Annotated in this window: 50 protein-coding genes, 1 tRNA gene and 1 pseudogene (1 of these 52 only partly in view); 28 read left to right on the top strand and 24 right to left on the bottom strand. The window is 64.9% G+C overall.

Annotation, left to right across the window (positions count from 1 at the left end; translation table 11 throughout):
• The 6 genes in view from OJI97_RS00290 to OJI97_RS00265 are tightly spaced (at most 12 nt apart) and all read left to right on the top strand, a layout consistent with a single transcriptional unit that may run on beyond the window.
• On the top strand, positions 1-219 hold the 3' portion of the coding sequence (locus tag OJI97_RS00290) for a carboxyl transferase domain-containing protein (protein WP_297659639.1). 1,380 nt of this gene lie to the left of the window's left edge; the window shows 219 of its 1,599 coding nt (coding positions 1,381-1,599); its start codon lies beyond the left edge, outside the window; the stop codon is at positions 217-219.
• A gap of 12 nt (positions 220-231) precedes the next feature.
• Positions 232-495 carry a hypothetical protein gene (locus OJI97_RS00285; protein WP_297659636.1) on the top strand — a complete coding sequence of 88 codons (264 nt, stop codon included), beginning with the start codon at positions 232-234 and terminating at the stop codon, positions 493-495.
• Positions 492-2,411, top strand: coding sequence for an acetyl/propionyl/methylcrotonyl-CoA carboxylase subunit alpha (locus OJI97_RS00280; protein WP_297659633.1), 1,920 nt, complete (start codon positions 492-494; stop codon positions 2,409-2,411). The genes OJI97_RS00285 and OJI97_RS00280 overlap by 4 nt, the downstream gene beginning before the upstream one ends.
• On the top strand, positions 2,408-2,866 hold the full coding sequence (locus tag OJI97_RS00275) for a GNAT family N-acetyltransferase (protein WP_297659630.1): 459 nt from the start codon (positions 2,408-2,410) through the stop codon (positions 2,864-2,866). Before OJI97_RS00280 ends, OJI97_RS00275 begins: the two co-directional genes overlap by 4 nt.
• Positions 2,867-2,868: 2 nt before the next feature.
• Positions 2,869-3,321 (top strand): MaoC family dehydratase, encoded by a 453-nt coding sequence (locus OJI97_RS00270; protein WP_297659627.1) that lies wholly within the window; start codon positions 2,869-2,871, stop codon positions 3,319-3,321.
• Positions 3,321-4,172 (top strand): CoA ester lyase, encoded by an 852-nt coding sequence (locus tag OJI97_RS00265; RefSeq protein WP_297659624.1) that lies wholly within the window; start codon positions 3,321-3,323, stop codon positions 4,170-4,172. The genes OJI97_RS00270 and OJI97_RS00265 overlap by 1 nt, the downstream gene beginning before the upstream one ends.
• Before the next feature lie 92 nt (positions 4,173-4,264).
• Here OJI97_RS00265 and OJI97_RS00260 read toward each other — a convergent pair whose 3' ends face one another.
• The 5 genes from OJI97_RS00260 to hisI all read right to left on the bottom strand — a co-directional run bounded on the left by OJI97_RS00260 (position 4,265) and on the right by hisI (position 9,238).
• Positions 4,265-5,749 carry a phospholipase D-like domain-containing protein gene (locus tag OJI97_RS00260; RefSeq protein ID WP_297659621.1) on the bottom strand — a complete coding sequence of 495 codons (1,485 nt, stop codon included), beginning with the start codon at positions 5,747-5,749 and terminating at the stop codon, positions 4,265-4,267.
• Between the two features lie 218 nt (positions 5,750-5,967).
• Positions 5,968-7,770 (bottom strand): acyl-CoA dehydrogenase C-terminal domain-containing protein, encoded by a 1,803-nt coding sequence (locus OJI97_RS00255; protein WP_297659619.1) that lies wholly within the window; start codon positions 7,768-7,770, stop codon positions 5,968-5,970.
• 64 nt (positions 7,771-7,834) lie between these two features.
• Positions 7,835-8,266: a MerR family DNA-binding transcriptional regulator gene (locus OJI97_RS00250; RefSeq protein WP_257549977.1), complete on the bottom strand. Its 432-nt coding sequence runs from the start codon at positions 8,264-8,266 to the stop codon at positions 7,835-7,837.
• 65 nt (positions 8,267-8,331) lie between these two features.
• On the bottom strand, positions 8,332-8,871 hold the full coding sequence (locus tag OJI97_RS00245) for a hypothetical protein (RefSeq protein ID WP_297659612.1): 540 nt from the start codon (positions 8,869-8,871) through the stop codon (positions 8,332-8,334).
• Entirely contained in the window at positions 8,864-9,238 is a 375-nt protein-coding gene (gene hisI / locus OJI97_RS00240) for a phosphoribosyl-AMP cyclohydrolase (RefSeq protein WP_297659609.1), read from the bottom strand. The genes OJI97_RS00245 and hisI overlap by 8 nt, the downstream gene beginning before the upstream one ends.
• Positions 9,239-9,540: 302 nt before the next feature.
• On the opposite strand from hisI, the gene purF reads away from it, so the two are divergent.
• From purF to OJI97_RS00225, 3 genes are all read left to right on the top strand, one after another.
• On the top strand, positions 9,541-10,998 hold the full coding sequence (gene purF, locus OJI97_RS00235) for an amidophosphoribosyltransferase (RefSeq protein ID WP_297659606.1): 1,458 nt from the start codon (positions 9,541-9,543) through the stop codon (positions 10,996-10,998).
• Between the two features lie 10 nt (positions 10,999-11,008).
• Positions 11,009-11,737, top strand: a complete 729-nt coding sequence (locus tag OJI97_RS00230; RefSeq protein ID WP_297659720.1) for an SDR family NAD(P)-dependent oxidoreductase — start codon at positions 11,009-11,011, stop codon at positions 11,735-11,737.
• Between the two features lie 63 nt (positions 11,738-11,800).
• Positions 11,801-12,184, top strand: coding sequence for a hypothetical protein (locus tag OJI97_RS00225; protein ID WP_297659603.1), 384 nt, complete (start codon positions 11,801-11,803; stop codon positions 12,182-12,184).
• An 81-nt stretch (positions 12,185-12,265) separates the two neighbouring features.
• On the opposite strand, the gene OJI97_RS00220 is transcribed toward OJI97_RS00225, so the two are convergent.
• The 7 genes from OJI97_RS00220 to OJI97_RS00190 all read right to left on the bottom strand — a co-directional run bounded on the left by OJI97_RS00220 (position 12,266) and on the right by OJI97_RS00190 (position 19,766).
• On the bottom strand, positions 12,266-13,450 hold the full coding sequence (locus tag OJI97_RS00220; protein ID WP_297659600.1) for a serine hydrolase: 1,185 nt from the start codon (positions 13,448-13,450) through the stop codon (positions 12,266-12,268).
• A gap of 17 nt (positions 13,451-13,467) precedes the next feature.
• On the bottom strand, positions 13,468-14,748 hold the full coding sequence (locus tag OJI97_RS00215; RefSeq protein WP_297659597.1) for a cyclopropane-fatty-acyl-phospholipid synthase family protein: 1,281 nt from the start codon (positions 14,746-14,748) through the stop codon (positions 13,468-13,470).
• Between the two features lie 143 nt (positions 14,749-14,891).
• Entirely contained in the window at positions 14,892-15,845 is a 954-nt protein-coding gene (locus OJI97_RS00210; protein ID WP_297659593.1) for a metal-dependent hydrolase, read from the bottom strand.
• Positions 15,846-15,896: 51 nt separating this feature from the next.
• Complete coding sequence (locus OJI97_RS00205; RefSeq protein ID WP_297659717.1) at positions 15,897-16,124, bottom strand: GxxExxY protein; 228 nt, start codon at positions 16,122-16,124, stop codon at positions 15,897-15,899.
• Positions 16,125-16,324: 200 nt separating this feature from the next.
• Entirely contained in the window at positions 16,325-17,362 is a 1,038-nt protein-coding gene (locus OJI97_RS00200) for a 2-oxoacid:ferredoxin oxidoreductase subunit beta (RefSeq protein ID WP_297659589.1), read from the bottom strand.
• Complete coding sequence (locus OJI97_RS00195) at positions 17,359-17,907, bottom strand: cysteine hydrolase family protein (RefSeq protein WP_297659586.1); 549 nt, start codon at positions 17,905-17,907, stop codon at positions 17,359-17,361. The genes OJI97_RS00200 and OJI97_RS00195 overlap by 4 nt, the downstream gene beginning before the upstream one ends.
• Positions 17,904-19,766: a 2-oxoacid:acceptor oxidoreductase subunit alpha gene (locus OJI97_RS00190; protein ID WP_297659584.1), complete on the bottom strand. Its 1,863-nt coding sequence runs from the start codon at positions 19,764-19,766 to the stop codon at positions 17,904-17,906. Before OJI97_RS00190 ends, OJI97_RS00195 begins: the two co-directional genes overlap by 4 nt.
• 185 nt (positions 19,767-19,951) lie before the next feature.
• Here OJI97_RS00190 and OJI97_RS00185 point away from each other — a divergent pair, with 185 nt between their 5' ends.
• Complete coding sequence (locus OJI97_RS00185; protein ID WP_297659581.1) at positions 19,952-20,893, top strand: alpha/beta hydrolase; 942 nt, start codon at positions 19,952-19,954, stop codon at positions 20,891-20,893.
• Positions 20,890-21,363, top strand: coding sequence for an RNA pyrophosphohydrolase (locus OJI97_RS00180; protein ID WP_297659578.1), 474 nt, complete (start codon positions 20,890-20,892; stop codon positions 21,361-21,363). Before OJI97_RS00185 ends, OJI97_RS00180 begins: the two co-directional genes overlap by 4 nt.
• Here the strand turns inward: OJI97_RS00180 and OJI97_RS00175 are convergent.
• A complete protein-coding gene (locus tag OJI97_RS00175; protein ID WP_297659575.1) occupies positions 21,324-22,013 on the bottom strand; it encodes a uracil-DNA glycosylase in 690 nt (229 codons plus the stop codon). The two genes, OJI97_RS00180 and OJI97_RS00175, sit on opposite strands and share 40 nt — an antisense overlap.
• A gap of 23 nt (positions 22,014-22,036) precedes the next feature.
• On the opposite strand from OJI97_RS00175, the gene folK reads away from it, so the two are divergent.
• On the top strand, positions 22,037-22,585 hold the full coding sequence (folK, locus tag OJI97_RS00170; protein ID WP_297659572.1) for a 2-amino-4-hydroxy-6-hydroxymethyldihydropteridine diphosphokinase: 549 nt from the start codon (positions 22,037-22,039) through the stop codon (positions 22,583-22,585).
• A gap of 42 nt (positions 22,586-22,627) precedes the next feature.
• A tRNA-Lys gene (locus tag OJI97_RS00165) sits at positions 22,628-22,703 on the top strand.
• 361 nt (positions 22,704-23,064) lie between these two features.
• Here the strand turns inward: OJI97_RS00165 and OJI97_RS00160 are convergent.
• From OJI97_RS00160 to OJI97_RS00145, 4 genes are all read right to left on the bottom strand, one after another.
• Complete coding sequence (locus OJI97_RS00160; protein ID WP_297659569.1) at positions 23,065-23,964, bottom strand: ROK family protein; 900 nt, start codon at positions 23,962-23,964, stop codon at positions 23,065-23,067.
• A gap of 52 nt (positions 23,965-24,016) precedes the next feature.
• A complete protein-coding gene (locus OJI97_RS00155) occupies positions 24,017-25,576 on the bottom strand; it encodes an alkaline phosphatase D family protein (protein ID WP_297659566.1) in 1,560 nt (519 codons plus the stop codon).
• A gap of 86 nt (positions 25,577-25,662) precedes the next feature.
• Positions 25,663-27,096: a mannitol dehydrogenase family protein gene (locus tag OJI97_RS00150; RefSeq protein ID WP_297659563.1), complete on the bottom strand. Its 1,434-nt coding sequence runs from the start codon at positions 27,094-27,096 to the stop codon at positions 25,663-25,665.
• 30 nt (positions 27,097-27,126) lie between these two features.
• Complete coding sequence (locus OJI97_RS00145; protein ID WP_297659560.1) at positions 27,127-28,521, bottom strand: FAD-dependent oxidoreductase; 1,395 nt, start codon at positions 28,519-28,521, stop codon at positions 27,127-27,129.
• Between the two features lie 293 nt (positions 28,522-28,814).
• On the opposite strand from OJI97_RS00145, the gene OJI97_RS00140 reads away from it, so the two are divergent.
• Positions 28,815-29,873, top strand: a complete 1,059-nt coding sequence (locus tag OJI97_RS00140) for a LacI family DNA-binding transcriptional regulator (protein WP_297659558.1) — start codon at positions 28,815-28,817, stop codon at positions 29,871-29,873.
• Here OJI97_RS00140 and OJI97_RS00135 read toward each other — a convergent pair whose 3' ends face one another.
• A complete protein-coding gene (locus OJI97_RS00135) occupies positions 29,874-31,082 on the bottom strand; it encodes an MFS transporter (RefSeq protein ID WP_297659556.1) in 1,209 nt (402 codons plus the stop codon).
• Positions 31,083-31,834: 752 nt separating this feature from the next.
• On the opposite strand from OJI97_RS00135, the gene OJI97_RS00130 reads away from it, so the two are divergent.
• From OJI97_RS00130 to acpA, 4 genes are all read left to right on the top strand, one after another.
• Positions 31,835-34,726 (top strand): TonB-dependent siderophore receptor, encoded by a 2,892-nt coding sequence (locus OJI97_RS00130; protein ID WP_297659553.1) that lies wholly within the window; start codon positions 31,835-31,837, stop codon positions 34,724-34,726.
• Positions 34,727-34,792: 66 nt separating this feature from the next.
• On the top strand, positions 34,793-36,379 hold the full coding sequence (locus OJI97_RS00125) for an amidohydrolase (RefSeq protein ID WP_297659550.1): 1,587 nt from the start codon (positions 34,793-34,795) through the stop codon (positions 36,377-36,379).
• Between the two features lie 125 nt (positions 36,380-36,504).
• Complete coding sequence (locus OJI97_RS00120; RefSeq protein ID WP_297659547.1) at positions 36,505-37,950, top strand: alkaline phosphatase family protein; 1,446 nt, start codon at positions 36,505-36,507, stop codon at positions 37,948-37,950.
• A gap of 134 nt (positions 37,951-38,084) precedes the next feature.
• Positions 38,085-39,650, top strand: a complete 1,566-nt coding sequence (gene acpA, locus OJI97_RS00115; RefSeq protein ID WP_297659544.1) for an acid phosphatase — start codon at positions 38,085-38,087, stop codon at positions 39,648-39,650.
• Positions 39,651-39,709: 59 nt separating this feature from the next.
• Here the strand turns inward: acpA and OJI97_RS00110 are convergent, their stop codons facing one another.
• Positions 39,710-40,906 carry a TetR family transcriptional regulator gene (locus OJI97_RS00110; protein WP_297659542.1) on the bottom strand — a complete coding sequence of 399 codons (1,197 nt, stop codon included), beginning with the start codon at positions 40,904-40,906 and terminating at the stop codon, positions 39,710-39,712.
• Positions 40,907-41,047: 141 nt separating this feature from the next.
• Here OJI97_RS00110 and OJI97_RS00105 point away from each other — a divergent pair, with 141 nt between their 5' ends.
• Together OJI97_RS00105 and OJI97_RS00100 are read left to right on the top strand one after the other, a co-directional pair.
• Positions 41,048-43,330 (top strand): TonB-dependent receptor, encoded by a 2,283-nt coding sequence (locus OJI97_RS00105; protein WP_297659539.1) that lies wholly within the window; start codon positions 41,048-41,050, stop codon positions 43,328-43,330.
• A gap of 11 nt (positions 43,331-43,341) precedes the next feature.
• Complete coding sequence (locus tag OJI97_RS00100) at positions 43,342-44,457, top strand: serine hydrolase domain-containing protein (RefSeq protein WP_297659535.1); 1,116 nt, start codon at positions 43,342-43,344, stop codon at positions 44,455-44,457.
• On the opposite strand, the pseudogene OJI97_RS00095 reads toward OJI97_RS00100, so the two are convergent.
• The 5 genes and pseudogenes from OJI97_RS00095 to OJI97_RS00075 all read right to left on the bottom strand — a co-directional run.
• Positions 44,442-44,669 (bottom strand): annotated as a pseudogene (locus OJI97_RS00095) (oxidoreductase C-terminal domain-containing protein); the annotation flags it as partial. The gene OJI97_RS00100 and the pseudogene OJI97_RS00095 overlap by 16 nt on opposite strands.
• Before the next feature lie 296 nt (positions 44,670-44,965).
• Entirely contained in the window at positions 44,966-45,730 is a 765-nt protein-coding gene (locus OJI97_RS00090) for a class I SAM-dependent methyltransferase (protein ID WP_297659533.1), read from the bottom strand.
• A 470-nt stretch (positions 45,731-46,200) separates the two neighbouring features.
• On the bottom strand, positions 46,201-46,437 hold the full coding sequence (locus tag OJI97_RS00085; RefSeq protein ID WP_297659529.1) for a hypothetical protein: 237 nt from the start codon (positions 46,435-46,437) through the stop codon (positions 46,201-46,203).
• Between the two features lie 126 nt (positions 46,438-46,563).
• Positions 46,564-47,661, bottom strand: coding sequence for a flavin reductase (locus OJI97_RS00080; protein ID WP_297659525.1), 1,098 nt, complete (start codon positions 47,659-47,661; stop codon positions 46,564-46,566).
• A gap of 77 nt (positions 47,662-47,738) precedes the next feature.
• A complete protein-coding gene (locus OJI97_RS00075) occupies positions 47,739-48,719 on the bottom strand; it encodes a nitronate monooxygenase family protein (protein ID WP_297659523.1) in 981 nt (326 codons plus the stop codon).
• Positions 48,720-48,843: 124 nt separating this feature from the next.
• On the opposite strand from OJI97_RS00075, the gene OJI97_RS00070 reads away from it, so the two are divergent.
• From OJI97_RS00070 to OJI97_RS00035, 8 genes are all read left to right on the top strand, one after another.
• Positions 48,844-50,025 (top strand): acyl-CoA dehydrogenase, encoded by a 1,182-nt coding sequence (locus tag OJI97_RS00070; RefSeq protein WP_297659519.1) that lies wholly within the window; start codon positions 48,844-48,846, stop codon positions 50,023-50,025.
• A 104-nt stretch (positions 50,026-50,129) separates the two neighbouring features.
• Positions 50,130-51,215, top strand: coding sequence for an acyl-CoA dehydrogenase family protein (locus OJI97_RS00065; protein WP_297659516.1), 1,086 nt, complete (start codon positions 50,130-50,132; stop codon positions 51,213-51,215).
• Positions 51,212-52,417: an acyl-CoA dehydrogenase family protein gene (locus tag OJI97_RS00060; protein ID WP_297659513.1), complete on the top strand. Its 1,206-nt coding sequence runs from the start codon at positions 51,212-51,214 to the stop codon at positions 52,415-52,417. Before OJI97_RS00065 ends, OJI97_RS00060 begins: the two co-directional genes overlap by 4 nt.
• 11 nt (positions 52,418-52,428) lie before the next feature.
• Positions 52,429-53,211, top strand: coding sequence for an SDR family NAD(P)-dependent oxidoreductase (locus OJI97_RS00055; RefSeq protein ID WP_297659510.1), 783 nt, complete (start codon positions 52,429-52,431; stop codon positions 53,209-53,211).
• A 24-nt stretch (positions 53,212-53,235) separates the two neighbouring features.
• Entirely contained in the window at positions 53,236-54,486 is a 1,251-nt protein-coding gene (locus OJI97_RS00050) for an acetyl-CoA C-acetyltransferase (protein ID WP_297659508.1), read from the top strand.
• Between the two features lie 119 nt (positions 54,487-54,605).
• Positions 54,606-55,736, top strand: coding sequence for a CaiB/BaiF CoA-transferase family protein (locus OJI97_RS00045; protein ID WP_297659505.1), 1,131 nt, complete (start codon positions 54,606-54,608; stop codon positions 55,734-55,736).
• A 102-nt stretch (positions 55,737-55,838) separates the two neighbouring features.
• Positions 55,839-56,642 carry a crotonase/enoyl-CoA hydratase family protein gene (locus tag OJI97_RS00040; RefSeq protein WP_297659502.1) on the top strand — a complete coding sequence of 268 codons (804 nt, stop codon included), beginning with the start codon at positions 55,839-55,841 and terminating at the stop codon, positions 56,640-56,642.
• On the top strand, positions 56,639-57,430 hold the full coding sequence (locus OJI97_RS00035; RefSeq protein ID WP_297659499.1) for a tyrosine-protein phosphatase: 792 nt from the start codon (positions 56,639-56,641) through the stop codon (positions 57,428-57,430). Before OJI97_RS00040 ends, OJI97_RS00035 begins: the two co-directional genes overlap by 4 nt.
• The last annotated feature ends 95 nt before the right edge of the window (positions 57,431-57,525 follow it).

The following is a 57,525-nucleotide window of genomic DNA, read 5'->3' as shown; positions in this document are numbered from 1 at the left end:
CGCGACGCCGACAAATGGACGGCAGAGGAAGCCGAAGCCTTCAAGGTGCCGATCCGCCAGAAATATGAGGATGAAGGCAACCCCTATCACGCAACCGCGCGCCTCTGGGACGATGGTATCATCGATCCCGCGCAGACGCGGGATGTGCTGGGGCTGGCCTTCGCCGCAACGCTGAACGCTCCGGTCGAGGACCGCGGGTTCGGCGTGTTCAGGATGTGACAGGAGACTATGATGGCAAACGGACGTCCCGGTGACCACCCTTTCACTGACATCTTGCACCATGGCAGTTCGGAATTTGGAGAGCCAGTCGACTCCCTAGTGAAGAGAATGTTCGAGCACCCACTCTTTTTCAAAGTCAGCGACGATGTTGCCGATCTCCTTTGGGAAAAATCACCCTTCGGACGGCAAAACGAAAAAGCAACTCTCCTCGCTGAAACCGAAAAGGGCCTGACTGCCATTTCAGCTCGATTGGCAAAATTGGTAGAAGAAGAATGATCCAATCCCTCCTCATCGCCAATCGTGGCGAGATCGCCTGCCGTATCATCCGCACCGCGCGCGAGATGGGCATTCGCACTGTTGCGGTCTATTCGGACGCCGACGCCAAGGCGCTGCATGTGCGGGAGGCCGACGAAGCGGTGCATATCGGGCCGTCGCCGGCACGTGAATCCTATCTGGTGGGCGAAAAGATCATCGCCGCCGCGAAGGCCACTGGCGCCGAGGCGATCCATCCGGGTTATGGCTTCCTGTCCGAAAATGCCGGGTTCGCACAGGCGGTCATCGATGCCGGGCTCGTGTGGGTCGGCCCGAAGCCTTCGTCGATCACCGCGATGGGTCTCAAGGATGCAGCCAAGAAGCTGATGACCGAGGCCGGGGTGCCGGTGACGCCGGGCTATATGGGTGCGAATCAGGACCCGGCTTTCCTCGCCGAACAGGCCGCGAAGATCGGCTATCCCGTCCTCATAAAGGCGGTCGCGGGCGGTGGCGGCAAGGGGATGCGCAAGGTCGATGCCGCGGCCGATTTCGCCGACGCGCTCGCCTCGTGCCAGCGCGAGGCGGCGGCGTCGTTCGGCAACGACCATGTGCTGATCGAGAAATATATCCTGACCCCGCGCCATATCGAGGTGCAGGTGTTCGGCGACACGCACGGCAATGTCGTCCACCTGTTCGAACGCGACTGCTCGCTCCAGCGCCGCCACCAGAAGGTAATCGAGGAAGCCCCTGCCCCCGGCATGGACGAAGCGACGCGTGCCGAACTCTGCGCCGCCGCAGTGCGCGCCGCGAAGGCGGTCGATTATGTCGGTGCCGGCACGATCGAGTTCATCGCCGACGCCAGCGAGGGCCTGCGCGCCGACCGCATCTGGTTCATGGAGATGAACACGCGGCTGCAGGTCGAGCATCCGGTGACCGAGGAAATCACCGGCGTCGATCTGGTCGAATGGCAGCTCCGCGTCGCGTCGGGCGAACCGTTGCCGCTTCGCCAAGACGAACTGACAATCGACGGCTGGGCGATGGAAGCTCGCCTTTACGCTGAGGATCCGCTGACCGGTTTTCTTCCAAGCACGGGCGCGCTGAACAACTTCCATCTCGACGACGAGATCGCGCGAATTGAGACCGGCGTGACGGGCGGCGATACAGTGTCTCCGTTCTATGATCCGATGATTGCGAAGCTCGTGGTAAAGGGGGTCAACCGGGCGGACGCACTTGAACGCCTCGCCTTCACTTGCGATTCAACCCTGACTTGGCCGGTCAAGAACAACGCCGGTTTTCTCTCGGCCCTGCTCCGTCACGAAGCCGTCCGCGCGGCGGCGCTCGATACCGGCTTCATCGCCGCCAATCTCGACACGCTCGTTGCCGGGGCCGAACCGACCGACCCCCTGCTTGAAATGGGTGCGATCAACATTTTCAAGCGAACTGGCGGAACCGATGTCGCGATCGCACCGCAGAAATATAGCGATGAGTTCGTCGACGCTTGGACTGACCTCTTCGGTTTCAGAGCCAATGCGCCCGCCAACAAAACGATCTGGATGCTTGTGGACGGGCAACCGCGCAGCACCGTGATCGGCTCGACGCGCCTCGGCGTGGGCTCGCTGCTCTGGCAGCATGGCGATCAAATCCTGATCGTCGACAAAGGTTGGCCGCACCGGTTCGAGCCGTTCCGCGCCGGTGGAGCGTCTACCGGCGCAGCAGGCGACGGCGCGATCCTGTCGCCGATGCCGGGCAAGATCATCGCGGTCGATGTCGCGGCGGGTGACGCGGTGACGAAGGGACAGAAGCTGCTGACCCTCGAGGCGATGAAGATGGAGCATAGCCTGACCGCCCCGTTCGACGGCGTGGTCGCCGAACTCAACGCCATCGCGGGCGCGCAGGTGCAGGTCGAGGCGCTGCTCGCGAAGATCGAGGCGGCCAAATGAGCGGCCTGATCCTCCGCGACGCAACGAAGGCCGACCTTCCCGCGATCCTCGCGATGCTCGCCGAGGATGTGATCCCGCCGGGCCGCGAGGCCGACCCATCGGACCCGCGTTACCTCGCCGCGTTCGAGGCGATCGACGCCGACCCGAACCAGCGCCTGATCGCGGCGGAGCTCGACGGCCGCGTCGTCGGGACGATGCAACTCAGCTTCCTGCCGGGGCTTTCCTTTATCGGAAGCTGGCGCGGACTGATCGAGGCGGTGCGCATCGTCGCCGACCTGCGCGGACAGAGACTGGGCGAGCAGATGATCCTGTGGGCGGTCGACCAGTGCCGCGCGCGCGACTGCAAGCTTGTCCAATTGACGTCGTCGTCTACACGCACCGCGGCGCACCGCTTCTATGCCCGGCTCGGCTTCGTACAGAGCCATGTCGGCATGAAATTGCATTTGAGGGACTGACGATGGCAGGCAGGTTTTTCGATGAATGGGCTATCGGCGACACACTGGCGCACGATATCCGGCGCACGGTGACCGAGACCGACAATCTGCTGTTCACGACGATGACCCACAATCCGCAGCCGCTGCACCTCGACATCGAGGCGGCGAAGGCGTCGGAGTTCGGGCAGATTCTCGTCAACGGCACCTTCACCTTCAGCCTGATGGTCGGGCTGTCGGTCGGCGACACGACGCTCGGCACGCTCGTCGCCAATCTCGGCTACGACAAGCTGGTGATGCCGAAGCCGGTGTTCCTCGGCGACACGCTGCGCGCGACGAGCGAGGTGATCGGCCTCAAGGAATCGAAATCGCGGCCGAATGCGGGTATCGTCACTTTCCTGCATCGCTGTATCAACCAGCGCGATGAGACCGTCTGCCAGTGTGAACGCTCGGCGCTGATCAAGAAGAAGGACGCCTGATGCGCCTCCGCTCCCTGCTCTTCGTCCCCGGCGACCGCCCCGAACGCTTCGCCAAGGCGGCCGCGTCGGGCGCCGATGCGATCATCCTCGACCTTGAGGATTCGGTTTCGCTTGCGAACAAGGAGGTCGCGCGCGCCGCGATCGCCGACTATCTGGCGGGCGAACGCGAGGTGATCACGCTCGTGCGCGTCAATCCGCTCGACGGGCATATGACCGCGGCCGACGTCGCGGCGATCGCCGCCGCGCGGCCCGACGCGATCATGCTTCCCAAGGCCGAGGGCGCGCCGAGCATCCAGCAGCTCGACACGATCCTGCGCAGCGAATCCGCGCGCGATGCCTCGCTGCCGCCGATCCTGCCGATCGCAACCGAAACGCCCGCGGCGGTCTTCACGCTCGGCAGCTATCGCGAGGCGAAGGAACGGCTCGTCGGGCTGACCTGGGGCGCCGAGGACCTGCCCGCCGCGATCGGGGCGACCACCAGCCGGAACGAGGACGGCAGCTACACCTCGCCCTATGAAGTCGCGCGTGCGCTGACGCTGTTCGCAGCGCATGGCGCGGGGGTCGCGGCGATCGACACCGTCTTCCCGGCGATCAAGGACGAAGCGGGGCTCGCCGCCTATGCCGCGCGGGCGCGGCGCGACGGCTTCACCGGCATGATGGCGATCCATCCCTCGCAGATCAGACCGATCAACGCGGCCTTCACGCCTTCGGCCGACGAGGTCGCGCGCGCGCAGGCGATCGTCGATGCCTTCGCGGCCAATCCGGGGGTCGGCGTGCTGCAGGTCGACGGCAAGATGGTGGACGCGCCGCACCTCAAGCAGGCGCAGCATATCCTGTCGCTGGCGGATTAGCGCCCGCCCCTTCGTCATTGCGAGCGAAGCGAAGCAATCCAGGGCGGCTTGTTACGCCCTGGATTGCTTCGCTTCGCTCGCAATGACGGGGTTCACCGAAAAGGCCGATGCCGCTTCATCCACGCCTTGCCGCGGTGCCAGCTTTTCTTCAGCCCGCGCTCGGCGATTCCTTCGAACATCGCATCGGGACTCGTCGGATCGAGCAGTTCGTTATCGGCGATGAACTCGTCGAGCGGCCCCGGCGGGACGAGGTCGAGCAATTCGAGCGAGCGGCCGGCGCCGCGCAGCGCCTCGATCGTCTCGATCAGCGATCCCGCGGCGTCGAAACGGCGCGCGACCTCCGCGGGGTCGGCGTCCAGATGCTCGGCGATCAAGGACTCGCGCAGGCGCCGGATGACGGGTTCGACGCCATGGTTCGCGGGCAGTGCGGTGTCGATCGTCACGTCGCACTCGCTGTCGAGCCCCATCGAGCGGTTGTTCATGTTCGCCGACCCGACGCGCAGCATCCGGTCGTCGACGATCGCGGTCTTGGCGTGGACATAGATGGCCTCGCCGTCGTGCGTGCGCGGATAATAGACTTTCAGCCGGTCGCCATGCTTCGCCTTGGCGACCGCGCGGACGAGTTGCACGCGCGCCGCGTCCATCGCCATCTGTTCGAGCCAGCCGTCGGCCTGCTGAGGCATCACCATCACGAATTCGGGCGGATCGTCCTCATCCAGCCGCTCGGCGATGGCGGCGGCGATCTTGCCGCAGGTGAAATATTGATTCTCGAAATAGACGAAGCGCTTCGCGGCGGCGATCATGTCGAGATAGAGACGCTCGATCTCGCGGATTTCGGGATGGCCGTCATATTCGGCGCGTGTACGCGAAATGGCGACGTCGACGCCCTCGAAATCCGGATCGAGATCGTCCGGCCAATTCTCGCCCTTGCCGTTCAACTCGCGCAGCGGCTTCTTCGTCGCGCGCTGCCAGCGCTCGTTGCCAAGGTCGGCGAGCGCGGTGCCGACCGGCCCGGCGAGGATCATCGTGCTGTCGTGCCACGGCATATAGGGCTTGCCATCGGGCGCGGTGCGATGCGGGTCGCCGTCCTTGTGCCCGCGCGTGTCCCAGCGGCGCGCGCCGACGTCGATGCCGCCGCAGACCGCGAGGTGATCGTCGAACACCGCGACCTTCTGATGATGGCTGCACCCAACCGGATGCGCGCTGTCGAGGCGGAAGCTGATCGAGCGCGTGATCTTCCAGCGCAGCACCATCGAGACGATGCGCGGCATCGCGAACTGTTTGAGCCCGCCGAAATTCCAGCGCAGGATGTCGATGTCGCGATCGGGGCAGTTCTTCGCGAGGCGGAGCAGATAGTCGCCGAGCGGTTCACCCTGCCCCTGGCTGTCGGGCTTTAGCGCAATGCGCGGATCGAAATCCCAGCCGATGAGCAGGATGCGTTCCTTCGCGTTGGCCATCAGCCGTTCGAGCAGCGCATAATAATCGGCGGCATCGACGATCATCCGCACCTTGTCGGCGCGCTCGATGCGCCAGCAGTTGCGGCCCTCGACGACGATCGGTGTCAATTCGCTCCCCATCATCGCCAGCACGCACCGTGGCGGCGATGGTTGCAAGCGCTTTCGGCATTTTTGCGGTTCCGAGCCCACCCTGTTCCCCCGCGAAGGCGGGGGCCCATCTCCAGCCCTCTCGAGATTCAGCGCGCGGTGCTAAAAACGACAGCGTAGGAGATGGCCCCCCGCCTTCGCGGGGGAACAGGTAGGCAGGATGGCGCTCGGAATCTCCGCCCCTCTTTTCGTCAAGCGCCGAAGAATTGCTCCGGGGTCAGCGCCATCATCGCCTCGCTGCCCGCCTCGATCTTGCGGCGCAGCGCGCCGGCGTCGGGGATGAAGCGTTCGCCGAAGTGGCGCGCGGTGACGATTTTCGCCTCGAGAAACTCCTTGCTGCCGCGGCCTTCGTCGAGCGCCTTCTGCGCCGCTTCAGCCATGCGGAGCCACATCAGGCCGAGCGCGACGATGCCGGTGATGTGCATATAATGATGCGCGCCCGCGCCGACATTGTTCGGGTTGGCCATGCCGTTCGCCATGAACCACATCGTCGCGGCCTTGAGCTCGCCGTTCGCCTTTTCGAGGCGTCCCGCAAAATCGGCGAAGGCGGGCTTGTCCTTCGCGGCGGCGCATTCGGCGTCGACGATCGCGAAGAGGGCCTGGATCGCACGGCCGCCGTTCTGCGCCAGCTTGCGCCCGACGAGGTCCATCGCCTGCACCCCGTTCGCGCCTTCGTAGATCATGGTGATGCGGGCATCGCGGACATATTGGCTCATGCCCTGTTCCTCGATGTAGCCGTGGCCGCCAAACACCTGCTGCGCGTTCACCGCGACCTCGAACCCCTTGTCGGTGCCGTAGCCCTTGATGACGGGGGTGAGAAGGCTGACGAGGTCGTCGGCCTGCTGGCGTTCCTCCTCGCTTTCGGCGGCATGGGCGAGATCGACCTGCAGCGCGCCCCACAGGCAGAGCGCACGCAGCCCCTCGACCACCGCCTTGCCGTCCATCAGCATCCGGCGCACGTCGGGGTGGACGAACAACGGATCGGCCTTTTCCTGCGGGTCGGCGGGGCCGGTGAGCGCGCGGCCCTGACGGCGGTCCTGCGCATATTGCACCGCGTTCTGGAACGCGATGTCGGCCTGTCCCAGCCCCTGGATGCCGACGCCGAGGCGCGCGGCGTTCATCATCACGAACATCGCGGCGAGGCCCTTATTCTCCTCGCCAACCATCCAGCCTTTCGCGCCGTCATAATTCATCACGCAGGTCGCGTTGGCGTGGATGCCCATCTTGTGCTCGATCGATCCGCACGACAGCGTGTTGCGCTCGCCGAGCGACCCGTCTTCGTTCACGAGGAACTTGGGCACGATGAACAGCGAGATGCCCTTGACGCTGTCGGGCGCGTCGGGGGTCTTGGCGAGGACGAGGTGGATGATGTTGTCGGTGAGGTCGTGTTCGCCCGACGAGATGAAGATCTTGGTGCCGGTGATCGCGTGGCTGCCGTCGCCGTTCGGCACCGCGCGGGTGCGGATGAGGCCGAGGTCGGTGCCGCAATGCGGCTCGGTCAGGTTCATCGTCCCGCCCCATTCGCCGGAGATCATCCGCGGCGCATAGGTCGCCTTCTGCTCCTCCGACCCCTTGACGAGGATCGCGGCGACCGCGGCCTGCGTCAGCCCCGGATACATGGCGAAGGCCTGGTTCGCGGCCATGCGATATTCCTCGACCGGAAAGCCGACGACGTGCGGCAGGCCCTGCCCGCCGAATTCCTCGGGCTGGGTCAGCAGCGTCCAGCCGGCCTCGCAATAGGCCTTATAGGCCTCCATGAACCCGTCGGGCGTCGTCACCGATCCGTCGTCGTGGCGGGTGCAGCCCTGCTGATCGCCCGAATAGTTGATCGGGAACAGCACTTCCTCGCAGAATTTGGCCGCTTCGGTCAGCACCGCCTCGACCATGTCGGGCGATGCGTTGGCGAACCCCGGCAGGGCCGCATAGCGATCGATGCCGAGCACGTCGTTGAGCAGGAACAGCGTATCTTGAACGGGGGCGCGGTAAACGGGCATGACTCGTCTTTCTGAAAATCACGGGTTGGCAAACATCTCGCCCGGGGAGGCCAGGAGCCGAAGCTCAGCGCACTTTTCGGCCCGCCTCGACCTTTTTGACCGTATCGATGAACCGTGTCAGTTCATCGACGGCACTATCGATATCGTCGCGCTGGCGCTGCAACAGCGCAATGCGCTGCTCGCATTTTTCGATCGTCACCTGGCGCTGGGTCTTGCGCCCGTCGCCGACGTCGTAGAGATCAATCATCTCGCGAATGTCGGCCAGGCTGAAGCCGGTGCGCTTCGCGCGCAATATCCAGGCGAGCCGCGCGCGGTCGCGCTTCGAATAGATGCGCGACAAGCCGCGGCGCGAAGGGCTGATCAGCCCTTCGTCCTCGTAAAAGCGCAGAGCGCGCGCGGTGACACCGAATTCGGTCGACAGATCGGTGATACTGAACTGGTCGCGGCCGAGGTGATCGGGCGTATCGATATGGGCGTGGCCGTATTCTTCGGTCATGCGGCGAGGATAGTTTCCGTTGACGTGAACGTCAAGGCTGGCCGAGCGGTGGGGAGCCTGCAACATCAATCCCCGCAAAGCCCGATGATATTGCCGCGCCCGTCGCTGATACGCAAGCGTTTCGCATCCTCTTCGGACCAGCTCGCGCGCGGCAGGTCGAGCCCGGCGAGCGACGCGCGCGCGGGGCACAGGCTGTCGCATTGCGACGGCAGCTTTCCGGGCAGGCGAAGCTCGTCCTCCTCCTCGCGCACCAACATGTCGCAGCCCTCGACACCGGCGAAGCGCATCCGCCAGCCGTCGCGCTCGCTCGTCATCGTGCCGCGCGCGGTGCAGCGCAGGCCGGGGCCGAACGCCGCGGTGACCGCGAAGCGCCAGCGCCCTGCCCCATCGGGGACCGCGCACATCGCGTCGCGCCCCAGCTCATGGCTCCGCTCGAACACGCCGGTGGGCGTCGCCGTGTCGGGGCGAACGACCCCGCGCTCGCGCGCCGCGATTTCGAGCGGATTGCCCGCGTCGATTTCGCTGCCCGCGCGATCGGGCGCCCCCCGGTCGCAGCCGGCGAGCAGAAGCGGCAGGATCAACCAGAGAGCGCCGCGATCAGGCATCGTCGCCCAGGAACGTCAGCGATCCATCGTTCTCGACCCGGCGATAGAAGCACGAGCGGCGCCCGGTGTGGCACGCTGGCCCCGCCGGCCGGACGCGCAGCAGCAGCGCGTCCTGGTCGCAATCGACGCGCATCTCGACGAGCGTCAGTTCATTGCCCGACGTCTCGCCCTTGCGCCACAGCGAGCGGCGCGAGCGCGACCAGAAATGCGCCGCGCCGGTCTGCTGCGTCAGCCGGATCGCATCGGCGTTCATATGCGCGACCATCAGCAGCGTGCCGGTCTCCGCATCGGTGACGATCGCGGTGACGAGGCCCGCGGCGTCGAAGCGCGGCAGGAAGCGGTCGGTTTCATCGCTGGTCGGGTCCATGTGCAGCGCTTTAGAGCAGGACCGGGGCCGCTGTCACCCCACCGCAGCGATGAAGGCGGCACTGCTTTTCCATCTCTTCCCGTCACCCCGGACTTGATCCGGAGTCCCGCTCCGCGACGTCGACAAGCGGGACCCCGGATCAAGTCCGGGGTGACGAAAAAAGGACAATGGATTCTTCCAAAACCAACTGGCGTTGCCACCGGCGGCGGCGTTCGATGACAATAGTGTGAAGATGGGGGGCGACATTTGGAACAACCGCTCCTATATGCGCGGCAGTCACCGCCCCCTGCCCCTGGATCGACATGCTGACGACGCATCCTTTCGATGACGACAAACTCCGCGAGGAGTGTGGCGTCTTTGGTATCCATGGCGCCGAAAGCGCCGCCGCCGTGGTCGCGCTCGGGCTGCACGCCCTACAGCACCGCGGGCAGGAAGCCGCGGGGATCACCGCTTTCGACGGCAAGGAGTTCCACACGCACCGCGCGATGGGGCACGTCGCGGGGAATTTCGACCGCGACGACATCATGCGCCAGCTCGCGGGCGCCTCGTCGATCGGCCATGTCCGCTATTCGACGACAGGCGAAACCGCGCTGCGCAACGTCCAGCCCCTGTTCGCCGACCTGGCGACCGGCGGCTTCGCGGTCGCGCACAACGGCAATATCTCGAACGCGACGGCGCTGCGCAAGATCCTCGTCCGCCGCGGCTCGATCTTCCAGTCTACCAGCGATACCGAGGTGATCATCCACCTCGTCGCGACCTCCAACTACCGCACCCTGCTCGACCGCTTCATCGACGCGCTGAAACAGGTCGAAGGCGCCTATTCACTGATCTGCCTGACCGCCGAGGGAATGATCGGGTGCCGCGACCCGCTCGGCATTCGCCCGCTTGTTCTCGGCAAGCTGGGCGACGCCTATATCCTCGCGTCCGAGACGGTGGCGCTCGACGTCGTCGGGGCCGAGTTCGTGCGGTCGGTCGAGCCCGGCGAACTGGTGATCATCCGCGACGGCGAACTGACATCGCACCATCCCTTCGCCGAGCGCGCGGCGCGCCCGTGCATCTTCGAATATGTCTATTTCTCGCGCCCCGATTCGATCGTCGACGGGACGAGCGTCTATTCGGTGCGCAAGGCGATCGGCGCCGAACTGGCGCGCGAAAATCCGGTCGATGCCGACCTCGTCATCCCGGTCCCCGATTCGGGCACCCCCGCGGCGATCGGCTATGCGCAGGAATCGGGCATTCCCTTCGAGCTCGGCATCATCCGCTCGCACTATGTCGGCCGCACCTTCATCCAGCCCGGCGACAAGGTCCGCCATCTCGGCGTCAAGCTCAAGCACAACGCCAACCGCGCGCTGATCGCGGGCAAGCGCATCGTGCTGATCGACGATTCGATCGTACGCGGCACGACCAGCCTCAAGATCGTGCAGATGATGCGCGATGCCGGCGCGGCCGAGGTGCATATGCGCATCGCCAGCCCGCCGACCCAGCATAGCTGCTTCTACGGCGTCGACACGCCCGAGCGCGCGAAACTGCTCGCGGCGCAGATGACGGTCGGACAGATGGCGAACTTCATCAACGCCGACAGCCTGTCCTTCCTGACCATCGACGGCCTCTATCGCGCGCTCGGCGAAGCGAAGCGCGCCGACGACGCCCCGCAATATTGCGACGCCTGCTTCACCGGCGACTATCCGACGACGCTGACCGATTTCGACGAAAACAGCATCGACGATCAGTTTTCGCTGCTTGCCGAGCGGGTTGTCTGACGACATGAGCATGAAATCTGAAGAACTGGCGGGCCAGGTCGCGCTCGTCACCGGGGCGAGCCGCGGCATTGGCGAAGCGATCGCGGAAGCGCTCGCAGCGCGCGGCGCGCATGTCGTGATCACCGCACGCACCGCGGGCGGGCTCGAGGAGCTTGAGGACCGCATCCACAACGCCGGCGGCAGCGCGACGATCGCGCCGCTCGACCTCACCGACGGCGACAGCATCGCCCGCCTCGCCAGCGCCATGGCCGAGCGCTGGAAAAAGCTCGACATGCTGGCTCTGAACGCCGCGATGCTCGGCACGCTGACCCCGGTCGCGGCGATCGACGGCAAGGAATTCAACCGCCTGCTGACGCTCAACCTGGTCGCGCAGCAGGCGCTGATCGCCAATTTCGACCCGCTTCTCCGCCGCGCGGCGAGCGGCCGCCTGCTCGCGCTGTCGAGCGGCGTCGCGCGCAACCCGCGCGCCTATTGGGGCGCCTATGCCGCGTCGAAGGCCGCGCTCGAAGCGCTGGTGACCAGCTATGGCGCCGAGATGCGCAATATCTCGGGCGTCCGCACCGCAATCCTCGATCCCGGCGGCACCCGCACCCAGATGCGCGCGCGCGCCTATCCCGGCGAAGATCCGCACAGCATCAAGGACCCTGCGGCGGTCGGCGAATTCGTCGCCGCGATGATGGTCGAGGGGTTCGACAGCACCGCCTTTCACGCGCTGCCCAAAGTGATGCTGGACGCTTAACCCGTTCTTTGCAACTCTGTGCCAAATGCGGGCAGGTTTGGAGTTGGGGCAAAGGTTTTGGGAATGAAAAGCAGCATCCTGCGATCGGTGATCGCCGCTCTGGTCGGTATTCTCCTCGCCTTCGCCCTGCTCTGGCTGTCGCAATATGCGGGCAGCGAGGTCGCCCCCGCCGAATATGACGTCGACACCGGCGAAATCCTGATCCCGCTGGGCTCGACGATCGCGCTGATCGTGGGGTGGTTCGTCGGCACCTTCGGCGGCGCGTGGCTCGCGATGCGCGTTTCGGGCGGCAACGGTCCGGGCTGGGTCGTCGCGGGCGCGGTGATCGGCGCGGCGCTCTACAGCGCCGCCGATTTTTCGGACAGCTGGTGGATCATGGCGCTGGGCGTGCTCGTTCCGCTGGTTGCGGCCTGGGCCGCGCAGCGGGCTGCGGGCACGGCCGCCTGATCGTCGCCCCCGCGAAGGCGGGGGCCGCTATCGGCGTAGCGCAAAGCGGCCCGCGGCCCCGCCTTCGCGGGGCGACGGGTTTTATTTCGCTTCCCGATCCACCGCGGCCTGCACCGCCTTGTAAAAGGCCTCGCGCGCCTTGCCGACGCCTTCGGGATCGGTGGCGGTCGGCCAGTTGCCGTTCGAGGCGATCACCAGCCCCCGCTTCGGGTCGATGAAGATGCCCTGACCGAAAATGCCCTGCGCGGCGAAGCTGCCGTCGTCGTTCGTCCACCATTGATAGCCATAGCCGCGCCCCGGCAAGTCGATGTCGGCCTGCTTGGTGGTTGCCGCGGGGAGCCAGTCGTCGGGCAGCACCTTCTGCCCGCCCGCGACGCCGCCGTTCAGGATGAATTCGCCGAGACGCGCATAGTCGCGCAGGCTCGCCGAGATGCAGCAGCCGCTGATCTCATGCCCCGTCGGCCCGAGCATCCACACCGCGTCCTGCTCCATCCCGAAGGGCTTCCACACCTTTTCGGACAGATAGTCGGACAGCGTCTTGCCGGTCGCGCTCGACACCAGCACCCCGATCAAATTCGTCTCGCCGGTCTTGTAGACCCATTTCGACCCCGCAGGCGCCTCGCGCGGCAGCGTCTTCATATAGCTGACGGTGATGTCCTCGCCCGCGACCGGCTTTTGCAGGTTGAACTGCGCGACGTCGGACTTGGGGTCGGTATAATCCTCGTTCCATTTGACGCCCGAGGTCATCGTCAGCAGCTGCCGCACGCTGACATCGTCATAGGCCGAACCGCGCAGGCCGGGGATATAGACGGTCACCTTGTCGTCGAGGCTCTTGATATAACCGTCCTTCACCGCCGCGCCGACGAGCGTCGAGGTGAAGCTCTTGGCGACCGAAAAGCTCGTCCAGCGGCCCGCGGCGCCATAGCCGAGCGCATATTTCTCCAGCCGGATCTTACCGTCCTGGACGATGATCAGCCCCGCGTTGCGCTGCTGCGCCATATGCGCGTCTACATCGAGGCCGAGGTCGATCGGCTTACCCTCGGGCAGCGGATAGACGGGGCCGCCCGCCTTAATCGTGTGGACGACCACCTTGGGGACCGTCTCCATCGTGCGGAAAGCGGCGTCACGCTGATCCTGGCTCCAAAACAGCACGTTCAAATCCTCCGGCAGTTTCTGGGAAATGGTGTCGGCGGTCTGCGCCGTCGCGGGGGCGGTCAATGCCGCCGTCGCCGTGCCCAGCAGCACGGCCGCCCAAAATCTTCGCATCATCCTCTCCCCCGTTTTCAGGCTGTTTTTTCCAAAGTGACCTGCGCGACGTCGATGCCGCCGCCGCGAAAGCCCCCTTCGCAATATTGCAGATAATAGCGCCAGAGCCGCACGAAGCGCTCGTCGAAGCCCGCGGGGAGCCGCCCGTCCGCGACCGCCGCGTCGAAGCGCTCGCGCCACTGGCGCAGCGTCTCGGCATAGTCGGCGCCGAAGCGGCGGACGTCGCGCCACGCAAGCCCCCGCTCCTCAGCGAGCGCGCGAAAACGGCTCTCGGACATCAGGCAGCCGCCCGGAAAGATATAGGCCTGGATGAAGTCCGTACTCGCCGCATAACGCTCGAACAGCGCGTCGCTGATCAGGATATACTGGATCGCAGCGCGCCCGCCGGGGCGCAGCAGCCCTGCAATCGCGTCGAGATAGGCGGGCCAATAGGCCTGCCCCACCGCCTCGACCATCTCGACGCTGGCGATCGCGTCATAGGGACCCACGGCGTCGCGATAATCGCAAAGCTCGATCGCCGAACGGCCCGACAGATCGATCGCGTTCAGCCGCCGGTCGGCGACCTCGGCCTGCGCGGGAGACAGGGTGATGCCGGTATAGATCACGTCGTGACGTTCGACCGCACGCTCGGCGAGCGCCCCCCAGCCGCAGCCGATCTCCAGCAACCGGCTGCCCGATCGAAGGTCGAGCCGGTCGAGGATCGCGTCGACCTTCGCCGCCTGCGCGTCTTCGAGCGACTGGCCCGGATCGGCGAAAAGCGCGCTGGAATAGCTCATCCCCTTGTCGAGCCACAGCCGGTAGAAATCATTGCCGAGGTCGTAATGGGCGTGGATGTTGCGGCGAGCGCCCGCGCGATTGTTGCGATTGAGGAAATGGACGGCGCGCGCCATCCACCGCCACGGCCCGCGCGACCGCCCCGCATTGCCGAGCGCCTCGCCATTGCGCATGAACAGGTCGAACAAGGGCACCGGGTCGGGCGAATCCCATTCCCCCATGTCCCAGGCGCGATACCAGCCGACCGACCCCGACAGCGCCAGCCGCACCAGCGCGGTCCAGCTTTTGAGATGAACGACCGCGGTCGGCCCCTTGCCGCGCCCGCCGAGGATACGCACGCTACCGTCGGGCAGATACCCCTCGAGCGTTCCGTGCGCGAGCCCGGCGTCGATCCGGTCGAGCTGGCGATGAAAAAAGCGCGCCGGCGCCAGCGCCATCAGCCGCGCCAGCGCGCCCCCCGAGCTGAACGCCCGGTCGGCGCGAAGCAGGGCCTTGCCGCGGCGGGGGCTGACATGCGTGTTCATTATCGCCTTTCTGCCGCAAAAGCAGCATCCTGACAATCGGCCGCGCGCGCCGTCATGGCGTCACACGGCGAAGCGGAGCGAAACGCGCGGCGATCGGCGTTTCCGGACGAGTAACGCGCGCATCTTTGGGGAGTTGCGTGCGATCATTCGGGATGGCTGGCGGTATCGGGCGCGGTCACGCGAACCATGAAGCGGTCGCGCGCGAAGGGCTGCATATAGCGTTGGTCGCGCAGAACGATCGCATCGCCGTCGCGCTCGACGACCGGCATCCGCGCCCAGAACAGAAAGGCGCGCGCCGCGGGATCGGCCTTTGCCCACGTCGCGAGGCGCGGGTCCGCCATCCCCGTCGGTTTGCCGCTGATATCGAGCGTGCCGCCGACACCGGGCACGAAGGTGCCGCTGCCGTAGCGATCGCCGGCGCGCCAGAAGATGTCGCGCTTCCAGAAAGCCAGCGGCGGCGGGCTGGCGACCGCGATTATTCCGGTTTTTCCCGTTGCGCGCAGCGCTTCGGCCGTCGTCCGCTCGGCGGCGCTCGTGATCAGCCCGTTCGCGGCGATATAGGCGCAAACCGCCGCGAAGCCGATCCAGGCGGGGCGCCGCCAACCGGCCTCTCCGCGCCGCTCATCCCGGAGCGAAAGCCAGACCGACAGGCCGAGCGCGAGCCATATCCACAGGTCGATGATGAACAGCGTATCGCCGTAGAACCAGCGATGACTGAAAGGTTCGAGCAACCGGATACCGTAATTGTTGAACCAGTCGAACGCCGGATGGCTGAGACAGCCGACATAGCAGAGCGCGAGCAGCCAGCCCTTGCGAACCGGCATACGCGTTACCGGACGCGTGCCGCGCCGCGTCTGCCAGCGATCGATCGCGATCAGCAGCCCCCACAGCAAGAGCGGCAGAACGAACAACGCGATCGGCCCATGCGTGATCCCCCGCCGCATCGCGAGCGATTCGATGTCATAGACGGTGCAGCCCGCGTCGATGTCGGGCAGGTTCGCGGCCAGAATCAGCGCCGGCATCGCAAGGCCGGTCTTCCGCTTGAGCCCCATCTGGCCGAGAACGGCACCGACGAGGCTATGGGTCAGATTGTCCATCAGAAAAATCTCGCACAAAGGCACGAAGGCACAAAGATAAAGTGCGGAATTTCACCTATAATAATGATTGGCAAGCCGTTTGACGCCGTCGCGGAACGTCTCCATTCCGAAATTCATGAGCAGCCCCAGTGGCAAATCCATGAGACGCAAATAAGTGAGGACTTGCTTTGCATGAACAGGAGCGTTCCGCTCGGTGGATTTGAGTTCGATCAGCAAGCGCCGTTCAACGAGAATGTCCGCTCGAAACCCTTCATCAAGAACCCGACCTCGGAAGCTAATGGGAATCGGCTTTTGTCTTTCGACAAAGAAACCCGCCTCTTTCAGTTCTTAAAAAAGCAGAATCTCATATACCGACTCCAGCAGGCCCGGCCCGGTTTCCCGATGTAGTCTGTAACCGCAATCAACGGCGGCGGCCGCCATTTTCTCGACATCGTGCACGCCCGCCCCCTTTGTGCCTTCGTGCCTTTGTGCGAGATTTATTAGAGCTCCGGCCCGCCCTCGGCTACCGTCCAGGTCTGCCCCTTCTTGAGCAGGCTTTGCAGGTCCGCGGTCTTGCCTTCGCTGGCGGCCTTGTTCTGGCGCCAGACGTCGGCCTCGAAGGTCGGGCGCGGGTCGTCGTAGAGGACGCCGAGCGCCATCGGGAATTCGCCGAAACGCATTTCGACGAGCATATGGGCAACGCTACGGTTAGTGACGTCGTGGACGATCACGCCCGCTGCCTGCCAGTCGCCGTCGACGACATCGACGACTTTCAGCGTCAGCGCCTGATTGTCGAGCGCGATGCCCTTCATGCCCTTGGCAAACAGCATCGGCTCGCCTTGCTTGAGCCAGAGCTGGCGGTCCTCGGCGCCCTTGGGCGCAGCGAAATCCTCGAACACATCTTTATTATAGACGATACAGTTCTGGAAAATCTCGATAAAGGCCGCGCCCTTGTGCGCGTGCGCGGCCTTCAGCACGTTCGGCAGTTCCTTCGAGACGTCGAACCCGCGCGCGACGAAGCGCGCGCCGGCGCCGAGCGCGAAGGCCGCGGGCTGCGCCGGCCGGTCGACCGAGCCATAGGGGGTCGAGGGGCTGGTCGTGCCGACGCGGCTGGTCGGCGAATATTGCCCCTTGGTCAGGCCATAAATCTCGTTGTTGAACAGCATGATCTGGCAATCGAGATTGCGGCGGATCAGGTGCATCGTGTGGTTGCCGCCGATCGACAGCCCGTCGCCGTCGCCGGTGACGATCCACACGTCGAGTTCGGGATTGGCGAGCTTCAGCCCCGTCGCGAACGCCGGCGCGCGGCCGTGGATCGTGTGGAAGCCATAGCTTTCCATATAATAGGGAAAGCGCGACGAGCAGCCGATGCCGCTGACGAACACCGTATTTTCGGGCACCGCGCCGATGTCGGGCAAGGTGCGTTGCACCGCCTTCAATATCGCATAGTCGCCGCAGCCGGGGCACCAGCGGACCTCCTGATCGGTCTCCCAATCCTTGAGCGTCGTCGTCCGCGCGATGGTGGTCATTTCGTTCATTGGAGCGCCTCGTACTGCTTGAATTCAATATCCGCCGCGGCCTCGACCTTCGCGAAACCGTTGCCGAGAACTTCATTATGATGCCGCACGATCATGTCGGCGTTGATGCCGGGCTTCGAGAATGTCGTATGCGCATCGCTTGCCAAAACGACATCATATCCCAGCGAAAAAGCGCGGCGGCAGGTCGTGTCCACGCAATATTCGGTCATCATCCCGGTGAGAACGAGCGTGGAGACATCCAGATCCGCGAGGCGTTCTTGCAGATTGGTATCCTGAAAGGCGTCAGGATAGCGCTTTTCGACCACCGCATCGCCCGCGCGATAGCCCGTATCCGGATGCACGCCCCAACCTTCGGTCGGCTTTTCGAGCGGGTGGCCCGCCCCGCCGTCATGCTGGACGAAGATCAAAGGCGTCGATGTTTCGCGCGCGCGCGCCACGAGATCGGCAATCCGCGACAGTACCACCTCTCCGTCATGCGGCGGCTGGTCCGGAACGGCGAACATGCCCCGCTGAACGTCGATCACTATCAGGGCGGCCTTGCTCACCCCAGCGCCTCCTCGATCGCGCTCTCTATTTCGGCGATGGTGAAGGGCTGGCCCGACACTTTGTTCACCGGCTTCGCATCGACCAGATACTGGTCGCGCAACACGGTCTTGAGCTGCCCCGTGTTCATTTCGGGCACGATCACCTTGTCATAGCTTTTGAGCAGCGCGCTCAGGTTCGCGGGCAGCGGCCAGATGTGGCGGATGTGGATATGGCTGACGTCCACGCCCTCGGCACGCTTGCGGCGCACCGCCTGGTGGATCGGGCCGAAGGTCGAGCCCCAGCCGACGACCGCCAGCTTGCCGCCCTCGGCGCCGAGTTCGACGATCTGGTCGGCGACCTTGATCCCGTCGATCTTCGCCTTGCGCAGGTCGGTCATCGCCTGATGGTTGGCGGGGGCGTAATTGAGGTGGCCGGTATCGACCTCCTTCTCGATCCCGCCGATACGGTGCAGCAGGTTCGGCGTGCCCGGCTTGACCCACGGCCGCGCGAGCTTTTCGTCGCGGCTATAGGGTTTGAAGCCGCCTTCGGGCACTTCGGTCAGAAATTCGACCGGAAAGGCTTCGTAGGCCGTCAGATCAGGAACCGCCCAAGGCTCGGCCGCATTGGCGATATAGCCGTCGGTCAACAGCATCACCGGGGTCATATATTGCACCGCGATCCGGCACGCCTCGATCGCGCATTCGAAGGCGTCGCCGGGCGAGCGCGCCGCGATCACCGGCATCGGCGCGTCGCCGTTGCGGCCATAGACCGCCTGATAGAGGTCCGACTGCTCGGTCTTGGTGGGAAGGCCCGTCGACGGTCCGCCGCGCTGCGAATTGACGATGACGAGCGGCAGCTCGGTCATGATCGCGAGCCCCATCGCCTCGCCTTTGAGGGCGATGCCGGGCCCGGACGAGGAGGTCACGCCGAGCGAGCCGCCATAGCTCGCGCCGATCGCCGAGCAGATGGCGGCGATTTCGTCCTCGGCCTGAAAGGTCGTGACGTCATATTCCTTGAGCCGCGACAGGTGATGCAGGATCGCCGACGCCGGCGTGATCGGATAGCCGCCGAAGAACATCGGCAGCTCGGCAAGCTGCGCCCCCGCGACGAGGCCGAGCGCGATGCCCTCGGCCCCGGTCAGCGTGCGATAGAGGCCCGGCGCGACCGGCGCGGGATCGACATGATGCTGTTTGAGCGGGCCCGCGAGCTCGGCGGTCTCGCCATAGGCGTGGCCCGCGTTGAGCGCCGCGACGTTGGCCGCGGCCAGTTCGGGCGCCTTGGCGAATTTGGCATTCAGCCAGTCGATCAGCGGCTGGCGGTCGCGGTCGAACATCCAGAGCGCCAGCCCCAGCGTCCACATATTCTTGCAGCGCAGCGCTTCCTTGTTACCGAGCCCGAACGGTTTCACCGCGTCCATCGTGAGCTGGCTGATGTTGAGCTTGAGAAGCTGCCATTTCGCGAGGCTGCCGTCGTCCAGCGGATTCGACTCATATTTGGCCTTGGCGAGGTTGCGGTCGTTGAACTCGCCCTCATCGGCGATGATCAGGCCGCCGATCTTGAGATTGCCGACATTGGTCTTGAGCGCCGCCGGGTTCATCGCGACGAGCACGTCGGGCGCGTCGCCCGCGGTGTCGATCGACGAGGATCCGAAGTTGATCTGAAAGGCCGAAACGCCGAACAGCGTCCCCTGCGGCGCCCGGATTTCCGCGGGAAAATCGGGGAAGGTCGCGAAATCATTGCCCGCCAGGGCCGACGATAGCGTGAACTGACCGCCGGTCAGCTGCATCCCGTCGCCGCTATCGCCTGCAAATCGAACCACCACTGCGTCGGAAAGAGGGGACTGCCGCTTGCCGGCTTCGTCCGCTACCGCTGTCGCCATTTTCTGTGTCTGCCTTTGAATCTTGCGAACCTCTGACATGGGCCTAGGCCCGCGAGCCGCAAGCCGCAATTCAGAAAAAATTGTGCGCCGCAAAGGCGAAGGCCGCGACGGGTTTCATTTTGCGATTGAATATCGGCGGGCGATGCCGAATAGCTGGGGCCGAAAAACAATCGAGGGATGACAGGATGACCGACGGCACGACCCATTACACCCGGCCCGACGTGGCCGCCTTTCTCGCTTTCCTGAACGCGCAGGAAGGTCCGAAGATGGAGGAGATGCCGCCCGAGGCGGGCCGCCAGATGATGCGCGTGATGGGGCAGATGGCCGACGTGCCGCGCGGCGAGATCGCGAAGGTCGAGGACAAGGCGATTCCCGGCCCCGCGGGCGACATCCCGATCCGCATCTACGACAACCGCCCCGACCGCGCGGCGGGGCCGGTGATGGTCTTCTATCACGGCGGCGGCTGGGTGATCGGCGACCTCGAAACCCACGACCCCTATTGCGCCGAAGCCGCGCGCATCCTCGACATGCCGGTGGTCGCGGTCGATTACCGGCTCGCGCCCGAGCATCCCTTCCCCGCCGCGCCGATCGACTGCGAGGCGGCGACGCGCTGGGTCGCGGACAACATCCCCTGCACCGGCCTTGTTCTGTCGGGGGACAGCGCGGGCGGCAACCTGACCATCGTCACCGCGCTCGCGCTGCGCGACGCGCCCGCGTCGAAGCCGGTGGTGGCGATCCACCCGATCTATCCCGCCGTGACGACGCACAACGACTGGCAGAGCTACCGCGATTTCAGCGAGGGCCATCTGCTGACCGAAGCCGGCATGATCTGGTTCGGCGACCAATATGCCGCCGACCCCGTCGACCGCCGTGCCTCACCGATCGATTTTCCCGCCGAGGGCCTGCCGCCGACGCTGCTGATCACCGCGGGGCTCGACCCGCTCCGCGACCAGGGCCGTGCCTATGCCGCGAAGCTGATCGAAGCCGGCGTACCGACGACCTATCGCGAGGCGAAAGGCAATATCCACGGCTATATCTGCCTCGCGCAGGGCATCCCGAGCGCAAAGGACGATATCCGCAGCGCCTTGACGGTGCTGAAGGCGATCGTCACCGAAGCGACCGCATGAGCGACGACTCTCTCCCCTATCGCCCCTGCGCCGGCGTGATGCTGGCGAACCGCGACGGCCGCGTCTTCGTCGGCCAGCGACTCGATTCGTCCGCCGACGCATGGCAGATGCCGCAGGGCGGGATCGATCCGGGCGAGGAAGCCGAGGACGCCGCGATCCGCGAACTCGGCGAGGAAACCGGCATCCACGGCGGCCTTGTCGAGATTATCGCGCGCAGCCGGACCGAGCATTTCTATGACCTGCCCGATCATCTGATGGGCAAGATGTGGGGCGGCCGATATCGCGGCCAGCGCCAGCACTGGTTCCTGATGCGCTTCATGGGCAACGATGGCGACGTCGATATCGCGACCCCGCACCCCGAATTCCGTTCGTGGCGCTGGGTCGAACTCGACGATCTCGAAAAGCTGATCGTGCCGTTCAAGCGCCAGCTTTACCGCGCCGTCGTCGAGGAATTTCGTTCGCTCGTCTGATCGCGCAGCGCGAGCGCGGTGCGAAAGACATCTGCGAACATCTCCGGCGTCAGCCGCCCGGTGTTCGTATTGTAGCGCGAGCAATGATAGCTGTCGACGAGATGCCGCCCGCTCGGCAGCGCATGAACCGCGCCGTGCGCGAAGGGGCAAGCGGCGAGCCGGACGCCTTCCGCCCTCAACGCGGCATCATGCGCGATCCGCCCGAGCGCGATGACCACCTTCACTTTCGGCAATGCCGCCATCTGCCCCTCGAAGAACGGGCGGCAATGGGCGATTTCGCTAGGGATCGGCTTGTTCTGCGGCGGCAGGCATTTGACGCTGTTGACGATGATCGCGCCGTCGAGAGTCAGCCCGTCGTCGATCCGGGCGTCATAATGCCCCCTGCTGAGCCCGAACTCGGCGAGCGTCGCGAACAACAGATCGCCCGCATAGTCGCCGGTGAAGGGCCGCCCGGTGCGGTTCGCGCCATGCTTGCCCGGCGCGAGTCCCGCAAAGGCCAGCCACGCATCGGGATCGCCGAAAGAGGGAACGGGCGCGTTCCACCAGTCGGGATATTCGGCCTGACATTCGCGGCGCAGCGCCACGAGCCGCGGACAGCGCGGGCAATCGCGCGGCGGCTCGGTGCCGGGCAAGGGGCTGTCAATCTCCACGCGGCTGCGATAGGCGCGGGGGGATGACCAGCGCAACGCCCTTCCCGGCCCCCCTGCCGCTTTATGCCATCGGACTCGGCTCCAATCGCCGGCACGCGCGCCACGGCGATCCGCGACGGGTGCTGCTGGCGGCGCTGGCGGCGATCGAGGCCGACGACGTCGAGCCGGTCGATGTCAGCCCGATCATCACCAGCGAGCCGATCGGCCCTTCGCGCCGCCGCTATGCCAATGCGGTCGCGCTCGTCGCCTCGCCGCTCAGCCCGCCCGACATGCTCGCACGCCTGCAACGGATCGAGGCCGAGTTCGGCCGCCGCACCGGCCAGCGCTGGAGCGCGCGGACGCTCGATCTCGATATATTATTATGGTCGGGCGGCGCGTGGAGCGACGGCGAACTCCACATCCCGCATCCGGCGATGACCGACCGCGCCTTCGTGCTCGGCCCGCTCCGCGCCATCGCGCCCGGCTGGCGCCATCCGCTGAGCGGGCACACGATCCGTCAACTCGCCGCGCGCCTTATCCGTCCCAAGCCGGTCGCCCGCAAGGCAGTTGACCGGCGCGCCGCAGCGCACTAGGGCGACCGCTCCTTTTCTGGCGTCGGCCACCGGCGCCACGATGGGCCCTTAGCTCAGTCGGTAGAGCAACTGACTTTTAATCAGTAGGTCGCTGGTTCGAACCCAGCAGGGCTCACCACCATATGTGCACTCCCTGAATTTACACAATTTTTTAAAGATTTAGGGTTCGATATTTCTATTACATAGCACAAGCTCAAGTTTCAGGCTCTTTTGTGCGCTTGAAATGGAGCGATTTTTTGTTCGAACCCTGCACAGTCGTTTAGGTTTTCGCTGCCTTGGTCTCCCAAGTCGATCTTGATCGCGTCTACGCGAATCATACTGGACCGATGCGCGCTGGCCCTTTTCAAGAATGACAGCCAAATACCTGAAGATATGAATTGGACGGCCATTGGCCATGTGTGGACTGGCAGCTCTCAGCAGAGGCGCGTCCAAAGCAGGCGCTGAGTCATAAGAACCCGGCCAACGTTTCCGGCCGCTGCTTATCCGTCCGCTTTGTCCAAAACATCGAACCCTACCGCGAGCGCGCCCAAGGGACCAGCCATCGTCCCCAGTCCAGGCGGGCCAAGGCGGTCGTCGAGCTGCGCGGCATAAGGGGCGAGCGACCCATAGGCGGCGATACTCGCGGCGAGTGCGGCGCGCAGCCTGGGAAACAGCCGTTCGCGCGAAGCCATCACGCCGCCACCGATCGCGATCCGCTCGGGCGCTGCCGTGACGACCAGATTATGCAGCAACCCCGCAAGGTCATGAACAAACAGATCCCATTCGACGCCTTCATCGGGAAGCTCGTGCGCCGGTCGGCCGAACCGCCTGGCGAGCGCCGGCCCGGATATCAAACCCTCGATGCAATCGCCGTGGAACGGGCACGCGCCGGCGAAATCGTCGCCGGGCGCCCGGTGCACGCGCATATGCCCCGCCTCGCCATGCGCCACGCCCTGCACCGGCCGGTTGCCCGAGATCAGCCCGACGCCAACGCCGGTGCCTACCGTGATATAGCAATGGCTCGATAATCCCCGCGCAGCGCCCCAGCGCTGTTCGGCAAGCGCAGCGCCGACCACATCGGTCTGGATGGCCAGCGGCACACCGTAGCGCGCTGCGAACCGGCGCGTGAGATCGGTCCCGCTCCAACCGGGCTTGGGGGTGGCGCTGATGGAGCCATAATCCGGGCTGCGCGGGTCGAGATCGAGCGGACCGAAGGCGGCGATGCCGAGCGCATCGAAGCACCAGCCGTCGAGTATCTTCTCCAGCGCCGCCAACGTCGTCGCGGGATCGGTGGTCGGCACTGTTTCGCGGGCCCGAACATCGTCGGGCCCGGTCCCCAGAATGGCGACGCATTTCGTGCCGCCCAGTTCGAGACCGGCAATCAATGGAGAATATGTCATGGGAACTTCCGAGCCAGTGGTGACGAAAAATCCGATCCGTCCTGAACGGCGATCAGGCCCTGACCGCTTGCGGCCTGCCGGGCTCCACGACGTAGCGCGCCAGCGTGCCGATGCGGCCGCCCGGGGTGAACAGCTGGTCGACGACGCGCAGATCGGTGTGCCATATTTCGGGTTTGACGTCGAACAACAGATAGCCGCGCTGATCATGGATCATCGAGATATGCGGGTTGGTCGCCGCGCGCGGATCGGGGCCGATGGGAAGCCCGTTGGTGCTGATCGAGCTGACCGACGTTCCGTGGAACTCGGGCGCGACAGGCGGGCTTTCTAGGTCCCCGCGACGCGACGGCAGATTGCCGATGAAGAACATGTGGCTGTCGCCCCCGGCGATCACGACATTCTTGCCGCGTTTCTGGATCATCCTGACCAGCCGCTCGCGTGCGTCGGGATAGCCCGTCCAATTGTCGTAGCCGTTCGATGGAATTTTCTGCGCCGACCGGTCGAACGGCATGACGAGGCCGCCCAGTCCCAGCAGATTCCAGGCGAAATCGGACGTCAGGCCTTTGCCGAGCCAGCGTTCCTGCACATCGCCCAGCATCGTGTCAGGCTTGTCCCGCACATCGACGCAGTTGCCGTCACCCGGCTTTTCGCAAAGACGAATGCTGCGGTAGCTGCGCTTGTCGAGGACGTGAAGGCGCAGGAGCCGACCGAAATCGAGCCGGTGATATATCTGCGGCGATCCGCCATAGGGGAACCGGCTCCTGCGGACGGGCATATGCTCGTACCACGCCTGCATCGCGGCGCCGCGGCGGAGCAGAAAGACTTCGCTGGGCGTACTGCCGTCATCGAGATCGCCCGCCCAATTATTCTCCACTTCATGATCGTCGAATGTCGACACGAACGCCGTGGCGGCGTGGGCGGCCCGAAGATCGGGATCGACCTTGTAGAGCGCATAACGCTGCCGATAATCATCGAGACTATAGAGCTTATCGCTGTTGTGGTGGCGCACGAGGGGCGCTTTGGCGGCCGCCGCCGGGCCGGCGGTCTTTCCTTCGTAGATATAGTCGCCGTAATGATAGACGAGATCGAGGTCGGGCTCCTCGCTGATATGGCGCCATGCCGTGAAGAGCCCGCGTTCGTAATGCTGGCATCCGGCGACCGCGATCCGCAACCGGTCCAGCACCGCCCCGGCGGCGGGCGCGGTGCGGACGGTGCCGATGTCGCTGGGGATTCCGTCAGCGACGAAACGATACCAATAGCGGCGATGGCTGCCGAGGCCCTCGACCTCGACATGAACCGAATGCGCCAGTTCGGGCCGCGCCAGCGCGGTGCCGGTTCGCACGATCCTGTGGAATGTTTCGTCCTCGGCGACGTCCCAGCCGACCGGCACGGCCTCGGCCGGCATGCCGCCATGGGGTTCGAGCGGTTTCGGCGCGAGGCGGGTCCAGATGACAAAGCCATCGGGCGCCGGATCACCCGAGGCGACGCCGAGCGTAAACGGGTCGTCGAGAAATTTTGGCGCGGCGAACGCAGGCGTCCGCGCCAGCGCGGCAAACAGCACGGCGTGTCCACCGGCACGAAGAAGGGTGCGGCGGCTGGGCGGATATTCCATCATAAGGTAAGGCTCGCTCTGCTCATGCTGGCGGATGTGTTCGGCGGCGTCTGGCTCTCGTCGATTTCTGCGAGCGCAGGTCGCATCGGTCAGCCTTCTGCATAGCGCGCCATCGCCGCGCCTGCCCCTTCGTTCCAGACGAGACGCAGCGCCTGCCCGAACGCGGCGACGAACGCGGGATCGTCCGAAAGATCGCCGTAGATCGCGCGCATTCCGATCCATCTGGCGGGATCCTGCTTTGCCGCGCGCGCTGCCGCCGTCAACATGTCCCAATGGGGGTCGTTCGGAAGGGTCGTGCGGCCTCGGGAGTCGGTGCCCTCGCAATAGCGGCACCACAAGGCGCTGGCGAGGATCAGCCCCGTCGGCATGACACCTCTGGCGATATTGTCCCTGATCGACGGGATGATGAACTTCGGCTGGCGGTTCGATCCGTCGAAGCACAGGCGGCGCGCGGTGTCGGCGATCTCGGGGTTCGAGAAACGCTGCAGAACGAGCTCCTTATAGTCGTGCAGATCGTGACCCGGAATCGGGGGGACGATCGGCACGATCTCGTCGGTTTCGATTTTGTCGAGGAAGGCCGCGATCCTGCCATCGGCCATCGCTTCGTGGACATGCCCGATCCCCAGAAGCTCCGCCGGATAGCCGATGGCGGCATGGCCGCCATTGAGGATGCGGATCTTCATCGTCTCGAAGTCGTGCACGCGCGGCGTGAAAATGGCGCCGACCTTTTCGAGGGCGGGACGACCGGCGGGGAAGCGGTCTTCGATCACCCATTGCCGGAACGGCTCGCAGGTCACCGGCACCGGATCGTCGCCAAGGCCGAACGCCGCCGCGATCGCGCGCTCGCGGGGGCCGGTCGCCGGCGCGATGCGATCGACCATGGCGTTGGGAAAGGCGACGTGGGTGTCGATCCAGTCGGCAAGGCCGGGGTCGGACAGGCGGGCCAGCCCCACCACCGCGGCGCGCGCGACATCGCCGTTGCCGGGCAGATTGTCGCACGACAGCACCGTAAAGGGCATGATGCCGGCGTCGCGGCGGGCCCTAAGTGCCGCGACGATCGCCCCGAAGGCGGTCGCCGGGCGATCGGGCGCCGCGCCGTCGGCGGCGATCTCGGGTGCCGCCGGATCGAAGCGCCCGGTCGCGGGATCGATGAAATAGCCGCCTTCGGTGACGGTGAGCGAGACGATGCGGATCTCCGGCCGGCGCATCGCCTCGATCAGCGGACCGTTCGCGGGATCGACCTCCACGAAGCCGATCATGGCGCCGACACGGCGCGCGCGCTTGCCCCGGGGGTCGAGTTCGATGACCGTCGATAGCCAGTCCTGCACCTCGAGCGCTTCGCGCATCCGGGCATCGGCCGGACGCACACCCGCGCCGAGGATCGCCCAGTCATGCCCCTCACCCAGCGCGAACAGATCGTCGAGGTAGGTCGCCATATGGGCCCGGTGGAAATTGCCCAGGCCGATATGGAGAATTCCTGGCGTCAGCCGCGCGCGGTCATATCGGGGACGGGCGACGCTCATCTCACATTCTTTCGGAAAGCCGGGCCATGATCACCGGGCAGCACTGACCGCGGGATAGACGGTCAGTTCGATCGGAGCCGCGGGGGCGACGACATTGTCGAAATCGATCACCGCGCCCTGCGCGATCAGCGTTTCGCGCAGATGCTCGAAATTCATCGCCGACATGCTGTAGCCGTGCTGGACGCTCAACGCCGCCGCCGTTCCCGCACCCTGCCCCATCGCCATGCAGGTCGCCATCACGCGAACCGAGCCGAAGCCGGGACCGTCCGCGCTCAGACAGCGGCCCGCCGTAACGAGATTGACGCTGCCGCGCGGCACCAGGCAGCGGAAGGGAACATTATATTCCTGCCGCGGGATGACGAGGCCGTCCTGGTCGTTGCTGTCGCTCGAGTGGATGTCGATGACGTGCGCGCCCTTCGCGATCGTATCGGGAAAAGCCTTCGGAAACAGAATGTCGTCGCGTTGCAGCTCATAGAGGCCGACGATGTGATAGGATTCGCGCACCCCCGTCTGGATGCCCGATTTCGCCAGCCAGCAGTCGCGAAATTCCGGAAACTCGCGGCGCAGGATCTCGATGATGAGCTGCAGATTCTCGCGCAGGCTGCATTCGGTCCTGGTGAACCATTCGGGGTCGCTGGCGTCGGTCGCCTCGCGGAGCACGTTGATGCTGACCATGCCGTCGTGGAAGAATTTGTTGATCCACGGGCCGCCGAAAATCGGAATCTCGCCCTGTTCATTGAGTTCGAGCAGCCGGCCGCGGATCATTTCGGACACCGGCAGCATCCCGTCGACGGCGTCGCGGAACAGATAATCGAGCGCGTCCGTATCGACGCCGCCGAGTTGGAACCACAACGTCGCCGGCTGCAGGACGTCGCCCTTGGTGGTCGGGAAGCCCGCCGCGCGCACGAGATCGGCGTCGCCGGTGCAATCGACGAACACCTCCGCCTCATAGGCGACGCGGCCCGCCTTGTTCTGCACGATGACATGGGTAACGCGGTCGCCCTCGACGACGCAGTCCGAAAACCAGCTATGATAGAGCAAAGTCACCCCGCTTTCGAGCAGAAGACGCTGCGCTGCGAGTTTCAGTATCTCGTCGTTGACGGGGAAATTCCCGCTCTCGAGCGCGACGTTTGCGCCGCCGAGCTCGGCGGCTTTCTGGAGGAGCTCAAACGGAATTCCGCCGATATGCTGCTTACCGAAATGACGAAATTCGCTAATCGGCGTCACCAGCGCGCTCGTCGACATCCCGCCGACGAATCCGTAGCGTTCGATGAGCAGCGTCTTCGCGCCGTTGCGGGCGGCCGCCACGGCAGCGATCAGGCCGGCGGGCCCGCCCCCACAGACGACGACGTCATAGCTGCCACCGACAGGCACCTCGCTGCGCGGCACGCTGATCGACGCATTTTGTTTGAATATCGCGGACATACTTCTTCTACTGGCCAGTTCGGGTGGTTGAATGGGAGAGGCGTTCGGCTGCCTTGGAGCCGTGGCCTGAATCACTCGCTGCAAAGATGTTAGATATCGATAATGTATCTCTGCCACATGCTCATCATCCAGTCAATGATGACTTTATCATCATGATATATTAGGATATTATCTAAATCTTGCTAATTGTTAGCATATCACAGAAATTGCTGAAAATGGAATTATAAGATAACGATAATGTTGTTTTGCGTGCCGCGATGGGCGCTAGACTTATCATTCAAGGAGGTGCGTGCATGGCGGAAGTAAGCAGGGGGCGGCGTCAGCCCACGCTCCAGGATCTCGCGAAGGTCGTGGGGCTGACGGCGAATACGATATCGCGCGCGTTGAACGACCGGCCGGGGGTCAGCGCGACCACCCGCGCATTGATCAAGGCGGAGGCCGAACGCCTCGGCTATGTTCCCAATATCCATGCCCGTTCGCTCGTCCTCGGCGCACGCAAGACGATCGGCGTAATCGTCAGCAATATTTCGAACCCCTTTTTCTCGGATCTGGTCAGCGAGGTCGAGCTTCAGGCGCAACATGCCGGCTACACCGTCCTGCTGCTCCTTTCGTACGAATCGGCGGAACGCGAGCGCGATGCCATTGACCGGGCGCTGCGATCCGGACTGGACGGCCTCATCGCGGCGCCGGTGCAGGAACGCTCCACCGCATGGACACCGGTGATCAAGGCGGGCATTCCGCTGGTCCTCGTCAGCCGCGAACTTCCGGAACTGGGAGTCGATTTCTACTCCACCGACAATGACGCGGGCATCCAGCTCACAACCGACGCCGTTCTGGCCAGGGGCGCGAAGGACGTCGTGCTGCTCGATGAAGACATGCCCTTTTCGACCATCCGGCTTCGGACCGAGGGATTCCGGCACTCGCTCGAGCGGCACGGGCTGACGTTCGATCCTCGATACAATCTCGCGCTCATTCCCCCTGCCCGTTCGTTTCGCGTTTCCCAATCGTGGCATGCCGACGATGCCTATCGCGTCGCCGCCGACTTGCTCGATCGTGGCCGGCGCCCCGATGCCTTCGTCGTAGGGGACGATTATTACGCCCTTGGCCTCTACCGTGCGCTGCGCGAGCGCAATATCCGCATTCCCGATGATGTGATGGTGATGGGATGGGGAAACCTTCCGTTCACGCGGTTCATGGAGCCACCGCTTTCCACCTTGCTCCTGCCTTTCGAGGAGGTTGCGCGGCGCGCCACGCGGCGCCTTCTCGACCATATTCAGGGCATGGCCGACGATCGGATCGTGACCGAGCGCATCGTTCCGGAACTCGCGATCCGGGCATCGACGACGCGCTGATCACGCACCGGTCGCGGCCGCACGCCTTGCCCTGCTCCGCCCGATCACCATGAACAGGATCACCGCGGAGACCGGATGCAGGATCGCCAGTCCCGCGAACAGCGCGATATAGTCGAACTGGGCGAGAAGCGATCCGGCCAGAAGGTTGAGAACGAGCGACGTGCTGGCGCCGACCGCGCCGAGTATCCCCACCGCGGACGCGTTGATCTTGACCGGAAACAGGCCCGCCAGGAGGACGTTATATCCGACGAACCAGGCCTGGCAGACGGCGACGACGACGGTGATGATGGCCACCGCGACGAACGCGCTCGACGCCATGGTAATGAGCGCGCCCAAGGGCATCAGCGCGGCGCTGAGGGCGAAGACGCGAAGCTGAACGCGGATGGGATCATGTCCGCGCTCCGTATAGCGGTCGACCAGGCGGCCGAGCGCGATGCAGACCAGCACCGCGACGATATAGGGGATGCCGCCGACGAAGCCCAGTTCGGCGAGCGACAGCCCGGCGCGCTCCTGGAGATAGCCGGCGCTCCAGAACAGATAGAAATACCAAACCGGGTCGCTGATCATGCGCGCCGCGACGATCGCCAGGAATCTCTTGTCCCTGAGCAGCGCCTTGACCGACGGAGCCTCTTCATCGACGGCTTCGGGCAATGGCGACGGAGCGTTCGGCACCGGCTGCGCGGAAGAGCCGTGCCTGGTGTCGGTGAACCACCACATGACCGCGACGACGATCCCGATCACCCCCGGTATCACGAACGCCGCGCGCCAGTTGAGGCCCGTTGCCAGCAAGGCGATCAACGGCGGGGCGAGGATGGCGCCGATATTTCCGGCCGGCGTCGCAATGCTGATCGCGAGGGCGCGGCGTTCGACAGGAACCCAGTTGAGGATGGCGCGCTGAACGACCGGAAAGGCCCCCGGTTCCGCGGCGCCCATCAACACCCGGGACGCGGCAAGATGCCCGAAGCTGTGAGACAGGCCCGAGGCGATGTTCGCAACCGACCAGCCGATCGCGAACACGGTCATGCACACCCGCGTACCGACCCGGTCGATCAGCCGCCCGCTCACCACATACATGACGATGTAGGGCAGCATGAACGCGAAGGTCAGCAGCGAATAGGCTTCGTCGTCGAAGGCAAGCTGCGCCTTCATGACCGGCTTGAGGATGGCCAGCGTCTGCCGATCGAAATAGTTGAGGACCAGCAGCGCCATCGCAAGGCCGATGATAAACCATGCCTTTCGGGGCATTTTCTTTGCCGATGCCGGGCCGGCGGTCACGGTCGGAGCTTGGGTCAACGGATGGGTCCAATCGATTGAAGGTGACGGGCCGGAGCGCCGGCCTTGGGTGCGGCGCATGGTGCGATCTCATCGTTCAGATCGAGCATTCTGGCAATGAAGTCGGTCGCGATTCGGGCGATGCCAGACAGGATCGAGGGCCTTGCGCTGCCGGGGCGGGGCGTGTCGCGCGTCCGCCCGGCCCTGGGGTGCGCCCCGCGCTGCCCGGACGATCGGCGCACCGAAGCCGCCGCACGGAAACCCATGCTCCGCGATTCGGCGGCAGCCACGACGCCCACGCATCGCTCTCGGAGCGGCCGGCGCGCGCCGCCGCGAGGTCGAACCGCGGCTGGCGCGCCGGCGGGCGGCGTCAGCGGGGTAGCATGCGTGTCACGAGCCAACCGCCCTTACCTCCTCTATCGAACATTATCGTTATCGTAATTTGACATATCCGATCTGTCCATAGGGTTGCTTCCACCCGGATGAATGGCACAAATATGTCATAAATCCGTGCGATAGCAAGATCGTTGACTATTGGAGCATGATCTGGCAATTCTACATTAACGATATTGTAGATTCGAGGCCGCCACGCAAAAGGGGGTTCGGACCGCGTGCCCCGGCCAGCCTGCGGCTTGCGTCACGGGAAATTCAGATTATCCAATAAATACAATATTTTAGTGGAGGACGTAATGAGGTCTAAGACAAGCCTGTTTCTCGCGACGTCGACGGTTTCGATGTTGATGGCATTCGCCGCCCCCGCATTCGCCCAGCAGACGCCATCGTCCGACGCCGGACTTTCCGGCGATGGAGACGCAGCGCAAGCGAGTGGAGAGGCGATCGTCGTCACCGGATCGCGCATCGCCCGGCCCGAGCTCGAGTCTCCGATGCCGGTCAGTGTCACCAACATGGAGCGGGCGCTCGACCTTGGCCGGACCAGCGCCATCGAAGCGCTGGAGCTCGACCCGGCGCTGGGCACCAACCAGAATCTCAGCAGCGACGTCAGGGGCTGGGACGCGGGAATCGCGGCCGTCAACCTGCGCGATCTCGGCACCAATCGCAGCCTGACGCTGATCGACGGGCAGCGTCGCGTGTCTGGCTCTGCGCGATCGTCCGCGGTCGATATCGGCATGATCCCGGTGAGCATGATCGATCGGATCGAGGTCGTGACCGGCGGCGCCGCGGCGATCTATGGCGCGGACGCGGTGACGGGTGCCGTCAACATCATCACCAAGCGTAACATCGAGGGTCTGCACATTTCGGGGCTCGCCGGCATTTCGGAGCGGGGCGATGCCGCGAAATATCTGGTTTCGCTGGCTACCGGCGGCAAATTTGCCGACGGCCGGGGCTCCTTCTCGATCGGCGGCACCTATTCGCAATCCAATCCGCTGATCTATACCGACCGTTTCGACTGGCGGGACTGGCCGACCTATCGGGCAAACCCGGACAATACCGGCATCGATGACGGCATCCCCGATCGGGTGCTCGCGCCGAACACCCGGCAGCTCTATTTCGATTATGTGCCGACCTATTGGCTGAACGGTCAACGCTATATGGTCGAAAACGGCAATGTGCGCGAATCCAACTGCGACATCGAATACAGCCCCGGACAATATGCCGTATGCGATGGCGGCGACGGCAGGAACCTGAGCGACCGCGATCAATTCCGGGGCGGGCTGAAGTCCTTGGCGCTGATGGGGCGGGTCGACTACAGCATCACCGACGCCATCGAATTCAGCACGCACTTTTCCTATGCGCGCCAGAAGTACGACGGGACGTATAATTATTGGCGCGACGACAGCCGGACGACCTATTTCTCCGGCCCGGTGCCCGGCGGACGCGGCGCCAGCGCGAAGTTGGACAACCCCTATCTGCCTGACTCCGTCCGGCAGGTGATGCTCGATAACAACCTGACCTCGCTGTATATCGACCGGACCTATGGCAACTTCCCCGAGCGGGAAGAGGATCATGACCGGGAAAGCTACACCATCGGCTCCTCGCTCAGCGGCAAGCTGGGGTCGAGCTTCAAATGGGAGGCCTTCTGGCAATACGGCCGTGTTACCGACGATGTCACCGAAGCGAATGTTCCCTGGAAATCGCACTGGATCGCCGCGCGCGACGCCATCGCCGATCCGGTGACCGGCGCCCCCATCTGCCGCGATGCGGCGGCGCGTGCGCAGGGCTGTGTGCCATTCGACATCTTCAGCACCGAGCCGGCGACCGAGGCGCAGATCAAGTGGGCGATGGCCGACCGGCACGAACGGCGGGTCAACACGCAGCAGATCTATGGCGCGAACGTCAACGGCCCCCTGTTTGCGCTTCCCTATGGCGATGTGTCGGTTGCCGTGGGTGTCGAGCATCGCAAGGAGACGCTGAAGACCACGGACGATCCGCTCGCGCTCGCGGGCGAGCTGGTTTACGGGGCCGGTCCGTCCGAACACCCCGAACTCGACAAATCGTTCAATGTGAGCGAGGCCTATGGCGAGGTGGTCATTCCGCTCCTCCGCGACCTGCCGTTCGCGCGGCGGCTCGAGGTCGAGGGCGCCTATCGCTATTCGGACTACAGCACCGTCGGCAGCACACATGCCTGGAAAGCGGGGGCCATGTGGTCGCCGGTGGACGGCCTCAGCTTCCGCGGCGTCGTGTCACGAAGCGTCCGCACGCCGAATTTCGGCGAGCTTTACGAAGCAAAGGTCGAGACGCTCACCGGCGCCTATACCGACGCCTGCTCGCTGGCGCTATATTACGCCTCCCAGACGCGGGCGGCGAACTGTAAGGCTCTGGGGATCGACACCCCCTTCGAGACCCCCAGGATCGGCCCCGTCGTCGTCACCGGCGGCAACCCCGACCTCAAGCCTGAAACCTCGAACAGCCTGACGCTGGGCGCCATTCTGCAACCGCGGTTCCTGCCGGGCCTCGATATCACCGTCGATTATTGGGATATCGACATCAAGAATGTCATCACCCAATTCTCCTACGCGACCCTTATCCGGCTCTGCGTCGACGCGCCGACGGTCGACAACCCCTATTGCGCTCGCGTGACCCGCGATCCGGTCACCCATTATGCGACGCGGGTTGAATCGAACCAGTTGAACGCCGCCCGACTCTATGCGCGCGGTGTCGATATCGGGGTGGGCTATCGCCGGCCTGTGGGCGAGGGCACGCTCAGCCTGTCGTTCAAGGGGACCTACCTGCTCGACAAGGTGACCGAAACGACACCGGGAATCCCCGAAGGGGACGTCGTTTCCGATGGCGCCTGGGAGAATCCGAGGTTCCGCGGCAACCTGCTGACGTCGTACAAGATCGACGCCCTCAACATCGCGCTCAACACGCGTTTCATCAGCGCCGCGACGTATGAATTGAACACCGATTCGGATGAAGCCTATCCGCGGCAGCATATTCCGGCGAAGGTCTATAACGACCTGTCCGTGCAATATGATATCGGGGATAAATATCAGTTCGGCTTTGGCGTGAACAATATCTTCAACATCATGCCGACCCATATGCCGACGATTTACCGCGATGACCGAATATATGGGGTCGTCGGCCGGTATTTCTTCACCACGGTCAAGTTGAATTTCTGATCGACAAGCTGGAATGACAAGCGAGGATGACCCTCGCTTGTCATTTGGAACGAGGAGAGTCGGGGCATGATCCGATCCGCTATCGCCGCTGCGGGAATACTGGCGCTCGCTGTCCCCACCGCCTCGCAGGCCGCACCGCGTGGCGCCAAGACCGAAGTCGTGCGCGGGGTGGAAGCGCGGGCCAAGCTGTCGCAAGTCATCAACGATCAACTGTTCAGCTATGCCGAGGTCGGTTTCCAGGAACATGAGACCGAACGCTATCTGACCGCCCTGCTCGAAAAGCAGGGATTTGCTATCGAGCGCAATGTCGCGGGACTGCCGACGGGCTGGGTCGCGCGGTGGGTGAACGGCACCGGCGGCCCGGTGATCGCGCTGGGCAGCGACATCGACGGCATCCCGAAGGCAAGCCAGACCCCCGGCATCCCTTGGCGCCAACCGATGGTCGACGGCGCACCGGGCCATGGCGAGGGGCATAATAGCGGCCAGGCGATGAACATCGTCGCGGCGCTGGCGGTGAAGGACTGGATGGTCCGCACGAATACTGCGGGCACGCTGGTGATCTGGCCGGGCGTCGCCGAGGAATTGCTGGGCGGCAAGGCCCGCTTCGTCCGGGCCGGCGTGTTCAAGGATGTCGACGCGGCGATCTTCAGTCACGTCAGCAGCCAACTCGCGACCGCCTGGGGTCAGCCGAGTGGCACCGGAATGATCAGCGTCGAATATACGTTCGAGGGCGAAAGCGCTCATGCGGCGGCTGCCCCGTGGCGGGGGCGCTCGGCGCTCGACGGGGTGATCGCCATGGCGGATGGATGGGAGATGCGACGCGAGCATCTGCGGCCCGAACAGCGATCGCACTATGTCATCAGCGAAGGCGGCGACCAGCCCAATGTGGTGCCGTCCGAAGCCAAAATCTGGTTCTATTTGCGCGAGATGAATTTCGACGCCATCGAAAAGATGCTGGCGACCGCCGACGCCGTTGCCGACGGCGCCGCCAGGATGACGAGCACCACCGTCAGCCGGAAAATCCTGGGCGTGGCGGCCACCCAGCACTTCAACCGGCCGATGGCGGAAGCGGCACAGGCCAATGTCGTCGCGGTCGGCCTGCCCGAATGGGACGCCGACGATCAGGCCTTCGCGCGCGCCGTGCAGGCGAATGTCGGCGCGACGGTGACGACCGGGCTGCCGACAAAGCTGATGGCGTTCGGCCCGCCGCCCAAGGAGCCGAAATCGGCCGGATCGGACGATATCGGCGATGTGAGCTGGACGGTGCCCACGATCACCATCCGCTATCCGGCCAATATCCCGGGGCTGCCGGGGCATAATTGGGCGAACGCCATCGCGATGGCGACCCCGATCGCGCACAAGGGCGTTCAGGCGGGGGCCAAGGTGATGGCGATGACCGTCGTCGATCTGCTGACCAAGCCGAACCTGCTGGCGGACGCGAAGCGCTATTTCCGCGAGGTGCAGACCAAGGACCAGCATTATGTTTCGATGCTGGCAAAGGACGACACGCCGCCGACCTGGCTGAATGCCGAAACCATGGCGCGGTACCAGTCCGAGCTCGCAAAGCATTATTATGATCCGCAGCGTTACGGGTCATATCTGGAACAGCTCGGGGTCCAATGGCCGACGCTGTCGAGCGGGCCGGCGAAATAGTGGCTGGGTGCACGGCGGAATCCGAACCAGATAGCTGAAACGCCCTTTCCTCGCAGACGCGGCGCACCAGCCACGCCTTGGCGTCAGGATTGATCGAAGCGGATAAGCGAAGGAAAAAGCGCCGGATGTCGACGACGCCCCCATTTACCCGCCGCCGTCTGCTCACGAACGCGGCGCAAATCGCGTCGGTGGCCGCAGCGTCGATGCTGATGCCGCCCAATGTGCAAAAGCTGATGGCGCAGCCGCCCCGGCGCGCGGGCACGCTGAAGGACATCAAGCACGTCGTGCTGCTGATGCAGGAGAATCGGTCGTTCGATCATTATTTCGGCATGCTGTCCGGCGTCCGCGGCTTCGGCGACCCCGATGCCCTGATGCTTTCCACCGGCAGGACCGTCTTTCACCAGCCCGATGCCGCGAACCCCGACGGCTATCTGCTGCCGTTCCACCTCGACACCTTTTCGACCAATGCGCAGAAACTGCCCTCCACCAGTCATGAATGGACGGTGCAGCATCAGGCGTGGAACGGCGGCGGGATGGATCGGTGGCTGCCGGCGCACCGCGCGGCGGACGGGGTAAATGGTCCCTATACGATGGGTTATTTCAAGCGCGAGGATATCCCGTTCCACTATGCGCTGGCCGAAGCGTTCACGATTTGCGACGCCTATCATTCCTCGGTGATCGGGCCGACCTGGCCGAACCGATTCTATTATATGACCGGCATGCTCGATCCCGAGGGGGCGGGCGGCGGGCCGGTGATCGAGAACATCATGCCGCCCGGCGGATTTCGCTGGAAGACCTACCCCGAACGATTGCAGGACGCCGGGATCGACTGGCGCATCTATCAATATGGCGAGATGGGGAAACGCCCCAACAACATCTTCAAATATGTCGCACAGTTCCGGAACGCCGCGGCCGGTTCGCAACTGGCGCTGCGCGGGTTGCCGGACGCCGACGAGGGCCGGTTCGCCCATGACGTGCGTCACGATCGCCTGCCGACCGTCTCGTGGCTGATGCCCTCCGCCGAGGGGTGCGAGCATCCCGATTACATGCCGGCCGCCGGCGCCGATTTCATCGCTCGCCGGCTCAACGAACTCGCCGCCAACCCGGATGTCTGGGCCAAGACGGTTTTCATCCTCAACTATGACGAGAACGACGGCCTGTTCGACCACGTCGCGCCGCCCGTGCCCCCCGCCGGAACGCCGCATGAATTCGTCGGCGGCCTGCCGATCGGCGGCGGCTTTCGCGTGCCGTGCATCATCATATCGCCCTGGACCGCCGGCGGCTGGGTTTCGAGCCAGCCGTTCGACCATACGTCGATCCTGCAATTTCTGGAGCGGATCACCGGCGTCCGCGAGCCCAATATCAGCGCCTGGCGCCGCCGAACCTTCGGTGATCTCACCTCGGTTTTCCGTTTCCATCGGCCTGCGGCGAGGCCACCGGTCTTGCCGGCGACGGAGGAATCGTTGGCGCTTGCCAGAAACAACGCGGCGACGCTGCCCTTTCCCTTCATTCCGGGCGCCGACCAACAGGCCCCGGTGCAGGAGCGCGGCGAGCGCAAGCGAATCCGATAGGCGTCGAACAGGACGATGCGGCCCAGCATGAGGAAGACGAGATGAGCGAGAATTCACCGGGTTCGGACAAACCTCTTTCCCCGGAGCGCCGCCTGTTGCTTGGGGGCCTCGCCGCGGCGGTGGGCGCTGCGGCCATGGGCGATGCGGGAGCCGCCGCCGCACCGGCGGCACCCGCCGCCAGGCCGGTCACCGATGCCGCGCTGCGCGATGCCATCGACACGGTGGTGATCATCTATGCCGAGAACCGCAGCTTCAACAATCTGTTCGGTGACTTTCCCGGGGTCGAGCAGCCGCTTTCCGCGGTGCCGCCCGAACGCTATCTCCAGCGCGACCGCGACGGTGGGGTGCTGAAACAATTGCCGCCGATATGGGAAGGACTGGTGCCGCACCGGCAGGTCGTCGAGCACCGCGAATATCTGAGCGACGAGACCGTCCATGCGGCGCTCGCCAACGCGCCGTTCGCGCTCACGACGCCCGAAGGCGACCCCCTGCCGCATGGTCTGGTCACCCGCGATCTCGTCCACGCCTTTTACAACAACCAGTTGCAGATCAACGGGGGCCGCAACGACGGTTTCGTTGCGTGGGGCAACAGCGGCGCGCTCGTCATGGGCTATTATGCGGACAATGCCGCCAACCTTCGGCTGTGGCAGATCGCGCGCGAATTCACCTTGTGCGACAATTTCTTCATGGGCGCGTTCGGCGGCTCGTTTCTCAACCATCAATATCTGGTCGCGGCGCGCCCGCCTTATTATCCGAACGCCGACAAGGGCCCGGCGAAGGGACGCCTCACCCTGCTGGACGGAAACGACCCGCGCGGTATCCGTCCCAGGCAGACCGCCCAATCTCCAGCCAGCGCGATGGACGGTCCGGTGCGCTTCGTGCCCAATTCGCTGACGCCCGATTTCTACGCGGTCAACACGATGCTGCCACCCTATGCCCCGAGCTATGATCTCGATGCCGGGCGGCCGGGCTATACGGACTGGTCCAGCGCCAAGACGCTCGTGCCCCAACGCCACGCCACGATCGGCGACATGCTCTCGGCCCGCGGGGTCGACTGGGCCTGGTATGCTGGCGGCTGGGGTGCTGCACTGGCCGGGCACGGCACCGACGCCGAATTTCCCACCCGGCCCAACTTCCAGCCCCACCACCAGCCGCTCAACTATTTCGTGCAATTCGCCCCCGGCACGGCAAAACGCGACCGGCACTTGCGTGACGGCGGCCTCGGTGAAACGGCGCGAACCAACAAATTCCTCGCCGACGTCGAGGCCGGGCGCCTACCCGCGGTCAGCTATTACAAGCCGCAGGGCAACCTCAACATGCACGCCGGTTATTCGGATGTCGATGCCGGCGACCGCCATATCGCGGGTGTGATCAACGCATTGCGCAACAGCCCGCAATGGGAAAAAATGCTCGTCATCGTCACCTTCGACGAAAATGGCGGGTGGTGGGATCATGTCGCGCCGCCCAAAGGGGATCGCTGGGGTCCCGGGACGCGTATTCCGGCGATTATCGTCTCTCCCCATGCGCGCCGCGGCGCAGTCGATCACACGATCTATGACACCGGCTCCATCGCGCGTTTCCTCACGCGACGTTTCGGGCTGAAAAAGCTGCCGGGATTGATCGAGCGCGAGCGCGCGATGGTCGCCGCCGGCGGGCCGCCCCCAGGCGACCTCACCGGAGCACTCGCTTTCGACAGATGATGGCAGAGAGCGGACTGGCAGCTCTGCTTTATCGAGCCGTATAAGCTGACATAGCCTCGCTATTTTTCGCTCAGCCCGTGCAGAAATAGTGTCGACACTTCGAAGGCGACCTGGCGCGGTAGTAAATCGGTATCGACCGGGAGCCAGCGCGCAACGAAATTGAAGGTGCCTGCCGAGACGAGCGCGGTCGGTTCGGCCTCGAACAGGCGGAGGCTGCCGTCGGCGTTGCCAAGCTCCATGGTCGCGATCGAACGGTCGAGCAGGTGATTGGTCTGCTTGCTGAAACGTTCGCGCTCACTATCCGGCAGTTTGTGATAGGCAGCGGCGGTGAGCGACATTGGCCCGGCGGGGTCGAGCTGGGCCTGCACGTTAAGCGCGAGGCCTGCGCGCGCGCGGTCGACGCCGCACGGATGACGTTCGGCGCAGTCGAGCAGGCGATCGTATAGCTCAAAGGCGCGATCGAGACTCGCCGCGACCAGTTCGGCCTTGGTCGCAAAATGATGGTATATCAGCCCCTTGGTTGCCGACATCGCCGCAGCAACATCGTCCAGTGACACGCCCTCGACCCCGCGCGCGTTGAACAGCGCCGAAGCGGCGGCGACGATCTCTCCAGCGCGGTCCACTGGCGGCGGCGGGACGAGCGCGCCCCAATCCTCGATTTCGATATCTTCGATCCGGCCGGGCGCCGGGCCGGTCGCGACCCCGCGCTCGACGATGCCGGGAAGTTCGACCGACAGCCGACTGGGTTCGGCTCGCTTCGCCCAGATGTCGCCGAGCGGTGCCCATGCGATCATTCCCCAAATCGTCCGCGCCGCAATCGCCGGATCGCAGCGCCGGATCGATCCGTCAGCGATTCCGCGATCGATCAGCGCGGCGAGCAGATCGAACGCTTCGGTCTGGCGCGTGACGATCTCGCGCTTCTGATCCACGGGAAGCGTGTCGAGCTCGGCGGCGATAATGGCGTGGGACTGGTCACGCTCGCTCGCGGCTGTCAGGAAGGACAAAACGGCCGCTAGCCCGCTTGCTGCCTCCGCCGCGCGGTCGAGGTCGGCAAGCAAGGGATCGAGCAGATGAAAATAGCATTGCCGCGCGAGGTCGCTGCGGTCCGAGCAATAATTATAAAGGCTCGGCCGCGTCAGCCCGACATTCCGCGCGATCCGGATAAGATCGGCGCCTGCGACTCCGTTTCGGCGGAACTCCACCGCGGCCTCATCGAGCAGCAGAGCGCGTCGCGCAGCGCGGGCTGCGCTTTGCAACGGCCTGGTTTTCGTAGCTAATACGCCGGTTTCCATTACGCCTGCCTGCCCGTTCCAAGGCCGATTGACAAGTCGGTATGTATCGACATACTCATATGTCAGAAACATATACGATAAAGAATGTTCGGGAAAGGGAGAGATATGGGACGCCTTACGCATCCGTTCGCCGCTGCACGTCAGGTGCGGAAATCGGCGCTTCTGGCCGGCACGGCCATTTTGCTGGCCGCGACCGGTGCGCAGGCGCAGGATAATGTCGGTGGGGGTGCCAACGCAGACGATATCGTCGTCACCGCGATGAAGCGCGAGGAACGGCTGCAGGATGTCGGCGCGACGATCCAGGCGCTCTCGGCCGAAGGCATCCGCACCGCCCGCGTCGCCGAGCTCAAGGATCTGGCGACGCAGGTGCCGAACGTCGACATCAAGGAAACCGTCCCCGGCGCGCTGCCGACGGTGACGATCCGCGGCATCGGCCTCGACGATTTCAGCACCGTCTCGAGCCCCGCCGCGGGCATCTATATCGACGAAATTCCTCTCGCCTCGCCCGGGCTGATGAGCGGCAATTTCTTCGACCTCGGCCGCATCGAGATATTGAAGGGTCCGCAGGGCACGCTGTACGGCCGCAACACCACCGCCGGCGCGGTCAATATCGTTTCGGCGACGCCGGGCGATGCCTTCGCCGCGTTCGCCAAGGCGAGCTATGGCAATTTCGACAGCTTCGATGCCGAGGCGATGCTCAACATCCCGCTGTCCGGAAACGCGCAGCTGCGGGTCAGCGGCAAGACGATCCAGCAGGGCAAGGGCTATTGGACGAGTTCGCTGCTCGCCGACGGCACCGCGGGGCGCCGCGACATCGGGACGCGCGATATCTGGCTCGGCCGCATCCAGCTTGCGCTCCAGCCGACCGACAATCTCGACATCCTGCTCAAGGCCGAAGGCGAACGCTCGCGCTCGGAAATGGGCGTGCCGCAATTCAACGGCACTTATGGCATCGGAACCCCGTTCGTGCCCTGCGCCGCGGTGCTTCAGGGCCGTCTCGATAACGCCGATTGCACCGATGCCTATGGCTATCGAAACAGCCATGCCAGCCCCTATGACGGCGACTGGACCGGCGATTTTCCGTACAAGGTCGATCAGGTCAATCTGACCGGCAAGGTCCGCTACAGTGCGGGAGCGTTCGAGATCACCTCGATCACCGGCTATATCGACTTTTCGCGCCTCTATCATATCGACGTCGATGCGACCCCCCTGCAGCAGTTCGACTATGTCGAGGACGAGGATGTCCGGCAGTTCACGCAGGAACTGCGGGTCGGCTACCGCGACGATCTTGTCGATCTGGTCGCCGGTGGCTTTTATTCCTGGGACCGGGTGCTCGGTGACAACACGAACCTCTTGGATGACTGGCCCCTGCTCTTCCTCGGCGCGGCGAGCGGGTCGGGGAAGACCAACTATGACCAGGTCACGCGCTCGCAGGCGCTCTATGCCGACGCGACCTGGCACATCGCCGACAAGGTCGACCTGATCACGGGGCTCCGCTTCACGCACGAGAAACGGCGCTACGCAGGCGGCACGACCTTCATCACCCCCTCGCCGCTCGTCGGGGTGAACGACACCTTCATCGACGATAGGATCAGCGACGACAATGTCACCGGGCGCATCGGGCTCAACGTCCGGCCGCGCGACGGGCTGCTCCTCTTCGCCTCGGTTTCCCGCGGGCGGAAGAGCGGCGGCTTCTTCAGCGGTTTCACCAACAACGACAACCAGTTGCTGCCCTATCGCCCCGAGACGATCACCGCCTATGAGATCGGGGTGAAGAGCGAGTTCGGACGCGTGGTGACGCTCAACGCCTCGGGCTTCTATTATGATTACAAGGATCCGCAAACCTTCGTGCGCTTCATCGACCCGGATACCGGCCTGTCGGTGCAGAAGGTCGGCAATGTCGACAGCGCACGCGTGTTCGGCGCCGATATCGACCTGATCCTGCGCCCCGTGCAGGGACTCATGCTGTCGGGCGGGCTCGGGCTGCTCGATACGCATCTGTCGTCCTTCGCAACCGCTGCGGGAACGGTTCCGGCGGGCAACCGGCTGCCCAATGCGCCTGCGACCTCCTTTTCCGGCAAGGCGCGCTACGAGTTCGGCGTGACCGACCGGCTGCGCGCCGCTGTCCAGGGCGATGCACGCTACGCCTCGCGGGCGTTCAAGGAGGCATCGAACGACCCGCTGATCGCGTCCGGCTCCTATTGGCTTCTGAACGCGCGCGTCTCGCTCGCCGACGAGAAGAGCGGATGGGAAATCGCGCTGTGGGGCCGCAACCTGACCAAGGAGCGCTATGTCGTGCAGGGGGTCGATCTCGCGACGCTTGGCATCGTCAACCGCATCTACAATGCCCCGCGCACCTACGGCGTCGAAGTCAGCTTCCGCTACTGAGGAGAAGGATGATGACCACCGACACCCCCATCGCCGGAACCTGTCTCCCGCGTTTCGCTGCCGTCCGCGACGCTTTCGCCGCCAATTTCGCCGAGCGCGGCGACGTCGGCGCGGCGCTGTGCCTGATTATCGACGGCGAAACCGCCGTCGATCTCCACGGTGGCTGGCGTGATGCGGGCAGAGCGCATGCGTGGCGGGCCGACACGCTCGTCAATCTCTGGTCGACGACCAAGGGCGTCGCGGCGATTTGTTTCGCCATGCTCGTCGACCGTGGACTGATGTCATACGAAGACCGCGTCGCCGATCATTGGTCCGACTTCGGATTCAGCGGCAAAAGCCGCATCACGATCGGCCAATTGCTCTCGCATCAGGCCGGGTTGTGCGGCTTCACCACTCCCGCGACGATAGATGACTTGCTTGCCGGCAAAGCCGCAGCCGGTCGGCTCGCGGCACAAGCGCCGCTGTGGGAACCCGGCACAGCATCGGGCTATCATGCGATCAGCATCGGTATCCTTGCGACCGCGCTCTTCGAACGGATCGAGGGGCGGTCGCTCAAAAGCTTCGTCCGCGACGAGATTGTGGCCGGGCTGAAGCTTGACATCGCGATTGGGCTCGACCCGTGCGAGGATGGTCGCCGCGCGGAGATCGTGGCGTCCGCCGAATTGAGTTCGGCTGACATCGGCAGCCTCACGCCCCCGCAGGTAGCAGCGCTTGCGAACCCGCCGCTCGATCCGCTGCTCCCGAATGGACCTGCTTGGCGCGCCGCGGACCTGGCCTCGGCGAACGGCCATTCGAACGCCGCCGCGCTCGCGCATCTCTATGCGCAGTTCATGGGCGGACTGGTGCGGCCTGAAACGCTCGCCGCCGCGACCGCGCCGCGCACCGGCGGAGTCGACCTCGTGCTCGGCCTGCCGGCGCGCTGGGCAGCGGGGTTCCTGACTAACTCAGACGGTCTTTACGGCCCGAACGAGGCAGCGTTCGGCCATTCGGGCTGGGGAGGCTCCTTCGGATTTGCCGATCCGGTGGCGAATATCGCGATGAGTTACACAATGAACCGGATGGGAACGATGCTGCGCGACGATCCTCGAGACGTTGCCCTTATCGAGGCAGTTTATCGGTGCTTGTGAATGAGCGACGACGGGGTAACAGCGATTCCGGCAGCAACGAGACTTCGGCCCTGCACATAATCTCTGACTGAATTGACGCAGTCCAGCGCAACGACCTTGCCGGCCTTGAGGTAAATGACCGAAAAGCTTCGGCTGGATATATCGCCCCGGATCACGACTTCGTCATGCCCCGCAAACAATCCCGCCGTTTGAAGCTTGAGATCATATTGGTTATCCTGGCAACTTGGTCTTTTGAGCGGCGAACTCATCGTCAGTTAGGTATTTGGTCCCGGCGTGTGATGGTGTCATATCATCATCATCGCAACCGAAGCCGAAGCCGAGGCGGCCGATATCTCCCGTTGGGCCATTGTGGCTTGGGCAAAGGCCCTCAGCACCTGAAACGCCTGCCCATCCTTCTTATCCCATTCTCGTCTTGATTGACTGGACCGCGCCATTCCAACGCTCCCTGTATCGAAAATTGAATATATCCAGCCAGCTATCGGTTTTTTTGAGTTGGATGTGCCTTCCCTCACATCTTTCTGAGCACATATGCCTGCGTCCAGATGAGACCCTTGAGGAGAGGCATATGTCGTATCACGCGCTCGATAGCACGGAGCGTTCGCCAACCAGCTTGTCCGCCAAATTCTGCAATGAAGGGTAGATAGAAGCCGAACCGAGTGTGGCTTTCGATCGCAAAGCCTGCGTGCCGCAATTGAACCCCGAGTTGGCCTGCGGTCAGCAGATTGATATGGCCCAATTCGTCGGCCGTTCCATAAAGACGTCTGGCCACAGCCAGCACCGGCGGAAATTTCAGCAGGCGGGCCATCAACTCCACGCTCGCGAAGCGCTGTGGCGTCGTCAGAATAAGCAGGCCGCCTGGCTTTAGCGCCGAATGGAGGTTTTTCAGCATCGCCGCGGAACGTTCCGGCGGCACATGCTCAAGCACTTCGGAGCAAAGCGCCAGATCATGCTGGCCCATATCCAGATCAGCCGTTGCGTCCGCAAGTACCGGGGTCACGCCGTTGAGGTCCTGCACGCCCATCACGAACGCGGGATTGATGTCGACGGCGGTGGTGCGAGCGCCAATCGATGAGAGAAAACGCGTGAAGATGCCGCAGCCGATGCCGACCTCGATCACCGAGCCCTGCGGAGGCAAATTTAGCACGAGCGCTGTTTCGACCCACTCGCGTCGCGACAGGTGCAGTCCGCGACGTGTCGGATTGGAATCTTCATAGAGATTGGCCTGGAATGCAATGTCGGCCTGCAGGGGAGCGGCAATATGAGCCATGTTCATCGCGGTCGTTCCTTGGACATCCTATATTACAACCGTGATCATTAATGGTTAACCAAAGATGAGGAAGGGCGCAATTTCGTCGAACCGGTAGCAATTGCGATCAGGTAAAACGATTTCCGTCGTGAAATCGATGAGGCCTGCAAGCTCCTGCGCCATGATACGATTGATCCCGGTGCGCTCGCCGCTTCCAATTACCCCGTCCTCCGGCAAGTGGACTCGTCATTTGTGACCGCCTTTACCTTCGGCGCGGTACCCGCCGGTAGTGCGTTCACATGGGCAATCACGATTATCCGTGACATACATGCGGAAGCTGCCGGATGATACGCCGACGGGGATTATTCGGCAAACATGGCGGCTAATCGGGAACGGCAATCTCGATCGGAGAACCTACAAATTCTGCGTGCAGGCGGGGCTTCCCGACAGATTGCGCTCGGTCGACTATGCCCAGCAGGGCTCACCATCTTTTCCCGTCAGGGGCTGACCGGCGCATCGTCGTCGTTGCTCGAGATGACGATGATCGCGGCAACGCCCGCGAGCAGGCCGAGCAGCCCGATGAGCCAGCTCGAATTGCCTTCGAGCTCGTTCGTGCCGCTTGTCATCGATACCGCGCGCGCGCTGTCGATGGCCGGTGCAGCCGAAGCGGCGACCGGCGCAACGGCGATCGACGCGGCGGTCAGGGCAATCGCGGCTCGGGAAATCGGGTGCATCGCATGTCCTCCTGATGGGTGGCTGTCGATGCATCAACCGCCGAACGCGCCGAAAGCTCCGCGAATATGGGCCGCAAAGGCTCGGTTCGGCGTCGAATCGGCACGGCCCGGGAGGAAGCGGCGCCGTCAGGCGAAATGCAGGCGCCGGTATTTGCCGCGAAAATAGAGAAGCGGATCGCGGTGCGGCTCGAACTGCGCGCGCACGACGCGGCCCACGAGAATGAAATGATCGCCGGCCTCATGCAGCGCCTCGCTCTCGCACTCAAAGGAGACGAGCGAACTTTCGAGCAGCGGAACGCCGGTCTGTCCGGGCGCCCAGGGCAGGTTCGCGAACTTATCCTCGCCCTTCGTCGCGAATCGGTTCGATGCGGGCTGCTGCCCGATCTGCAGCACGTTGACCCCGAAATGTACCACGTCGCGCAGCACCGGTGCGGTTCCCGCGGTGTTGGCGATGCAGACGAGCAACAGCGGCGGATCGAGCGAGACCGAAGTGAAGCTGTTGGCGGTGAGGCCGACCGGCATGGCGGCGGCGTCGATCGCGGTGACGATCGTCACCCCCGTCGCGAAACATCCCATCGCGTCGCGCAGCGTGCGCGGATCGGACCCGGCCTTGAATTCGGTCGCCTTGCGCGGTTGCCTTCGTTCGAGAAATTCGAGGAGCTGGCCGAGCAGCGCTTCGCTGCGATCGGCCGCGAACGCCATGTCGGTTTCTTCGATATCGGCGTTTTCGCCTATCGGGAGCGCGACGCGGAACGCGTCGCTCGCCGGCGTGCATTCGGCGGGGGAAAAGCCGCCGCGCACGACAAGCGTCGGCAATGCGAGACCCGGCGCCGCGATCATCGCCTCGTCAGTCGCCGGCATATCGACCAGCACCAGCCCGGCGGCGAGATGCGCGCCATCGGGGGCGAGCGCCTGCGCCGCGATCCAGCCGCCGCGCCGCGCGGCAACGACGACCGGGCGCGACCCCATCTGGGCAAGCACGGCGCGCAGATCCTCGACATGCGCGACCTGTTCGTCAGGGCTCCAGTCGGGACCGGACACCGGGCGCGGCTCCAGATTGACGACGCGCCGCCCCGAAAGGACCAGCGCTTCGGCGACCGCGCGCCAGGCTTCGCGGCCCTGCCCGACGTCGGGCAGCAGCAGGATGACCGGGTCGTGTTCGCCGCCAATCAGGTCAGCCGAGAGGCGAACGCCGCCAAAGCCCTTATATTCGACGATAGACAAGCCTGCTCCCCGGCTGGTTGTGGAGCCGCCTGCATAGCGGCACCCGCAACCCCGCCGCAAGGCGCCGCGTCAGTCGTTCAGGCCCGGAAGCCAGCGAGCCGCTGGTCGATGATCGCCTCGGCGTCGGCTATGATGCGGTCGATCAGCTGCTGACAGGTCGGAATATCGTGGATCAGCCCCTGAACCATGCCTGCCCAGAAGACGCCCTTGGTCAGATCGCCGGTCTTGAGCAGTTCGCGGCCCGCGGCGCCCGACACCAGCTCCTGCACGTCGCTGAACTGCGCGTCGGGGTTGGCAAGGCGGCGCGCGACCTCTTCGCTGACCGGGCTGCGGCCGACGCGCGCGGTGTTCTTGAAATTGCGAAAGATCAGGAAGCTGCCGCGCTCGTCATTTTCGATATAGGCCTGCTTCACATTGTCGTGGATCGGCGCCTCGACCGTGGCGCAGAAGCGCGTGCCCATATTGATCCCCTCGGCGCCGAGGGTCAGCGCGGCGACAAGCCCGCGCCCGTCGCCGAAACCCCCGCTCGCGAGCATCGGCACTTTCACCTTGTCGGCGGCGCAGGGAATGAGGATCAGCCCCGGAATATCGTCCTCGCCGGGGTGTCCCGCGCATTCGAAGCCGTCGATCGAGATGATGTCGCAGCCCGCCTTCTCAGCCGACAGCGCGTGGCGGACCGCGGTGCATTTGTGGAGGATGGTGACGCCGTGCGGCTTCAGCATCTCCCAAATCTCACGCACCGCTTGTGTTCCCGCGGTCTCGACGATCTTCACGCCGCCGTCGATGATCGCCTGCGCATAGGCCTTGTAATCGGGTGCGTTGATCGTCGGAAACACCGTCATGTTCACGCCGAAGGGCTTGCTAGTCATCGACCGGCAGCGCTCGATCTCCTCGCGCAGCGCTTCGGGGCTCGGCTGGGTCAGCGCGGTCAATATGCCGAGGCCGCCGGCGTTCGACACCGCGCTCGCCAGTTCGGCATAGCCGACGCTCTGCATCCCGCCCTGCACGATCGGATGCTCGATTCCGAGCATTTCGGTGATGCGCGTCTTGAAAGCCATGATCCGTCCTTCCCTTGCTGGTCCTGCCGTTACGGCACCGTTGCCTTCTCCCTTGAATTAACTTGACGCTTACGTCAACGTCGGGTTGAGGCTTCAGAACTGTTAGAGATCGAAGGGAATCGGGATGACGACGGATATGGGCATATCGGATCGGGCGCGAGCGATCGCCGCGAAGGTCGAGGCCTTCGTCCGTGAGACGGTGATCCCTTATGAGAAAGACCCGCGCCGCGACCATCATGGCGCCCCGACCGACGAACTGGTGATGGAAATGCGCGACCATGCCCGCGCGGCGGGCGTGCTGACGCCGCATATCCTGGGCGACGGAAGCCACCTCAACCAGCGCGAGACCGCGGTGGTGCTCATCAAATCGGGCCTGTCGCCGCTCGGCCCCCTCGCCTGCAACACCATGGCGCCCGACGAGGGCAATATGTATCTGCTCGGCAAGGAGGGCAGCCCCGAGCTCAAGGAACGCTTTCTGAAACCGATGGTCGAAGGCCGCGTCCGCTCGGCCTTCTTCATGACCGAGCCCGCCGACGAGGGCGGTGCCGGGTCGGACCCGTCGATGATGAAGACGACCTGCCGCCCCGACGGCAATCACTGGGTCGTGAACGGCCGCAAGACCTTCATCACCGGCGCCGAGGGCGCCCGCGTCGGGATCGTCATGGCGAAGGCCGAGGAAGGCGCGTGCATGTTCCTCGTCGACCTGCCCGACCCGGCGATCCGCATCGATGAGATTCCGAACACGATCGACAGTTCGATGCCCGGCGGTCATGCGACGCTGACCATCGACAATCTGCGTATCCCCGCCGACCAGATGCTCGGCCAGGCGGGCGAAGGCTTTCGCTATGCGCAGGTGCGCCTGTCCCCTGCCCGCCTGTCGCACTGTATGCGCTGGCTCGGCTGCTGCATCCGCGCCCACGAGATCGCGAGCGATTATGCCAACCGCCGCGAGGCCTTCGGCAAGCCGCTGATCGAGCATGAGGGCGTCGGCTTCATGCTCGCGGAAAATATGATCGACCTGAAACAGGCCGAACTGATGATCGACTGGTGCGCCGGGGTGCTCGACACCGGATCGCTCGGCACGGTCGAAAGCTCGATGGCGAAGGTCGCGGTGTCCGAGGCGCTGATGCGGATCGCCGATCGCTGCGTTCAGGTGATGGGCGGCACCGGGGTCACCGACAAGACGATCGTCGAGCAGGTCTTCCGCGAGGTTCGCGCCTTCCGCATCTACGATGGCCCCACCGAAGTCCACAAATGGAGCCTCGCCAAGAAGATCAGGCGCGACTGGAAAGCCGGGCGCGCCTGACACGCCTGTCAGTTGACGCTCGGCAAGCCGTAACGTCAAAACAACTTGACGTTTACGTTAACGTCCGGATGATGGACTAACCAAGGGCAAGAGGAATCGGGCCGATGTCGATTTTGTACGACGAAGGGCAGCAGGCGATAGCGACCGAGTCGCGTCGCGCGCTCGAAGCGCGGGTCAGCAAGGACGAGTTGCTGCCGCTGCTCCAGACGCAAGGCGCGTATCACCAGCCGTTCTGGACGACCGCGAAGGAACAGGGCTGGACCGCGCTCGCGCTGCCCGAAGCCCATGGCGGGCTCGCGCTCGGCCTAATCGAACTCGGGCTGATCGCGCATCAGGCAGGCCGCACGCTGAGCGGCGCGCCCTTCCTGACCTCGAGCTTCGGCGCCGCGAAAGCGATCGAGCTTTACGGCAGCGATGAGCAGAAGGCGCGCTGGCTCCCCGGCCTCGCCAGCGGCGAAACGATCGGCGCGATCGCCTTCGCAGCCGGTCCCGACCCCCTGCCCGCCGAGCCCGCGGTCACGCTGACCGGCGACCGGCTGACCGGCATCGCGGGCGCCGTTTCGGGCGGCCTGTCCGCCGATGTCGCGGTGGTGCTGGCGAGCGGACCGGCGCTCGTGCTCGTCGACCTGACCGGGGTCGAGCGCACGGCCGTCGACAGTTTCGACAACAGCCGCTGCATCGCCGACCTTTCCTTCGCCGATACCCCCACCGAAACGCTGGCGACCGGCGAGGCCGCCCGCGCCGCAGCGCTCCACATTCTCGCCCTGCAAGCCGTCGTCACCGCGCACGAGCAGACCGGCGGCGCCGAGGTGCTGATGGAGATCGCGCGCGACTATGCCGTGACCCGCAAGGCCTTCGGCCAGCCGATCGGCGCCTTCCAGTCGATCAAGCACCGCATTGCCGAACTATACGGCCTCGTCGAACTCGCGCGAGCGAACTGCATCCACGCCGCATCGCGCGAGGGGCAGGCCGATTTCATCACCGCCGCCGCCGCCGCGCGGCTGTCGGCGACCGAGGCCTATGACACGGCGGCGCGCGACTGCGTGCAGATTCACGGCGGCATCGGGGTGACGTGGGAGATCGGCCTCCACCTCCACATGCGCCGCGCGCGCAGCCTCGCGCTCGAACAGGGAAGCAGCTTCTTCTGGGAAGATGTGCTGGTCGACCGCCTCGCAGGAGACGAAGCATGAGCGATCTCGAAGCCTGGCGCGCCAAGGCCGCCGCCTGGTGCGAATCGATGGTCCCGGCCTTCGGCAAGGCGGCGCGCAAGGGGCTCAGCGTCGAAGACGATCTCGCGCTCGGCCGCCGCTACCAGAAGGCGAAGTTCGACGCCGGCTTTGCCGGCATCAACTGGCCGGTCGACCTCGGCGGCCAGGGTCTCGGCCATATCGAGAAGATCACCTTCGAGGCGGAGGAGATGAAGCACGGCTTCCCCAACGTCTATTTCGGCATCTCGCTCGGGATGCCGGTGCCGGTGCTGATGCAGTTCGGCCCCGACCGCGACTTCGTGAAGGAGCGCGTGCTCAAGGCGCTGCAGGGCGAGGAAATCTGGTGCCAGCTTTTCTCCGAACCCTCGGGCGGCACCGATCTCGCCGGGCTACGCACCCGCGCCGAAACCGACGGCAACGGCTGGAAGGTCAATGGGCAAAAGGTCTGGACGAGCTGGGCGCAATATAGCGACTATGGCGTCATCGTCGTCCGCACCGACCCGACCGTCGCCAAACACAAGGGCCTCACTTACTTTTGGGTCGATATGAAGGCCCCCGGCGTCACCGTGCGCCCGATCAAGCTCGCGGGCGGCGACAGCCACGTCAACGAGGTGTTCTTCGACGATGTGAAGATCAGCGACGATCATCGCATGTCGCCGGTCGGCGGCGGCTTCGCCGTCGCGCTCGCGACCTTGATGATCGAACGCTATGTCGCGACCGACAGCGCCGGTTTCGGCCCGCATCTCGACCTGTTCGTCGACCTCGCGAAAGAGGTGCGGCTGAACGGACGGCCCGCGATCGAGGATGGCCGCATCCGCCAGCAGATCGCGCGCAACTATGCGATGCGCGCCGGGCTCGATTCGATCAACGTCCGCGCCCGGCGCATGATGGAGGCGGGAATGACGCCCGGCCCCGAAGGCTCGCTCAACAAGCTCGTCGCGGTGCGCTCGCGGCAGAAATTATCCGAACTCGCGCTCGACCTGCAGGGCGCGGGCGGCTTCGCCTTCGACGAACATGCCTCACCCAAGGACGATTGGGCTTCGAGCTGGATCAACGCGCCGACGGGCCGCATCGCGGGCGGATCGGACGAGACGTTGCTCAACACCATCGCCGAGCGCATTCTCGGCCTGCCGCAGGATCACCGCCCCGACAAGGGCATTCCCTTCAACCAGATTCCAGCCTGAGGAGCCTCCCCATGAAACTCGATTCCTCCACCGCGGCCGTCGTCACCGGCGGCGCATCGGGCCTCGGCCGCGCGACCGCCGAAGCGCTCGCCGCCGCGGGCGTGAAGGTCGCGATCTTCGACATCAACGACGCGCTCGGCGAAGAGGTCGCACAGTCGATCGGCGGGCTGTTCGTCCATGTCGACATCACCGACGAGCAATCGGTGCTCGATGGCTTCGCCAAGGCGCGCGCGGCGCACGGGCAGGAACGCATCGCGGTCCACTGCGCGATGACCTCGCGCCGCGGCAAGACGCTCGCCTACGACAAGGAAAGCGGCACCTTCCGCCGCACCCCGACTGCCGACTATGAATATGGCGTCGCGGGCATATTGACCGCGAGCTATCGCATCGGCTCGATCGCCGCCGAGGGCATGGCGACCCTTCCCGAACTCGAAGACGGCGAACGCGGCGCGATCATCTTCACCGCCTCGGTCGCGGCGCAGGACGCGCAGATCGGGCAGGTCATCTACGGCTCGGCCAAGGCGGGGGTGAACGGCCTCGTGCTGCCGATGGCGCGCGACCTGATGGACCTCGGCATCCGCGTCAATTCGATCATGCCCGGCGTGTTCGGCACGCCCTTGCTCGGCAATATGAACCCGAAGGTCAAGGAAAGCCTGGAGGCCTCGGTCCCCTTCCCCAAGCGCCTCGGCAAGGCCGAGGAATATGCCAGCCTCGCGATGGAGATGGTCCGCAACACCTATTTCAACGGCCAGGCCGTCCGCCTCGACGGCGCGATCCGCATGGCCCCCCGTTAATCGTCACACCGAAAGGAACCCATCATGTCCGAAGCCTATATCATCGACGCCGTCCGCACCCCGCGCGGGATCGGCAAGCCCGGCAAGGGTGCGCTGTCGCATCTTCATCCGCAGCATCTCGCCGCGACGGTGCTCGCCGCGATCCGCGACCGCAACAATCTCGACACCGCGACCGTCGATGACATCGTCTGGTCGACCTCCAGCCAGAACGGCAAGCAGGGCGGCGACCTCGGCCGCATGGCGGCGCTGTCGGCGGGCTATGACACCAAGGCCAGCGGCACGACGCTCGACCGCTTCTGCGGCGGCGGCATCAGCTCGGTGAACTTCGCCGCGGCGAGCGTGATGAGCGGCATGGAGGATTGCGTCATCGCCGGCGGCACCGAGATGATGAGCTACACCACCGCCTATGCCGCCGAGCAGGCCAACGCCGGCCTGCCGCCGCGCCTGATGGGCGCGGGCCACGAAGCGCTCGACGAAATCCACCCGCAGTCGCATCAGGGCATCTGCGGCGACGCGATCGCGACGATGGAAGGCATCAGCCGCAAAGCGCTCGACGCGCTCGCGCTCGTCAGCCAGCAGCGCGCCGACAAGGCGATCAAGGAAGGCCGCTTCGACAAATCGGTCGTTCCGGTGCTCAATACCGACGGCAGCGTCGCGCTCGACCATGAGGAATTTCCGCGCCCCGAAACGACCGCTGAAGGTCTTGCCGCGCTGAATCCCAGCTTCTCCAAGATCGCCGATTTCGACATGGGCGACGGCTTCACCTTCCGGAAGCAGATCAACCGCCGCTATCCCGACCTTGAAATCCAGCACTTCCACCATGCCGGCAACTCGTCGGGCGTCGTCGACGGGGCCGCGGCGATCCTGCTGACCTCGAAGGATTATGCCGACAAGCACGGCCTGAAACCCCGTGCCCGCATCGTCGCTTATGCCAATATCGGCGACGATCCGACGCTGATGCTCAACGCCCCGGTTCCCGCGGCCAAGAAGGTGCTCGAAAAGGCCGGCCTCAAGAAGGAGGACATCGACGTCTGGGAAATCAACGAGGCCTTCTCGGTCGTCGCCGAAAAGTTCATCCGCGACCTCGACCTCGACCGCGAAAAGGTCAACATCAACGGCGGCGCGATGGCGCTCGGCCACCCGATCGGCGCCACCGGCTCGATCCTGATCGGCACCGCGCTCGACGAGCTCGAACGCTCGGGCGGCCGCTACGGCCTCGTCACCATGTGCGCCGCGGGCGGCATGGCGCCGGCGATCATCATCGAACGCATCTAAAATCCACCTCGCCATTGCGAGGAGTGGAGCGACGCGGCAATCCAGGGTAGCGTGGACCGCTCTGGGTTGCCGCGCGGCTTCGCCGCTCGCAATGACGATGAAGGCACGGGAGAAACGACATGGCGGGACCGCTCAGCGGCATCAGGATCATCGAATTCGCGGGAATCGGCCCCGGTCCCTATTGCGGCATGATGCTCGCGGACCATGGCGCCGAGGTGATCCGCATCGATCGCCCCGGCGGGTTCATGGACCCGCGCGACCCGCTGTCGCGAAACCGCACCTCGATCGCGCTCGACATGAAGAATCCCGAGGCGGTGCAGATCGCGCGCGACCTCTGCAAGAGCGCGGACGGGATCATCGAGGGCTATCGCCCCGGCGTGATGGAGCGGCTGGGGCTCGGCCCCGACGTGCTGCTCGCCGACAATCCGAAGCTCGTCTATGGCCGCATGACCGGCTGGGGGCAGTTCGGCCCCTATTCGCAGGCCGCCGGGCACGACATCAACTATATCGCGCTGTCGGGCGTCCTCCACACCGTCGGCCGCGCGGGCGAAAAGCCGGTGCCGCCGGTCAATTATGTCGGCGATTTCGGCGGCGGCGGCATGATGCTCGCCTTCGGCATGGCGAGCGCGCTGCTCCACGCCGCGAAAACCGGCCAGGGTCAGGTGATCGACTGCGCGATGACCGACGGCTCGGCCCTGCTCGCGGGTATGAGCTGGGGCTTCCTCGCCATGGGCCGGCTGAACGACGCACCGGGCACCAACATGCTCGATACCGGCGCCCATTTCTATGACACCTACACCTGCGCCGACGGCAAATTCATCTCGATCGGGTCGATCGAGCCGCAATTCTATGCCCTGCTGCGCGAGAATACCGGGCTCGACGCCGATCCCGCTTTCGACGCGCAGATGGACCCCACACAATGGGGACCGCTCAAGGACAAGCTCACCGCGCTGTTCGCGACGAAGACCCGCGACGAATGGTGCGCGATCATGGAGATGACCGACGTCTGCTTCGCCCCGGTGCTCTCGCTGAACGAGGCGCCGCAGCATCCGCATAACGTCGCGCGCGAAACCTTCCTGACCGTCGGCGGCGTCACCCAGCCCGCCCCCGCGCCGCGCTATTCGGCCAGCGTGACCGACACCCCGCGCCCGGCCCCGGCGGTCGGCGCCGACGGCGATGCGGTGCTCGCCGCGCTCGGCTACGACGCGACGCGCATCGCGGCGCTTCGCGGCGGCGGCGCGGTCCGCTGATCGTCGCGGCGGCCGGGCGCGCCCGCACGTCCGGCGCCATCGTCATTGGCTTGCAACCAGCGTGCGCGAGGCATAGCCTGTCCGCGTATCGGGAGAGTGTTCATGGGTGAATTTCTGAGTGTCGAGCGGCGGGGCAAGATCGCGATCCTGACGATGATCAAGCCCGAGAGCATGAACGCGATCGGCACCCATGCGGACTGCGACGACATCATCGACACGCTCCGCACTCTGGGCGAGGACCGCAGCGTCAGCGCGATCATCCTGACCGGCAGCGGCAAGGCGTTCAGCGCCGGCGGAAACCTCAAATCGATGCAGGAGCGCCAGGGCATCGGCGTGCTCGACCAGCCCGATTCGACCCGCGCCAATTATCGCCGCGGGGTGCAGGCGGTGATCCGCGCGCTGATGGACTGCGAAATCCCGATGATCGCCGCGGTCAACGGCCATGCGATCGGGCTCGGCTGCGATCTTGCCTGCACCTGCGACATCCGCATCGCGGCGGAAAGCGCCAAATTCGCGTGCAGCTTCATCAAGGTCGGGATCGTCCCCGGCGACGGCGGCGCCTGGCTGCTCCAGCGCGTGCTCGGCTATCCGCGCGCCGCCGAACTGTTCCTGACCGGCGACCGCTTCGATGCGCAGGCGGCGAAGGATTATGGCCTCGTCACCGAAGTGGTGCCGGACGCCGAACTGCTGGACCGCGCGGTCGCGATCGCCGAGCGCATCGTCTGCAACCCCCCGCGCGCGCTACGCCTCACCAAACGGCTGCTCCGCGAGGCGCAGCACAGCCGGATGAGCGACATCCTCGAACTCAGCGCCGCCTATCAGGCGATCGTTCACGAAACTGCCGACAACCGCGAGGCGATCAACGCCTTCGTCGAGAAACGGCCGCCGGTGTTCACGGGAGAATGACGATGCAAGCCGAGCGCGTCCTGCCCCTGTCGGGCGTCCACAATTTCCGCGACTATGGCGGCTATGCCGTCGAAGGCGGCGGGCGGTTGCGCAATGGAATGCTCTGGCGTTCGGCGCAGCACGAGGCGGCGACCGACGAGGATCTGACCGCGATCGACGGACTCGGCCTCGACACGATCATCGACCTGCGCGGCGACGACGAGCGCGAGGTGCACCCGTGCCGCCGATCGGGAAATTTCGCGGGCCGCGTGCTGTTCGCAGGCGGCGTCACCGCGGGCCTCGCCCCGCACCTGCAGGCCGCAGCCGCGGGCGGCGCGATCGATTTCGAGACCGCGCGGGCGCGGATGATCGACACTTATGCCGGGATGCCCTACCGCCCCGCGCTCGTCGCGACGCTGCGCCTCTATCTCGCCGCGCTCGCCGAATATGACACACCGAGCCTCGTCCACTGTGTCGCGGGCAAGGACCGCACCGGCTTCGCGGTCGCGATCGTCCACCGGCTGCTCGGCGTGCACGAGGACGACCTGATCCAGGACTATCTGCTCACCAACACCGCCGGGCGGATAGAGGAGCGGATCGCGCAGGGCGCGCAGCATATCCGAGCGCGCCACGGCGCTGCGATCAGCGACGACGCGGTGCGCGCGCTGATGTCGGTGAACCCCGTCTATCTGGAGGCCGCGCTCGCCACGGTGCGGCGCGACCATGGCGATATTCCGACCTATGCCGAGGCGGTGCTCAACCTGACCCCCGCGATGCGCGAGGCGATGATCGACCGGCTGGTGGTCTGACCGTCGCCCCCGCGAAGGCGGGGGCCGCTGGCAACCAGGGGCGACACCGATAGCGGCCCCCCCCGTCGCGGGGGCGACGCGACCAACTTTTCCGT

The organism is Sphingopyxis sp. (assembly GCF_025869345.1).
Taxonomy (GTDB): domain Bacteria; phylum Pseudomonadota; class Alphaproteobacteria; order Sphingomonadales; family Sphingomonadaceae; genus Sphingopyxis.
Note: the sequence above shows the minus strand (reverse complement) of the source record. Positions and strands in the feature narration are given on the sequence as shown.

What these genes read in the sequence shown, in the direction of transcription:
- OJI97_RS00285 (WP_297659636.1), top strand. Translation starts at nt 232, where the DNA reads ATGGCAAACGGACGTCCCGGTGACCACCCTTTCACTGACATCTTGCAC.
- OJI97_RS00280 (WP_297659633.1), top strand. Translation starts at nt 492, where the DNA reads ATGATCCAATCCCTCCTCATCGCCAATCGTGGCGAGATCGCCTGCCGT.
- OJI97_RS00275 (WP_297659630.1), top strand. Translation starts at nt 2,408, where the DNA reads ATGAGCGGCCTGATCCTCCGCGACGCAACGAAGGCCGACCTTCCCGCG.
- OJI97_RS00270 (WP_297659627.1), top strand. Translation starts at nt 2,869, where the DNA reads ATGGCAGGCAGGTTTTTCGATGAATGGGCTATCGGCGACACACTGGCG.
- OJI97_RS00265 (WP_297659624.1), top strand. Translation starts at nt 3,321, where the DNA reads ATGCGCCTCCGCTCCCTGCTCTTCGTCCCCGGCGACCGCCCCGAACGC.
- OJI97_RS00260 (WP_297659621.1), bottom strand. Translation starts at nt 5,749, where the DNA reads ATGGGGAGCGAATTGACACCGATCGTCGTCGAGGGCCGCAACTGCTGG.
- OJI97_RS00255 (WP_297659619.1), bottom strand. Translation starts at nt 7,770, where the DNA reads ATGCCCGTTTACCGCGCCCCCGTTCAAGATACGCTGTTCCTGCTCAAC.
- OJI97_RS00250 (WP_257549977.1), bottom strand. Translation starts at nt 8,266, where the DNA reads ATGACCGAAGAATACGGCCACGCCCATATCGATACGCCCGATCACCTC.
- OJI97_RS00245 (WP_297659612.1), bottom strand. Translation starts at nt 8,871, where the DNA reads ATGCCTGATCGCGGCGCTCTCTGGTTGATCCTGCCGCTTCTGCTCGCC.
- hisI (WP_297659609.1), bottom strand. Translation starts at nt 9,238, where the DNA reads ATGGACCCGACCAGCGATGAAACCGACCGCTTCCTGCCGCGCTTCGAC.
- purF (WP_297659606.1), top strand. Translation starts at nt 9,541, where the DNA reads ATGCTGACGACGCATCCTTTCGATGACGACAAACTCCGCGAGGAGTGT.
- OJI97_RS00230 (WP_297659720.1), top strand. Translation starts at nt 11,009, where the DNA reads ATGAAATCTGAAGAACTGGCGGGCCAGGTCGCGCTCGTCACCGGGGCG.
- OJI97_RS00225 (WP_297659603.1), top strand. Translation starts at nt 11,801, where the DNA reads ATGAAAAGCAGCATCCTGCGATCGGTGATCGCCGCTCTGGTCGGTATT.
- OJI97_RS00220 (WP_297659600.1), bottom strand. Translation starts at nt 13,450, where the DNA reads ATGCGAAGATTTTGGGCGGCCGTGCTGCTGGGCACGGCGACGGCGGCA.
- OJI97_RS00215 (WP_297659597.1), bottom strand. Translation starts at nt 14,748, where the DNA reads ATGAACACGCATGTCAGCCCCCGCCGCGGCAAGGCCCTGCTTCGCGCC.
- OJI97_RS00210 (WP_297659593.1), bottom strand. Translation starts at nt 15,845, where the DNA reads ATGGACAATCTGACCCATAGCCTCGTCGGTGCCGTTCTCGGCCAGATG.
- OJI97_RS00200 (WP_297659589.1), bottom strand. Translation starts at nt 17,362, where the DNA reads ATGAACGAAATGACCACCATCGCGCGGACGACGACGCTCAAGGATTGG.
- OJI97_RS00190 (WP_297659584.1), bottom strand. Translation starts at nt 19,766, where the DNA reads ATGGCGACAGCGGTAGCGGACGAAGCCGGCAAGCGGCAGTCCCCTCTT.
- OJI97_RS00185 (WP_297659581.1), top strand. Translation starts at nt 19,952, where the DNA reads ATGACCGACGGCACGACCCATTACACCCGGCCCGACGTGGCCGCCTTT.
- OJI97_RS00180 (WP_297659578.1), top strand. Translation starts at nt 20,890, where the DNA reads ATGAGCGACGACTCTCTCCCCTATCGCCCCTGCGCCGGCGTGATGCTG.
- folK (WP_297659572.1), top strand. Translation starts at nt 22,037, where the DNA reads ATGACCAGCGCAACGCCCTTCCCGGCCCCCCTGCCGCTTTATGCCATC.
- OJI97_RS00160 (WP_297659569.1), bottom strand. Translation starts at nt 23,964, where the DNA reads ATGACATATTCTCCATTGATTGCCGGTCTCGAACTGGGCGGCACGAAA.
- OJI97_RS00155 (WP_297659566.1), bottom strand. Translation starts at nt 25,576, where the DNA reads ATGATGGAATATCCGCCCAGCCGCCGCACCCTTCTTCGTGCCGGTGGA.
- OJI97_RS00150 (WP_297659563.1), bottom strand. Translation starts at nt 27,096, where the DNA reads ATGAGCGTCGCCCGTCCCCGATATGACCGCGCGCGGCTGACGCCAGGA.
- OJI97_RS00145 (WP_297659560.1), bottom strand. Translation starts at nt 28,521, where the DNA reads ATGTCCGCGATATTCAAACAAAATGCGTCGATCAGCGTGCCGCGCAGC.
- OJI97_RS00140 (WP_297659558.1), top strand. Translation starts at nt 28,815, where the DNA reads ATGGCGGAAGTAAGCAGGGGGCGGCGTCAGCCCACGCTCCAGGATCTC.
- OJI97_RS00135 (WP_297659556.1), bottom strand. Translation starts at nt 31,082, where the DNA reads ATGGCGCTGCTGGTCCTCAACTATTTCGATCGGCAGACGCTGGCCATC.
- OJI97_RS00130 (WP_297659553.1), top strand. Translation starts at nt 31,835, where the DNA reads ATGAGGTCTAAGACAAGCCTGTTTCTCGCGACGTCGACGGTTTCGATG.
- OJI97_RS00125 (WP_297659550.1), top strand. Translation starts at nt 34,793, where the DNA reads ATGATCCGATCCGCTATCGCCGCTGCGGGAATACTGGCGCTCGCTGTC.
- OJI97_RS00120 (WP_297659547.1), top strand. Translation starts at nt 36,505, where the DNA reads ATGTCGACGACGCCCCCATTTACCCGCCGCCGTCTGCTCACGAACGCG.
- acpA (WP_297659544.1), top strand. Translation starts at nt 38,085, where the DNA reads ATGGGCGATGCGGGAGCCGCCGCCGCACCGGCGGCACCCGCCGCCAGG.
- OJI97_RS00105 (WP_297659539.1), top strand. Translation starts at nt 41,048, where the DNA reads ATGGGACGCCTTACGCATCCGTTCGCCGCTGCACGTCAGGTGCGGAAA.
- OJI97_RS00100 (WP_297659535.1), top strand. Translation starts at nt 43,342, where the DNA reads ATGACCACCGACACCCCCATCGCCGGAACCTGTCTCCCGCGTTTCGCT.
- OJI97_RS00090 (WP_297659533.1), bottom strand. Translation starts at nt 45,730, where the DNA reads ATGAACATGGCTCATATTGCCGCTCCCCTGCAGGCCGACATTGCATTC.
- OJI97_RS00085 (WP_297659529.1), bottom strand. Translation starts at nt 46,437, where the DNA reads ATGCACCCGATTTCCCGAGCCGCGATTGCCCTGACCGCCGCGTCGATC.
- OJI97_RS00075 (WP_297659523.1), bottom strand. Translation starts at nt 48,719, where the DNA reads ATGGCTTTCAAGACGCGCATCACCGAAATGCTCGGAATCGAGCATCCG.
- OJI97_RS00070 (WP_297659519.1), top strand. Translation starts at nt 48,844, where the DNA reads ATGACGACGGATATGGGCATATCGGATCGGGCGCGAGCGATCGCCGCG.
- OJI97_RS00065 (WP_297659516.1), top strand. Translation starts at nt 50,130, where the DNA reads ATGTCGATTTTGTACGACGAAGGGCAGCAGGCGATAGCGACCGAGTCG.
- OJI97_RS00060 (WP_297659513.1), top strand. Translation starts at nt 51,212, where the DNA reads ATGAGCGATCTCGAAGCCTGGCGCGCCAAGGCCGCCGCCTGGTGCGAA.
- OJI97_RS00055 (WP_297659510.1), top strand. Translation starts at nt 52,429, where the DNA reads ATGAAACTCGATTCCTCCACCGCGGCCGTCGTCACCGGCGGCGCATCG.
- OJI97_RS00050 (WP_297659508.1), top strand. Translation starts at nt 53,236, where the DNA reads ATGTCCGAAGCCTATATCATCGACGCCGTCCGCACCCCGCGCGGGATC.
- OJI97_RS00045 (WP_297659505.1), top strand. Translation starts at nt 54,606, where the DNA reads ATGGCGGGACCGCTCAGCGGCATCAGGATCATCGAATTCGCGGGAATC.
- OJI97_RS00040 (WP_297659502.1), top strand. Translation starts at nt 55,839, where the DNA reads ATGGGTGAATTTCTGAGTGTCGAGCGGCGGGGCAAGATCGCGATCCTG.
- OJI97_RS00035 (WP_297659499.1), top strand. Translation starts at nt 56,639, where the DNA reads ATGACGATGCAAGCCGAGCGCGTCCTGCCCCTGTCGGGCGTCCACAAT.